Here is a 55577-nt window from a genome sequence, read left to right as displayed (position 1 = left end):
CTACTGGCCAGTATGGGTCGCGAGCATGTCAACCACTGAGCCGGTAGACCCCTCGGGAGCCCCCCATGCCCTCCTCCGCCACCAAGGCCAAGGCCGCCGCCGCCCTCGGCCTGACCGCCGTCCTGCTCGTCGGCCCGGCGCCCGCCGCCTCCGCCGCCGACCCGGACACCCACCACACGTCGAGCGCCGCGATCCAGGGCGTCGACTACACGACCTGGCGCCATGACGTGGCCGCGGTCGTCGACCAGGCACGCCCGTACATCGAGGAGCGCGCCGAGGACGCCGGCCGCCAGAAGCAGGCCATCGTCCTCGACATCGACAACTCCTCCCTGGAGACGGACTTCCACCCGTTCTGGGAGCTGCCGACCCCGGCCATCCCCGAGGTCCGCGCGCTCGTGCGGGACGCGCACGACCGTGGCGTGGCCGTCTTCTTCGTCACCGCCAGGCCCGGCATCATCTACTCCCTGACGGACTGGAACCTGAAGCAGGCCGGCTACCCGGTGGACGGTCTGTACGTGCGCTCGCTGCCCGACCTGTTCGCCGAGGTCAGCACGTACAAGACGGCCAAGCGCGCGGAGATCGAGGCCAGGGGCTACACGATCGTCGCGAACATCGGCAACAACACCACCGACCTGGTCGGCGGCCACGCCGAGCGGACGTTCAAGCTGCCGGACTACGGCGGCAAGCTGTCCTAGGACCTCTCACCTGGTGATGTGGAAGTCCATCCGGTCGAAGTCCCCGTCCGGGGTCGACCGGATGTAGCCGTGTGCGTTCTTGAAATCGCCGGTGCCGCCGGTGACCGCGATGTCGAAGGCGGCGCCCGTCTCGTTCGACGTGTCGAAGTGGGTCAGGGCCTGGGCGGTGATCTGTCCGCCCGGCCCGCCGTTCAGGACGATGGTGCCGACGCAGTTGACGTCGGCGGAGTCCCCGGAGACGCGTACGACCCCGCAGGTCACGCCGTCCCGGCCGACCGTGTCGGTGCTGCTCTTGCTCGTGTAGTAGTCGTCGGCGAAGGTCAGGACCTGGCCGACCTTGGGCGGCGGACCGCTCGAGTTGGAGCCTGGGCCGGGGACTTCCTTGGCGTAGAGGGTGAAATCGAGGTTGCCGCCGTCGTCGTGGGCATATGCCGGGACGGCGGCGGCCCCGGCGAAGGCGACGGCCGCGACCGCGCAGGCGCCGAGCGCGCCCGTCCTCCTGAAGCGTCGGAACATGTCCTGCCTCCTGTGGTGGCGGATCTCCCCGAGCACCGCTTCCGATTGTCCGACGCCCCGCAGGCGCGCGCACCCGCTCGGGGGATGATGGGCGCATGCCAGGAAGAGCACCCCTCCGTACGACGGTCCCGACCGCCCTCGCCCTGCTCGCGGCGGGGCTGCTGACCGCGTGCGGTACGCAGCAGGAACCGGACGCGCCCGCCGCCGGCCCGGCGAAGCCCTCGGCCGCCGCGCCGAAGGCCACCGCCGCCCCGGCCGCCGTCCCCGCCGGCTCGCTCGGCGGCCCCGGGACGGCCTGTGCGCTGCCCGTGTCCTTCACCCTCGCCCGGGGCTGGGCGCCGCAGGCGGTCAAGGACCCGGAGAACCCGGAGTTCGCGGCGCTCACCCGGCAGGGCCCGGCCGTCGCGCGCTGCGAGGTGGACGCCAAGCCGGCCGGGAACATCGGCTATCTGCGGGTGTGGACCGCCCCGAAGAGCGCGGCGAAGGACCCGGCCCGCACGGTGCTCGAAGCCTTCGTGAAGGCGGAGGCGGGTGCGAAGGGCGCCGCGTACGAGGACGTCCGGGCCGGTTCGCTGGCCGCCGTCGAGGTCACGTACACGGTGCACAGCGAGGCCCTCGGCGAGACCAAGCCGGAGCGGGCGTTCGCGGTCGAGACGCCGAAGGGTACGGTCGTCGTCCACCTCGGCGGGCTCGACGCCGAGGAGCACACGGCGATGCTCCCGGCCTACGAACTGGCCAGGAGCACCGTCAGGCCGCTGTGAGGAGGCTCCGTTACGCCACGAACCGCTGGTTCGCCGAGCCGTTGCAGCTCTGCAGCCGGACCGGTTCCCTGGCCGCGCCCTGGGCCAGGCAGAGGCCGGTCGCGGAGGCCGGGCGGACGGTGTCGCCGTCGCGGACGAACTTCTGGTTCGCGCCGCCGTGGCAGTTCCAGATGATGAGCGCCGCGCCGGCCGTGTAGGTGGCGCCGGGCACGTCCAGGCAGCGGTCCTGGGTGAGCTGGGTGTGCATGCTGCGGCGGGCGGGGTCGTACCACCAGTTCTGGTTGCGGCCGCCGTGGCAGTCCCAGCCGAGGACGGCGGTGTTGTTGGCCGACTCCGACCCGCTGACGTCGAGACAGTTGCCGGTGGCGGCGTTCTTCAGCGGCTTGTAGACGTCGTCCCAGGCGAGCGGGAAGAGCGTCGGCGTGCCGGAGGAGTCGACGTCGGCGCAGCCCGCCTCGCGCACGTTCGCGTTGTAGATCTGGGTGAGGCAGGACGCGAAGGCGCCGTGGCCGCGGTAGTTGGGGTGGAAGGACTGGCGGACCGAGTTCTCGTCCGGGGTGCCGGGCTTGGACAGGTCGATGTAGAGGCCGCGGGCCCAGGTGTCCTCCATGCAGACCTCGTGGCCGTGGAAGAGCCGTGAGTTGTCGAGGAACACGGCCCCGGTGTCGGCCGCCGCCTGCCGCATGCCGCGCTCGAAGGCGGGCACGGCGGTGTTGCGGCCCCACTTGGTGTCGGAGTCGTAGCCCTCGCCGCCGCAGGCCAGCTTGCCGGGGAAGTCCGGGTTGTCGTAGAAGTCCGGGCCGATGGGGCTCGGGTAGCCCATGACGACGAGTTTGTAGTCGCCGTCGGCGTAGCCGGCACCCTGCATCACGGTCCGCAGGTCGCGCACGGTCTGCTCGACCTTGGGCACGAGCGCGTCGACGCGGGACTGCCAGCCGGGTGCGTACTTGGGCTCGCAGGGGCCCTGGGAGAGCAGGTAGCGCTCGACGCAGTCGGTCATCACGGGGCCGAACTGGAGGTCGTCGTTGGCGCCGGCGACGAGCAGCACCATCTTGATGCGGGTGTTGCGCGCCTTGATGGCCAGGTTGTCGCTCTGGACGAGCTCGTCGGCGTACTGCTTCGTGCCGCCGATCCGGATGTTGCCGGTGTACGCGCCGGAGCAGGCCACGTTGAACGTGAGGTCCGCGGGGATCCCGGTGCGGTGGATGGCGGAGTCGGGCGAGCGGTGGCACCAGTTGTCGGGGCCGTTGGTGGGCGACTCGTAGTTCCCGACGCCCTCGCCGGAGATCTCGCTGTCGCCCAGCGAGATGAGCCCGGTCCTGCGCTGGGCGAACGGGCGTTCCTCGGGGCTTCCGTAGATCTTGGTGGCCTCCGCGGCGCGGATCGCCTCCAGCTCGGGAGGGAGCGGTACGGAGGTGATTCCGGCCGCGCCGCTCGTGTCGGCCGCGCCCGCGGGGGCCGCGGCCGTCATGCTGCCGAGGGCCGCCGCGGCTGCGGCGAGAGCGGCGATCGGCCAGCGGAGTCTGTACCTGGTGCGCCTCATTGCGCCTCCTGGAAGTGGGGTTACCCACGGTTTTTACTGGCCGGTAAGCGCCTTGGGAATACGTCGAACAAGACAAGTGCTCAACTTTTGTAGGAGGTTGACGAACCATGAGCAACGAAGACGGCTACCGCATCGAGCACGACTCCATGGGTGAGGTCCGCGTCCCCGCCCACGCCAAGTGGCGCGCCCAGACCCAGCGCGCGGTGGAGAACTTCCCGGTCAGCGGGCAGCGCCTGGAGCGCGCCCACATCGAGGCCCTGGCCCGCATCAAGGCCGCCGCCGCCAAGGTCAACGCCGAGCTCGGCGTGCTCGACCCGGACGTCGCGCGGGCCGTCCAGGAGGCGGCGGCGGAGGTCGCGGAGGGGCGCTGGGACGAGCACTTCCCGGTGGACGTCTTCCAGACCGGCTCCGGCACCTCCTCCAACATGAACACCAACGAGGTGCTCGCCACCCTCGCCACCGAGCGGCTCGGCCGGGACGTCCACCCCAACGACCACGTGAACGCCTCCCAGTCGTCCAACGACGTCTTCCCGTCCTCCATCCACATCGCCGCGACCGCCGCCGTCACCCACGACCTGATCCCGGCGCTCGACCGGCTGACCGTCTCCCTGGAGCGGAAATCAGCCGAATTCGCGAGCGTCGTGAAGTCGGGCCGTACGCATCTGATGGACGCCACACCGGTCACCCTCGGGCAGGAGTTCGGCGGTTACGCGGCCCAGGTCAGGTACGGGATCGAACGGCTGCGCGCCTCGCTGCCCCGGCTCGCCGAACTGCCGCTGGGCGGCACCGCCGTCGGCACCGGCATCAACACCCCGCCCGGCTTCTCCGCCGCCGTCATCGCCGAGGTCGCCCGCGCCACCGGCCTGCCGCTCACCGAGGCCCGCGACCACTTCGAGGCGCAGGGCGCCCGCGACGGGCTGGTCGAGACGTCCGGGCAGCTCAGGACCATCGCCGTGTCGCTGACGAAGATCGCCAACGATCTGCGCTGGATGTCCAGCGGCCCGCGCACCGGCCTCGCCGAGATCAACCTGCCCGACCTCCAGCCGGGCTCGTCGATCATGCCGGGCAAGGTGAACCCGGTGATCCCCGAGGCGGTCCTGATGGTCGCCGCCCAGGTGACCGGAAACGACACCACGGTGGCCGTGGCCGGCGCGGCCGGGAACTTCGAGCTCAACGTGATGCTGCCGGTCATGGCCAAGAACCTGCTGGAATCCGTGCGGCTTCTCGCCAACGCGGCCCGCCTGCTCGCCGACCGCACGGTCGACGGCATCACCGCCAACGCCGAGCGGGCCCGCGAGTACGCCGAGTCCTCGCCGTCCGTCGTGACCCCGCTGAACAAGTACATCGGCTACGAGGAGGCCGCCAAGGTCGCCAAGAGGTCGCTGGCCGAGCGCAGGACGATCCGGGAGGTCGTCCTGGACTCCGGGTACGTCGAGCGGGGCGACCTGACCCTCGAACAGCTCGACGAAGCGCTCGACGTCCTGCGCATGACCCGCCCCTGACCGATCCTTGCCGTGCCCCTGACCGATCCGTGACCTTCGCCGCAGCGCCGCCGGGGACCCGCCCCTAAGATCTGCGCATGACAGGATCCGGCCGCTCCCCGCACTGGGCGCCGGGGGATCACATCCTCTGGCGCTACCGCGACAACGGCACCGGCGACGTGCACATCTGCCGCCCGGTGACCGTCGTCCAGGACACCCCGGAGCTCCTCGCGGTCTGGATGGCCCCAGGCACCGAGCTGGTCAAACCGGTCCTGGCCGACGGCACCCCCGTGCACGAGGAGCCGCTGGCCACCCGCTACACCGCGCCCCGCACCACCACGCGCTCGCACTGGCACGGCACCGGCGTCCTCAAGCTGGCCGCGCCGGGCGACCCGTGGTCGGTGTGGCTGTTCTGGGAGCGGGGCTGGCGGTTCCGCAGCTGGTACGTGAACCTGGAGGAGCCCCGCGCCCGCTGGGACGGCGGCGTCGACTCCGAGGACCACTTCCTCGACCTCTCCGTCTACCCGGACCACACCTGGAAGTGGCGGGACGAGGACGAGTTCGCCCAGGCGCAGCGGGCCGGCCTGATGGACGCCCGGCAGGCCGCCCGGGTCTCGGCGGCGGGGCAGGCGGCCCTGGAGCTGGTCCGGGCCTGGGGGGCGCCGTTCTCGGCCGGCTGGGAGGACTGGCGGCCCGACCCGGCCTGGCCCGTACCCGAACTGCCGGCCGACTGGGATCGCACCCCGGCGCACACCAGGTCATGAGACCCTTGCTGGGCCCCCGGGGTGCAACCGTAGGATCGTCCTCCGCAAGCACCTGGACCAGCACCGGGACCAGCGCCCGACGGATCGGACAGCACGTCAGAGACCAAGCCCGCGACCGGGCCTGACCATCAGTCACCCAGGAGCGTCTCATGAGGGGGAGAGCAGTGTCGGAGCCGTGCGCGGGTGCCTTCCCCCCCTCCCCCGCATCGACCTCGCCCCGGGGGTTTAGCCCTGCCGAAGGCGCGGCATCGGCGATGAGAGCGCGTGCAACGCACCACCGGCCCGGACGGACGGAATCCCAGGCGTGACGGAGCATCCCACCTCCCACGAAGGCCGCAAGGCGATGGCCGCGCGACCGCAGGAACGCACTCGCCCCCGCCAGGAGCCGGCGGCCGCGGCGGCCGTCGCGGTGCCCGCGCCGGCGCCCGGCGGGCACGGCGACAAGCCCGGCGCCGCCGGCAGCGCCGACGCCGCGGCGGCGCGGCGCGAGGGCGAGCGGCTGCGGTTCGTGGGCGCCGCGACCCGGCGCATCGCACGCGGCCTCGACCTCGACGAGATCGTCCTCGGCCTGTGCCGGGCGACCGTGCCGACGTTCTCCGACGCCATCCTGGTCTATCTGCGCGACCCGCTGCCGGTCGGCGACGAGCGCCCGGCCGAGCCCTTCGTGCTGCGGCTGCGCCGCACCGACCGGCTGCGGTTAACGGACCTGGAGGGCGAGGAGCTCGTCCTCGTACCCGATCCGGATCCGACGCCCGCGGCCGAGCTGTGCGAGGTCCGTTCGGGCGGCGCGCTCGCCGAGGTGCTGCGCGGGGTGCGGCCGGTGCCCGGCGACTCCGCCGCCGCCCGCGCCGCGCTGCCGGAGCTGCTGGGCCCGGACCATCCGCTGCCCGCCGGGCACCGGGCCATACTCGCGCCGCTGCGGGGGCGGCGGCGGGTGATCGGCGCGGCCGTGTTCCTGCGCCGCCCGGAACGGGCCGCGTTCGAGCCGAACGACCTGCTCGTCGCGGCCCAGTTGGCGACCCACACCGCCCTCGGCATCGACAAGGCGGTGCTCTACGGCCGCGAGGCCTACATCGCGGACGAGTTGCAGCGCACCATGCTGCCCGACTCGCTGCCGCAGCCGACCGGCGTCCGGCTGGCCTCCCGCTACCTGCCGGCGGCGGAGACGGCCCGGGTCGGCGGCGACTGGTACGACGCCATCCCGCTGCCCGGCAGCCGGGTCGCGCTCGTCGTCGGCGACGTCATGGGCCACTCCATGACCTCGGCGGCGATCATGGGCCAGCTGCGCACCACCGCGCAGACCCTGGCCGGGCTCGACCTGCCGCCGCAGGAGGTCCTGCACCACCTGGACGAGCAGGCCCAGCGGCTCGGCGAGAACCGCATGGCGACCTGCATGTACGCGGTGTACGACCCGGTGTCGCACCGGATCACCATCGCCAACGCGGGCCATCCGCCGCCGATACTGCTGCACCTGGGCGGCCGGGCCGAGGTGCTCCGGGTCCCGCCGGGCGCGCCGATCGGCGTCGGCGGGGTGGACTTCGAGGCGGTGGAGCTGGACGCGCCGGCCGGGGCCACGCTGCTGCTCTACACGGACGGTCTCGTGGAGTCCCGGCTGCGGGACGTGTGGACCGGGATAGAGCAGCTGCGCGAGCGGCTCGCGGCGACGGCCCAGCTCACCGGTCCCGACCACGCGCCGCCGCTGGAGGCGCTGTGCGACGACGTGCTCGACATGCTCGGCCCGGGCGACCGGGACGACGACATCGCGCTGCTCGCGGCCCGCTTCGACGGGATCGCGCCGAGCGACGTGGCGTACTGGTTCCTGGAGCCGGAGGACGCGGCCCCGGGCCGGGCCCGCCGGCTGGCCCGACGGGCGCTCGCCCGCTGGGATCTGGAGGAGCTCACGGACTCGGTGGAGCTGCTCGTCAGCGAGGTCGTGACGAACGCCGTGCGGTACGCGGAGCGGCCGGTGACGCTGCGGTTGCTGCGCACGGACGTGCTGCGCTGCGAGGTCGGCGACGACTCGCCGCAGCTGCCCCGGCAGCGGCGGGCGCGGGACACCGACGAGGGCGGCCGCGGTCTGTTCCTGGTGAACCGGCTGGCCCGGCGGTGGGGCGCGACGCGGCTCTCGGGCGGCAAGGTGGTGTGGTTCGAGCTGGCGACGCGCTGAGCCCGTACCCGTAGGGCCGTCTGCCGGTGCGTACGAAGAAGGGCCGGACCCCCGGGTGGGGGTCCGGCCCTTTCGTCACCGGTCTGATCGGCCTGTCACCGGCCTGTCACTGGCCCGTCGGCTTTCCGTCGACGGTGCCCGAGCTGCCGTCCGGGAGCGGCGGCAGCGTCGGGTCGGTCGTCTTCGTCCGGGTCGGCGTCGGCTCCGGCGGGGTCGTCGCGGTCGCAGTGGGCGGCTGCGGCGGGGTGGTGCCGGTCGGCGTCGGCGGCTGCGTCGGCGCGGAGCTCGCGTCGGAGGGCGTGCCGGTCGGGGTCGGCGAGCCGGTGGTCGCGGTCGGCGTCGGGGCGGTGTCGCCGCCGGAGGTGCCGTCCGTCTCCAGGTCGAAGGCGGTGTCCGAGCCGCCGCCGAGGGCCTTGGTGGTGTAGGCGCCCCAGATCTCGGCCGGGGTCTTGCCGCCGTTGGCGCGGCCCGGGTTGATCTTGTTGGTCAGGGTGACCTGGTTGCCCACGGAGTCCTCGCCGAACAGGCCGACGGCGGTGACCAGCTCGGGCGTGTAGCCGACGAACCAGGCCGAGCGGTTGTTCTCGGAGGTGCCGGTCTTGCCGGCGGCCTGGTACGGGCCGGCGGCGCGGAAGCCGGAGCCGGCCTGGACCACGCCCTCCATGGCCTTGGTGGTGGTGTCGGCGGCCTCGCGGCTGATGACCCGCTCGCCGATCGACTTCACCGGCTCGACCGTGCGGTCCTTGTGCTCGGCGGACTTCACGACCGTCGGGGTGACCTTGACGCCGTGGTTGTCGAGGGTGGCGTAGGCGCCGGCCATGTCCATGGTGGAGGCGCCCATGACGCCGAGCGACATGGCGGGGGTCGCGCCGAAGTCCTTGCCGTCCTTGAGGCCGAGCGCGATGCCGGTCTGCTTGGCCTTGGTGGGGCCGACGTCGACGATCATCTGGGCGTAGACCGAGTTGATCGAGCTGTTGGTGGCCTTCTGGACGGTGACCGGCCCGTAGTTCTGGCCGTCCTCGTTCTCCGGCGCGAAGGAGATGGCGCTGCCGACGACCGGTCGCCCGCTGGTGCCGTCGTAGATCGTGCCGAGGCCGATCTTGCGGCCGTCCTGGGTCTCGGCGTGGTTGTCGAGCGCGGAGGCGAGGACGATCGGCTTGTACGTGGAGGCCGGCTGGTAGTCGCGCCGGGTGGCGTTGTTCGTCCAGTGCTCGGTCGCGCCGACGCCGCCGTACATGGCGACGACCGCGCCGGTCTTCGGGTCGACGGAGGTGGCGCCGGCCTGGACGGAGGCGTTCTTCTTGCTGTTCTCGCGGTCGAGCTTGGCCTCCAGCTCCTCGTCGACCGCCTTGACCAGGGCCTTCTGCTTCTTCTCGTCGATGTTGAGGGTGATCGTCCAGCCGCCGGCCTTCAGGTCCTCCTCGCTGACGCCCTGGCGCATCAGCTCCTGGTTGGCCGCCTCGACGATGTAGCCGGACTGGCCGCTCATGCCCTTGGGGGCCTTGGGCTTCTGCGGGGCGGGGAACTTCAGCCCGGCGCGCTTGCCGGCGTCCAGCCAGCCCTGCTCGACCATGTTGTCGAGGACGTAGTTCCAGCGCGCCTCGACGAGCTTGCGGCCCTCGGGGCCGGCGAAGGTCCAGTCGTACTGGCTGGGGGCCTGGAGCACGGAGGCGAGGTAGGCGCCCTGGGCGACGGTCAGCCTGGTGGTGTCCACGCCGTAGTACGCCTGCGCCGCGGCCTGGATGCCGTAGGCGTTCCGGCCGTAGTAGCTGGTGTTCATGTAGCCGGCGAGGATCTCGCTCTTCTTCATGCGCTGGTCGACCTTGAGCGCGATGACCATTTCCTTGAGCTTGCGGGTCGCCGTCTGGTCCTGGCTCAGGTAGTAGTTCTTGACGTACTGCTGGGTGATCGTCGAACCGCCCTGCTTGCCCTTGCCGGTGAGGGTGTTCCAGGCGGCGCGGGCGGTGCCGAGGATGTCGACGCCGTTGTCCTTGTAGAACGTCTTGTTCTCGGCGGCGACGAAGCTGCGCTGGACGTCCAGCGGGACCTTCTCCAGGCCCACGATCTCCCGGTTGATCTTGCCCGTGCGGGCCATGACCTTGCCGTTGGAGTACTTGTAGACGTTGCTCTGGAGGGTCGCGTCCGCGTTGGCCGTCGGCACCGGGACCATCAGGTAGAGCGCGTAGAACGCGCCCATGGCGAGCAGAGCGCCCACGAGGAACGTGCCCAGGAGTCTCTTCCAGGTGAAGAGGCGGCGTATGCGCCCCTTGCCCGCCTGGCTCTTGCCCGTACGGCCCATGTCCTCGTTCGCTCCGCTCGTCTTCGAAATCAGCTCAGCAAGCTAACACCGCCGATCGCGACAAAGAGCGATCCATCCGGCTTTTCCGGGCGTGAGAATGAGCACCCACGCCCAAGGGAACCGACGCTTCACGGGCTGGGATGGTTGTGTGCCGCCGGTCACAGAACTGGCGTCCGGTACCGCGAGGGGCCGCTATACATCGTGCGTATACACCCCATGTACAGTGACGGGCATGTCCATCGGTCACACCCTTCTCGGGCTCCTGGAGTCCGGCCCGCGCCACGGCTACGACCTCAAGCGCGCCTTCGACGAGCGCTTCGGCCACGACCGGCCCCTGCACTACGGGCAGGTCTACTCGACCATGTCCCGGCTCCTGAAGAACGGCCTCGTCGAGGTCGACGGCATCGAGGCCGGCGGCGGCCCCGAGCGCAAGCGGTACGCCATCACCGAGGCCGGCGTCACCGATGTCGCGCACTGGCTGTCGACCCCCGAGAAGCCGGAGCCGTACCTCCAGTCCACGCTCTACACCAAGGTCGTCCTCGCCCTCCTCACCGGCCGCGGCGCCGCCGAGATCCTGGACGTGCAGCGCGCCGAGCACCTGCGCCTGATGCGCGAGCTCACCCGGCGCAAGAAGGACGGCGACCTCGCCGACCAGCTGATCTGCGACCACGCGCTCTTCCACCTGGAAGCCGACCTGCGCTGGCTGGAACTGACCGCCGCCCGGCTCGACCGGCTCGCCGAGGAGCTCCACCGATGAGCCCCCTGCTCGAAGCGGCCGGCCTCACCAAGGCGTACGGGCCGACCCCCGCCCTCACCGGCGCCGACTTCTCCCTGCGGGCCGGCGAGGTCGTCGCCGTGATGGGCCCCTCCGGCTCGGGCAAGTCCACGCTGCTGCACTGCCTCGCCGGCATCGTCCGCCCCGACACCGGCACCATCCACTACGACGGCCGCGAACTCACCGCGATGAGCGACTCCGCGCGCAGCGCGCTGCGCCGCTGCGACTTCGGCTTCGTCTTCCAGTTCGGCCAGCTGGTGCCCGAGCTGACCTGCGCCGAGAACGTCGCCCTGCCACTCCGGCTGAACGGCGAACGACGCAAGGACGCCGAGCGCCGCGCCGGCGAGTGGCTGGCCCGCCTGGAGGTCGAGGACGTGGCCGGAAAGCGCCCCGGCGAGATCTCCGGCGGCCAGGGCCAGCGGGTCGCCGTCGCCCGCGCGCTCGTCACCGCACCGCGGGTGATCTTCGCCGACGAGCCGACCGGCGCCCTCGACTCGCTCAACGGCGAGCGCGTGATGCGGCTGCTGACCGACGCCTCCCGGGACACCGGCGCCGCCGTCGTCCTGGTCACCCACGAGGCCCGCGTCGCCGCCTACTCCGACCGCGAGATCGTGGTCCGCGACGGCGCCGTGCGGGACACGGAGTGGGCGGCATGAAACTGCGTTCCTCCGTACGGCGCTGGGCCGGGGACCTCGGGCTCGGCGCCCGCTTCGCCGTCACCGGCGGCCGCGGCGGCTGGCTCCGTACGGCCCTGACCGCCATCGGCATCGGCATCGGCGTGGCGCTGCTGCTCGTCGCCGCGTCCCTGCCGAACATGACCTTCCAGCGAGAGGTACGGGACTCCGCCCGCGCCGTCGACGCGAGCCGGGAGGTCACCCGGCCCGGACCGGACACCTTTCTCTACGCCGAGCAGGAGACCCTCTTCCGCGCCGACACGGTCACCGGACTCCTGCTGCGCCCCGAGGGCCCGCACCCCGCTGTTCCCCCGGGAGCGCCGGAGGTGCCCGCGGCCGGCGAGATGCTGGTCTCCCCGGCCCTCCGCGACCTGCTCGCCTCCCCCGAGGGCGCGCTCCTGCGCGCCCGCCTCCCGTACGAGATCACCGGCACCCTCGGCCAGGCGGGACTGATCGGCCCGGCCGAACTCCGTTACGTGGCGGGCGACGCGACCCTCACGCCCGGCGCCGACGTCAACCGGGGCGAGCGCTACGGCTGGTCCGTGCCGCAGGAGCCCGCCAACGCCTTCCTGCTGCTCCTCGTCGTCATCGCCTGCGTCGTCCTGCTTCTTCCCGTCCTCGTCTTCATCGCGGCCGCCGTCCGCTTCGGCGGCGAGCAGCGCGACCGGCGGCTCGCCGCGCTCCGGCTCGTCGGCGCCGACAACGCCATGACCCGGCGGATCGCGGCCGGCGAGTCCCTCGCGGGCGCGCTGCTGGGGCTCGCGGCCGGCGCCGGGTTCTTCGCCGTGGCCCGGCAGCTCGCCGGCACCTTCCAGATCTGGGACGTCAACGCCTTCCCGTCCGACGTGACCCCGGTGCCCTGGCTCGCCGCCCTGACCGTGGCCTCCGTGCCCGTCGCCGCCGTCCTCGTCAGCCTCGTGGCCCTGCGCGGGGTCGCCATCGAACCGCTCGGCATCGTCCGGTCCACCGCCCCGAAGCCGCGCCGGCTCGTCTGGCGCCTGCTCGTGCTCCTCGCGGGCGTCGGGCTGCTCGTGCCGACCGTCGGCCGCGTCGAGGCCACCGGCACCTCCATCGACACCGTCGGCATCACCGCCGGCGCCACACTGACCCTCATCGGCCTCACCACCCTGCTGCCCTGGCTGGTGGAGGCCCTGGTCAGGCGGCTGAGCGGCGGGCCCGTCGCCTGGCAGCTCGCCACCCGCCGGCTCCAGCTCAGCAGCGGCACCGCCGCCCGTACGGTCAGCGGCATCGTCGTCGCGGCGGCCGGCGCGATCGCCCTGCAGATGCTGTTCCAGGCCATGCAGAGCGACTTCATGCACGTCACGAACATGGACACCGCCCGCGCCCAGCTGGAGACCAGGGTCGGCGCCCACGGCGGCGACGACGCCCGGCGCGCCATCGACGCGCTCGGACGGACCGAGGGTGTCACCGGCGTCATCGGCACCATCGAGTCGAACGTCTACTGGCCCGGGCAGCTGAAGAAGAGCGACGAGGTCGGGCCGATCACCTCGATCGCCGTCGGCGACTGCGCCTCCCTGAAGGAGCTGGCCCACCTGCCGTCCTGCGCCGACGGCGACGTCTTCGTCGCCCTCGCGCACGGCAAGGAGGGGCCGGAGGACGCCTGGGTCAAGCGGACCGCCCGGCCCGGAGCCCTCGTCGCGCTGCGCGAACCGCACCCCGGGCCCGGTGCACTGCCGACCTGGCGCATTCCGGCCACCGCCCGCTACGTCGACGCGCGCCACGACCCCATGGGCCGGATCCAGTTCGGCGTGCTCGCCACCCCGAAGGCCATCGACGCCACCCGGCTCGAACACCCCGAGGCCGGCGCCATGATCCGCCTCGACCCGGCGGTGCCCGACGCCGCCGAACACGTACGGAACACGGCCGCCGCCCTCGACCCGCTCACCCGCGTCATCACCCTGCAGAACTTCGAACGCGACGGGCGCTTCAGCAGCGTCCGCACCGGCATCCTGGCCGGGGCCACGCTCACCATGCTGCTCGTCGCCGCCTCCCTCCTGGTCACCACCCTGGAACAACTGCGCGAACGCAAGCGGCTGCTCTCCTCGCTCGTCGCCTTCGGCACCCGGCGCAGCACCCTCGGCTGGTCGGTGCTCTGGCAGACGGCCGTGCCGATCGCGCTCGGCATGACGCTGTCCCTGGCCGGCGGACTCGGGCTCGGCGTGCTGCTCCTGCGGATGATCGGCAAGCAGGTCGCGGACTGGTGGGTGTTCCTGCCGGTGACGGGGGTCGGCGCCGCGCTGATCCTGCTCGTCACGGTGCTGAGCCTGCCGCTGCTGTGGCGGATGATGCGCGCCGACGGCCTGCGGACGGAATGAGCGGATCACCCGGGCCGGCCACCACCGCCTAGCCCGCCGGAACGATCCGCACCGGAAGGCCCTCCATCGCCTCCCGCAGCGAGCCCGCCAGCTCCTCGAACTCGGACTGGCGGGCCGCCCCCGCCCGCATCGCAAGCGCGATCCGCCGCGACGGCGCCGGCTCCGCGAAGTCCCCGGTGAGCAGCGCGCCGTTGCGGGCCGTCTCCACCTTCACCGCGGTCCGCGGCAACAGGGTCACCCCGAGCCCGCCCGCCACCAGCTGCACCAGCGTCGACAGCCCCGCCGCCGTCGTCGTCACCGCCGCCCCCTCCGTACGCCCCGCCTCCCGGCAGACGTCGAGCGCCTGGTCCCGCAGACAGTGCCCCTCGTCGAGCAGCAGCAGCTTCAGCTCCCGCAGCGCCTCCCGCGGAATGTCCCCGCGCCCCGCCAGCGGATGCCCCTGCGAGGTCACGAGCACGAAGTCCTCGTCGAACAACGGCAGCTCCGTCACCCCCGGCACCCCCAACGGCACCGCGAGCAGCAACAGATCGAGCCGTCCCGCCGCGAGCCCCTCAAGGAGCGACGACGTCTGCTCCTCGTGCACCTGCAGATCCAGCTCCGGATACCGCTCGTGCACCAGCCTGAGCACCGTCGGCAGCAGATACGGCGCCACCGTCGGAATCACCCCGAGCCGCAGCACCCCCGTGAACGGCGCCTGCGCCGCCTCCGCCTCCTCCATCAGCTCCCCCACCGCGTCGAGCACCGCATGCGCCCGCACGGCAAGCCGCTCCCCCGCCGGCGAGAGCAGCACCTTCCGCGTCGTACGCTCGAGGAGCTGGACGCCAAGTGCCTCTTCGAGGGCCGAGACCGCACCCGACAGCGCCGGCTGACTCATCCCGATGGCCGCCGCCGCGTCCCGGAAGTGCAGATGCTCCGCGACCGCCGCGAACGCTCTGAGCTGGGACAGACTGGGCTGCTTCACACGCCGCACCGGAATCACTGATAACCACCTTCGATCAACGCGACCGAGTCTAGCTATTTCACTGATCAATGGGCTCCATGTCAGGATGTGAGACGTCCAACCCCTCACGGAAGCCCCCAAAAGGGACCCTTCCGACCTTGCAAGGAGAGCGCGTGCTCACTGTCGGTGACAAGTTCCCCACCTACGACCTGACCGCCTGCGTGTCGCTGGAGAGCGGCAAGGAGTTCGCTCAGATCGACCACAAGACCTACGAGGGCAAGTGGCGCGTGGTGTTCTTCTGGCCGAAGGACTTCACCTTCGTCTGCCCGACCGAGATCGCCGCGTTCGGCAAGCTGAACGACGAGTTCGCCGACCGTGACGCGCAGATCCTGGGTGTCTCCGGTGACTCGGAGTTCGTGCACCACGCCTGGCGCAAGGACCACGCCGACCTGCGTGACCTGCCCTTCCCGATGCTGGCCGACTCGAAGCACGAGCTGATGCGCGACTGTGGTGTCGAGGGCGCCGACGGTTTCGCGCAGCGTGCCGTGTTCGTGATCGACCCGAACAACGAGATCCAGTTCGTCATGGTGACCGCCGGCTCCGTCGGCCGTAACCCGAAGGAGGTCCTGCGGGTGCTCGACGCGCTGCAGACCGACGAGCTGTGCCCGTGCAACTGGAACAAGGGCGAGGACACCCTCGACGCGGCCGCGCTGCTGGCCGGTGAGTGAGCATGGCGCTCGATGAGCTGAAGGCCGCCGTACCGGACTTCGCCAAGGACCTGAAGCTGAACCTCGGTTCGGTGATCGGCAACAGCGAGCTGCCGCAGCAGCAGCTGTGGGGCACGGTGCTCGCCTGCGCGATCGCCTCCCGTTCGCCGAAGGTGCTGAAGGAGCTGGAGCCGGAGGCCCAGGCCAACCTGAAGCCCGAGGCGTACCAGGCCGCGAAGTCGGCCGCCGCGATCATGGCGATGAACAACGTCTTCTACCGGACCCGGCACCTGCTGTCGGACCCGGAGTACGGGACGATGCGCGCCGGTCTGCGGATGAACGTCATCGGCAACCCGGGCGTCGAGAAGGTCGACTTCGAGCTGTGGTCGCTGGCCGTCTCCGCGATCAACGGCTGTGGCCAGTGCCTGGACTCGCACGAGCAGGTCCTGCGCAAGGCCGGTGTCGACCGCGAGACGATCCAGGAGGCCGTGAAGATCGCCGCGGTCATCCAGGCGGTCGGCGTGACGCTGGACGCCGAGGCGGTCCTGGCCGAGTAGGGCCCGCCGCAGAGCACGCAGAGCACGACGAAGGCCCCGGGGTTCGGAGAACCCCGGGGCCTTCGTCGTGTCCGTACCGGCGCCTACTTCTTCAGCGCGGCCATCAGCTGCCTCATGTCCTCGACGAGATACGTCCGCATGGCGGCCGGGTCGAGCTTCGGTACGTTGTCGCGGGGGATGCCGTGCTCGTCGAGCTCCTCCGCCCGGACGTTGAAGCTGAGCTCGGCCTGTCCATCGAGGACTTCGAGCGAGGTGTCACCCAGCGGTCCGCCGGCGTAGGCCATGTCCCCGAGGCCGGCGATCCAGTCGCCACCGCCGAGGCCCCCCGGGTCCGCCCGCAGGGCCTCGAACTCCGGTCGGGGGTCGGTGACCCGGTGCAGCCGGTAGTCGATGCTCACCTCGTACGGGATGTTGCCGGACTTGAGGTACACGGAGCAGCTCCAGGAGAAGTAGGCGGGCTGCTCCACCTTGTAGGGCTCCTGGTGCACGGCCCTGTCGCCGGTGTCCCTCGGGCCGATCGCCGAGGTCAGGCCCTCCAGCTTCGCCGCCTTGCAGGGGTCGCGGTCCGTGCGGTAGCCGCCGAGGTCGGGGCCGGCGTCGCGGGCGTGCCCGTACGCGTAGAGCCCGCCGGCCCAGACGGCGGAGGCGACGACCGCGCCGCCGAGCGCCCACAGCCAGGGGCGGCGGGCCCGGGGGGTCCGGGGCCGCCCGGGCTCCTGGGCGAAGTACGGCGGAGGGCCGGCGTCGGGGAAGGCGGGGCCGCCGACGAGTTCGGGTTCGGAGATCACGCGTCGACTCCCGGGAGACGGTCGGTCGAGCCGGGCGCCGGGGTGGGCGCGACCTCGAAGGCGGTGGCGCCGCGCGGTTCGGGCGTGGCGCGCAGAGCCTGTTCGGTGCTGTACGCGCGGAGGTAGCCGACCACGGTGTTGAGGACGGCGACCAGCGGGACGGCGACGACGGCGCCGCCGATGCCGGCGGTGAGCCCGCCGGCGGCGACGGCGAGGACGACGGCGAGCGGGTGGACGCGGACGGCCCGGCCGAGGATGAACGGCTGGAGGACGTGGCCTTCGATCTGCTGCACGGCGAGGACGACGACGAGCACCATGAGCGCGGTGAACACGCCGTTGGTGACGAGGGCGACGACGCAAGCGAGGGCGCCGGAGACGACGGCGCCGACGAGCGGGACGAAGGCGAAGAGGAAGATGAAGACGGCGAGCGGCACGGCCATCGGCACGTCGAGGAACCACAGGCCGATGCCGATGAAGACGGCGTCGATGAGGGCGACGAGGACGGTGCCGCGGACGTAGGCGGTGAGGGTGCGCCAGGCGCGCGGGCCCGCGCCGGCGACGCCGGGCCTGGCCTGGGCGGGCACCAGCTTGAGCGTCCACTCCCAGACCTTCTTCCCGTCGTAGAGCAGGAAGAGGGTGCAGAACATGGCCAGCAGGATGCCGGTCATGCCCTCCACGATGACGGTGACGCCCTGGAGTCCGGCGGAGGTGATCTGTTCGGCGTTGGCGCCGATGGCCTCGCTGAGGTTCTTGGCGATGTCGTTGATCTGCTGCTCGGTGACGTGGAACGGGCTGTCGAGCGCCCAGTGCTTGAGCTCCTCGATGCCGTCCTTGACCCGGTCGGACAGGTTGTCGACGTTGTCCATGACCTGCCAGACCACGAACCAGCCGACCAGGCCCATGATCACGAAGCCGGAGACGGCGGTGATGGCGGTGGCGAGGCCGCGCGGCAGGCCCTTGCGGCGCAGCAGGGCGACGGTGGGCTGGAGCAGCGCGGTGATGAGGAGGGCGGCGACGAAGGCGAGGACGACCAGCTGGACGGAGCTGATGACCTTCATCAGGACCCAGACGGTGCCGGCGAGGACGAGCAGGCGCCAGCCGGCCTCGGCGGCGACGCGCATGCCCCAGGGGATGGCGGCGACGGGGTCGGGGCGGGCGGCGACGGCGGGTGCGTACGCGGGGGGCGCGGGTACGGAGGCGGAGGCGGAGGCGGGCTTGTCCGCGCCCTCCGTCGCCGTGGGGGTCGGCGCGGCGGTCGGCGCGGCGGTCGGTTCCGGCGCGGGGGCGAGGCCCAGGTCGCGGTCCCGGTCGAGGTCGTGTCCGGCGGCCAGGCGGGCCGGGTCCACCGCGGTGTACGGCTCCGGGGCGGCGTACGGCTCCGGCGTCGCGTACGGCGGTCCCGCGGGGTCCTCGCGTCCGGCCTCCGCGCGGCGTTCCTCAAGGCGTTCGCCCATCCGGCTCAGGCTCCTGCCCAGCCGGTTCAGCCATCCTGGCAGTCTCGACATGCTCTTCCCTCTCCCCCCTCGGGTCCTCGAAACTACACCTACCTACAGGCGAAGCCCCTCACCGGAAGACGGTGAGGGGCTTCGAAGGGTTGAGCGGAGGCCGCTGCCGGTCCTAGTACCAGCGGTTGGCCTGCCAGAACGACCAGGCGCCGCAGGGGCTGCCGTAGCGGCCGTTCATGTAGCTGAGGCCCCACTTGATCTGGGTGGCCGGGTTGGTCTGCCAGTCGGCGCCGGCGGAGGCCATCTTGGAGCCCGGGAGGGCCTGGACGAGGCCGTAGGCGCCGGAAGAGGCGTTGGTGGCGCGGTAGTTCCAGCCCGACTCGTGGCTCACGATGTTGCTGAAGCAGGTGAACTGGTCGCCGGCCATCATCTGACGGGCCATGGCCTTGACGTCGGAGATGGAGTACGACCCCTGGGCGGCGAAGCTCGTGGCGTCGCGGAGGGCGGACCGGCTGGCGCGCTCGGCCTCGGCGTCCTTGCGCTCCTTCTCGGCCTTGTCGGCGGCCGTCTTCTTGGCCTCGGCGTCCTTGGCGGCCTGGATGCGGGCGGCTTCCTCGGCGGACTTGCGCGCGAGGGAGTCGGCGGCGGCGGCCTGGACGTCGGCCTGCTCCGAGAGCGAGGAGACCTGTACCTGGGCCTGCTCGCCCGCGGGGATGTCCGCGAGCAGCGTCGCGTCGGCCGCGGTGGCCTCGAAGTTGTCGTTCGAGGGCTGCGCGGCGTTGCCCGAGGCGACACCGGCGATGGCGCCGACAGTGGTGACCGCAGTGGCCGAAGCCACCGCGAATCCCCGGACCGAGATCCGGCTCACACGGTTTCCTTCCACAATCACCCGCACGCGTGACCACGCGGGCGAAATCGTGCCCCTGGCGCTGGTCTCCGTTACTAGATGACTAGTGGGTCACAGAAGACACGGGCCCGTGGTGCTGTGGGCGGCATACGGCGAACGGCTGTTGAGTTGTGTGGTGCTGCACCCCTGAGGGTGCACGTGTGCCGTATGCGGGGCCTGACGGAAGCAAGACTCTGCCGGACGGCGACGCCGCAAGGCAATTCCACGTTGCGTGTGAAAGCTCACACCTGGGTGGGCGCACGGGATTTGGCCGATACGGGCGACAGCGCGGCGCCGCCCGGCTAAGCTCTCGCGCTTTGCCGGGCGGCGCCAACTGGCGTCCCATACGGGTCAGATCTGGACGTCCTCCAGCATTTCGGTCACGAGCGCGGCGATCTGCGAGCGCTCGGAGCGGGTGAGCGTGACGTGCGCGAAGAGCGGATGGCCCTTCAGCTTCTCGACGACGGCGACGACTCCGTCGTAGCGGCCCACCCGCAGGTTGTCGCGCTGGGCGACGTCATGGGTGAGCACCACACGGGAATTCGCCCCGATCCGGGACAGAACGGTCAACAGCACGTTCCGCTCCAAGGACTGGGCCTCGTCCACGATGACGAACGCGTCGTGCAGCGAGCGGCCCCGGATGTGGGTGAGCGGCAGCACCTCCAGCATGCCGCGCTGCAGGACCTCCTCGATCACCTCGCGGCCCGCCACGGCCGACAGGGTGTCGAAGACGGCCTGCGCCCACGGGCTCATCTTCTCGGCCTCGGTGCCCGGCAGATAGCCGAGCTCCTGCCCGCCGACCGCGTACAGCGGACGGAACACCATCACCTTCTGGTGCTGACGGCGCTCCAGGACCGCCTCCAGGCCGGCGCAGAGCGCGAGCGCCGACTTGCCGGTGCCGGCCCGGCCGCCCATGGAGACGATGCCGACGTCCGGGTCGAGCAGCAGGTCGAGCGCGATCCGCTGTTCGGCGCTGCGGCCGCGGATGCCGAAGGCCTCCCGGTCGCCGCGCACCAGCCGGACGTTGCCCTCGGAGGTGACGCGGCCGAGCGCCTTGCCGCGCTCGGACTGCAGCACGAGACCGGTGTGCACCGGCAGTTCGGCCGCCTCCGGCACGTACAGCGTCTCCTGGTCGTAGAGGATGTCGATCTGGTCGGCGGACAGCCCGATCTCGGTCATCCCGGTCCAGCCGGAGGAGTCCGTGATGGCGAGCTCGGCGCGGTACTCCTCGGCGAGCAGGCCCACCGAGGACGCCTTGATCCGCAGCGGCAGGTCCTTGGAGACGACCGTGACGTCGTATCCCTCGGCCTGGAGGTTGCGGGCGACGGCGAGGATCCGGGAGTCGTTGTCGCCGAGCCGGTAGCCGGCCGGAAGGACGCTGGGGTCCGAGTGGTTGAGTTCGACACGCAGGGTGCCGCCCAGCTCCCCGATGGGGAGCGGTGCGTCGAGGCGCCCGTACCGGACCCGGAAGTCGTCGAGCAGGCGCAGCGCCTGCCGGGCGAAGTAACCGAGTTCGGGGTGGTGCCTCTTGGCCTCCAGCTCGGTCACCACGACGATCGGCAGCACGACTTCGTGCTCCTCGAAGCGGGACATCGCGCTGGGGTCGGCCAGCAGGACGCTGGTGTCGAGAACATAGGTGCGCCTGTCGGACAAGCGGCGCTTAGTGCTGGTCACCACGGAAGGACAGACCCCCTTTGTCGACCCCTGAGAGGTCGGGGTGCGACGGCTCCGCGGGCCGCGGAGCCGGTGTCGCGGCGGAATGGGACCGGGCTCAGGCCACGATGCGCGGGCCGAGCGCCGGCCCTCCGCTTCTCCCGTGCGTGTCCCGCACGGTCGTCCTGGTGCAAAGGGCCTCCCGGGTGGCGGTCTCCGTGCCGCTCACTTCACATGGGATATGCCCTCGAACACACGCCGTCATGCCATGGCATATGACGGCGCGTTCATGAACGGAGGGTGACGGGTGGGGCGGGGCGGGCCCCGGGGGGCCTCAGTTGCCGAAGCGGCGGTGCCGGGCCGCGTAGTCGCGCAGCGCCCGCAGGAAGTCGACCTTGCGGAAGGCCGGCCAGTGCACCTCACAGAAGTAGTACTCGGAATGCGCGCTCTGCCACAGCATGAAACCGGACAGGCGCTGCTCGCCGCTGGTGCGGATCACCAGGTCCGGGTCGGGCTGGCCGCGGGTGTAGAGGTGCTCGGAGATCAGGTCGATGTCGACGACCTCGGCCAGCTCCTCGAAGCTGGTGCCGCGCTCCGCGTGGTCGAGGAGCAGGGAGCGGACCGCGTCCGCGATCTCCTGCCGGCCGCCGTAGCCCACGGCGACGTTCACGAGTATGCCCTTGTTGTCCAGGGTGGCCTGCTCGGCCTCCTTGAGCACGGACTGGGTGTGCGCCGGCAGCAGGTCGAGGGTGCCCACGTGGTGCACCCGCCAGCGCCCGTCGGCGGCGAGGGCCCGCACCGCGTCCTCGATGATGCCGAGCAGCGGGAGGAGCTGTTCCTCGGGGCGGTTCAGGTTGTCGGTGGAGAGCATCCAGAGCGTGACGACCTCGACGTCGGTCTCGGCACACCAGCCGAGCAGCTCCTGGATCTTGTCCGCGCCGGCCTTGTGACCCTGCTCCGGGGTGCCGCCGCTGGCCTTGGCCCACCGGCGGTTGCCGTCGAGGATGACACCGATGTGCTTGGGCACCTGGGCGTGATCGAGGCGGCCTTCCACCCGGCGTGCGTAGAGCCCGTACACCAGGTCGCGCAGGTTCACTGTTCTTTACCCCTCCATGCAGTGTCGGCCCCCCGAAGCCGCCACATTACTGCGGACGGGTAACGAGCTCCCAGCCCGGGACTGTCACAAGTCCGTGATAAGCAGAGATACGTGACTGATTCCCCCCTCTACCGCGCCGCCGCGGACCGCTACGACGCCATGGAGTACCGGCGCACGGGCCGCAGCGGGCTCAAGCTCCCCGCGATCTCGCTCGGCCTCTGGCACAACTTCGGCGACGACCGCTCGCTCGACTCGCAGCGGGCGATCCTGCGCCGCGCCTTCGACCTGGGCGTGACCCACTTCGACCTGGCCAACAACTACGGCCCGCCGCCCGGCTCCGCCGAGCTGAACTTCGGCAAGATCTTCGCGCAGGACTTCGCGCCGTACCGGGACGAGCTGATCGTCTCCACGAAGGCCGGCTATCTGATGCACCCCGGGCCGTACGGCGAGTGGGGCTCCCGCAAGTACCTGATGTCGTCGCTCGACGCCTCCCTGAAGCGGATGGGCCTCGACTACGTCGACATCTTCTACTCGCACCGCTTCGACCCTCACACGCCCCTGGAGGAGACGATGGGGGCGCTGGCCTCCGCCGTGCAGCAGGGCAAGGCGCTGTACGTGGGCGTCTCCTCGTACACCAGCGAGCAGACCGCCGAGGCCGCGCGGATCCTCAAGGACATGGGCGTCCCGGCCCTGATCCACCAGCCCTCGTACTCGATGATCAACCGGTGGACGGAGGAGGACGCCCTCCTCGACACCCTGGAGGCGGCCGGCATGGGCTGCATCTCCTTCGTGCCGCTGGCGCAGGGCCTGCTCACCAACAAGTACCTCAAGGGCGTCCCGGAGGGCTCGCGCGCGACCCAGGGCAAGTCCCTCGACCCGAACCTGCTCTCCGACGAGGTGCTGCGCCGGCTGCGCGGCCTCGCCGACATCGCGGAGCGGCGCGGCCAGTCGCTGGCCCAGCTGGCGCTGAAGTGGGTGCTGCGGGACGAGCGGATGACGTCGGCGCTGATCGGCGCGTCGAGCGTGGCGCAGCTGGAGGAGAACGTGGCGGCGCTGCACGGGGCTCCGCTGACGGAGGAGGAACTGAAGGAGATCGACGCGTTCGCCGTCGACACCGAGGGCACCAACATCTGGGCCGGTCGGGGCTGAGCCGGTCCCGTGGCGCGGGCGGGAAAAGAAAACGGGCCGGTCCGTGGGGGGGATACGGACCGGCCCGAGGGGGGGTTTCCACCATAACCCTTCATTAACCGTGTTGTGCGCCACGCGCGCCGACCGGTCACCGCCGATTCGCCCGGAGGCCAAGCGGCACAAGGGCTGTAGCGGCCCGTGGCGGGTTTGCGCCCGGGCGTGGCGGCGGAATCCGTACCTCCCACGGGGGACCCCGGTCACGGGTCGCCCGGTTGACGCGGCGAGGGGGCCGGGCCGCAGGTCAGGAGGTGCCTCGGCGGCGGAGCAGCGTGATGCCGTCACGGCGGGCGACGAGCTCATAGCCGTACGTGCGCTGCGCGGCGGCCAGCTCCGCCTGCTGCTGCTCCAGGGGGTAGGGCCAGTGGCCGCGCCGGTACGGCCAGGCCTCGGGGGCCTCGGGATCGTGGATGATCCATTCGGCCGTGGGCGGCGGCAGGTCCTTGCGCCGGTACTCGTAGAGCCGCCCGCCGACCGGGAAGGTCGGGAAGAGGACGACCGTGCAGCGGGAGGTGAGCTGCGGGGCGAGCCGGTTGGAGGCGGCGACGGTCGCGCCGTCGGGGATCCGCGCGAGGAGCGCCCGGGCCGCCTCCAGGTGCGGGGTGGTGTGCCAGGTGGCCCGCTGTGCGAGCTGCGCCAGCGGGAAGGACGGGACGAGCACGGCGGTCACGGCGAGGACGGTGGCGAGCGCGGCCCGGACCTGGCGCCGGTCGCCTTCGCGGCCTTCGTGGCCTTCCCGGCCGAGGACGTCGAGGAGCCCGGCGAAGACCACGGGCATGAGGATCGCGCTGTAGTGGAAGGCCGTGCCCCAGTGGAAGACGTTCTCCGAGGCCATCCGCCAGCCGAGCGTGGGCAGCGCGATCAGCGCGAGCGGTGAGCGCAGCGCGAGCAGCGCGGACGGGGCGAAGACCAGGATCAGGGTGGTGGCCTTGAGGTCGGGCCGCAGCAGGTCGAGCGGGGCGTGCGCGAGCGCGGAGAGCAGCGAGCCGTGCGCGGCGGCGAGCTGGCCGCCGTGGGCGTAGCCGCCGGTGGGGGCGAGGGCGGGGAGGATGACCTTGATCTCCAGGGCCGAGCCGAGCAGTCCGGCGGCGACGGTGGCGAGGCCGAGCCGGCGGGCACCTCTGTCCGTACGGCCCGTGAGGGCGATGTACGCGCCGACGGCGGCGAGCGTGAACCCCAGGTCCTCCTTGACGAGCAGCAGCGGCGCGGCCCAGGCGACGGCGGCCCGCCACCTCCGCCGCCCGAGCGCTTCGAGGGACCAGGCGAGCAGCGGTACGGCGAGGGCCACCTCGTGGAAGTCGAAGGCGGCGGCCGACGCGATGCCCCAGCTCAGCCCGTATCCGGCGGCGACGGCATGGGCGGCGCGCGGGCCGACGGCGCGGACGGCCCAGCGGGTCAGGGGTACGGCGCCGAGCGCGAGGAGCGCGGACTGGGCGACGAGGAGGGTGAGCGGCGAGGGGAAGAGGCGGTAGAGCGGGGCGAGGACGGCGAGGAGGGGGTGGAAGTGGTCGCCGAGGAGGTCGAATCCCTCGCCGCGCAGCGGCACGACGGGGGCGCGGAGCTCGGCGTAGGCGCGGACGGCCTGTTCGAAGATGCCGAGGTCGTAGCCGGTGGTGCGCATGAGCTGGTGGCGGCGCACGGCGACGGTGGCGTAGAGGAGGCAGAGGGCGGCGGCCCAGACCCACGGGAGGAGGGCGGCCCGCTGTCGTTCCCTTGCCGCAGACGGTGTCGGCACATATGGGGTCAATTCCGTATCGATTGTCCGCATATGGGCTGATGTTAGGGCGGCTCGTTCAGGGCAGGGCGGTGAACGCGCCGAGCAGCAGCCCCAGGAGCGCGCCCACGATCATGAACGGCCCGAACGGGATCGCCGAGCCGCGCCCGGCCCGGCGCGCGAGGACGAGCCCGAGCCCGTACACCGCCCCGAGCAGGAACCCGGCGAACGCCCCCGCGAACAGCACCCCCCAGCCGTACCAGCCGAGGGCGGCGCCCAGCGGGACGGCCAGCTTCACGTCGCCGAGGCCCATGCCGTCCGGATGGAGGAGGAACAGGCCCAGGTAGCCGCCGCCGAGCGCGAGGGCGCCGAGGAGGGAGTGCGTCCAGGACCCGGCCGCGTACGGCAGGAGCGCGGCGAGCGCGAGGAGCAGCGGCAGCGCGGCGGCGAGCGGCAGCGTCAACGGGTCCGGCAGCCGGTGGACGCGCGCGTCGACGACGGCGAGGAGGGTGCCGAAGGGGGTGACGAGCAGCCAGACGAGCAGCTCGGGCCGCGGGCCGCCGGTGGCAGCGGCGAGCGCGGCGCAGGCGAGCGCGGTGAGCAGCGGCGCGACGAGGGGGGCCCGCGTGGTCGCGCAGCCCGCCCGCCCGGGGCCGCCGAGCCAGCCCCGCGCCGGCCCCGCGAAGGGATGGCCCGCCGGACAGGCGGGCCGCCAGGGCTCGTCGGGCGCGACGGCGAGCCGGTAGGCGGCCCGCGGGACGAACAGCCCGGCCGCCGCGCCCCACAGGGCGGCGGCGGTGACGAGGGCGATCGACAAGGCGTCCACGGGCCGACCCTAGGGCTACTGTCGTACGCATGGGGAGGACTTGGCGGGATGGGCTCGGGTGGCTGGACACACCGGACGGCGGGCCGGTCCCTCTGGAGATCGCCGCCGGCTACAAGGCGCGGCGGCGGGGGCTGCTCGGCCGCGACGGCATCGACGGCGCGCTGCTCATCACCCCGACGAACAGCATCCACACCTTCGGCATGCGCTTCGCCCTCGACGTCGCCTATCTCGACCGCTCGTTCACCGTCCTCGACGTGGTCACCATGCGGCCGGGCCGGCTCGGCATGGTCCGGTGGCGCGGCCGGCACGTCCTGGAGGCGGAGGCCGGCCTGATGGCGGGCTGGGGGCTGCGGCGCGGAGTGACCGTCAGGGTGGACCGGCGCCGAGGAGCGTGAAGGCGCCGTAGGCGGCGGAGGCCAGCGCGAGGGCGGCGAGGGCGGGCACGGCCGTACGGGTCCGGAGCCGCGCCAGGGCCGCGGCCGGCGGCAGCAGCAGGCCGAAGGCGGGCATCATCAGGCGGGGCCGGGAGCCGAAGTAGGCGGCGCCGACGAGCGAGACGACGACGACGGCGACCGTGTAGACGAGCAGCGGCAACGGCTGCCGCTGCCGCACGCACAGCACGATCAGCCAGCCGAGCAGCCCGAGCACGAGGCAGAGGCCGAGCGCCGCCGGCCACGGCAGCCCGGCGATGAAGCGGGCGAGGGCGACACCGCCGTCGATGGAGTTGCCCCAGGCCGCCTGCACGTCGAAGTAGGCCGTCGCGCTGCCCTGGCGGACGCCGACGTACACGACGTACGCGAGCCAGCCGAGCGGCGCGAGCAGCACGCCCACGACGAGGCGGGCCCGCAGGCGCCGTTCGCGTACGGCCGTCACCACGGCCGTGATCCCGATCGCGGCGATCAGCGCGGCCGCCGTCGGCCGGGTGAGTCCCGCGAGCACGGACAGCGCCCCGGCGAGGATCCAGCGGTCCCGCAGGACGGCGAGGACGGACCAGGCGGCGAGTGCGGTGAACAGTGTCTCCGTGTACGCCATCGACTGCACGAACGCCGTCGGGTACACCCCCCACAGCACCGCCAGTACGACGCCGGTGCGCCGCCCCGCGACGTGCGCGCCGACCGCGTAGATGCCCCAGGCGGCGGCGAGCGAGGCGGCCCAGGCGACGAGGAGCCCGGCGGTGGCGGCGTCGACGGGGAGGACGGTGGCGACCGCCCGCTCCAGGGCGGGGAAGAGCGGGAAGAACGCGAGGTCGGCGTGGACGCTGCCGTTGGGGAGCGTGACCTGGTGGCCGTATCCCTGCTCGGCGATCCGCGTGTACCAGACGGCGTCCCAGCGCCCCTTCAGCCGGTGCAGCCCGTCCTCGCCGGCGACCGCGGCCGCGACGGCGAGGACGGCGAGCCCGAGGAGGCGGGTGGCGGCGTAGCCGCCGAGGGCGAGGGACAGGGGGTGACGCGGGGCGGAGCGGGACATGCGCTCGATTATCAGCCGCCTGGACGAAGACGCCGGAATCGCGCGGCCATGACGGGCCCGAGCCGCGTCACGATCGCGTGGCCGGGCTCGTGGGGGTGGGGCAGGTCACCGAGGAAGGACGTGACGATGACCTCGTCGACGCCGACGACTCCGCGGCGGCTCTGCTCCTCCAGGAAGTCGAGGGTGCGCCGCCAGTCGACGGCGCCGGCGTCCCCTTGGAGGAAGGAGCGGACGGTGTCCTGGACGACGTCCCAGAAGAAGACGTGTGGCTGGACGCAGCCCTGGCTGAAGACGTGCGCGTCGTAGGCGTCGCGGAAACCCGGGACGCGGGCGACGAGGTCGCTGACGAGCTGGACGCCGGGGGTGGTGGGGGTGGTGGAGGTGGCAGGAGTGAGGGGGGTGGCGGGAGTAAGGGGGGTGGCAGGAGTGAGGGGGGTGGCAGGAGTGAGGGGGGTTGGGGTGGTCATCGGCTGCCCGTTTCGGATGCGCTGGGGAGCTCGCTCGTGCGAGCTCGTGAGGGCCGGCTCCTTGATCAGAATGCCCGCTCCGAAGTGCCCGATGTCATCGATTAACGGTGCTTTTGCGCTTTCCTGACGATGCCTTTCGCGGAGTTTTCCACAGGGGATGCGAAGTGTCGCTCTTCCGTGGATCGTTGCTCGTATGTACGAGTTGGGGAGGCTCGCCAGGGGCGGGGTGCTGCTGACCGTTCGCGCGTACGAGGCGGGTTGGACGCGCGGGCGGCTGCGGGGGCGGCTGAGGCACGAGGGATGGCAACCGATCTGCCGGGGGGCATGGGCCGCCCCGGGGAAGGAGGTGGACTGGAAGGGCCGGGCTCGGATCGTGCAGTCGCTCCGTCCCGACCTGGTGTGCAGCCACGCGACGGCGGCGGCACTGCACCGCATCGAGCACCTGGGCGCATCCGGCGGGCTCGGGGCGTCGGGCGGGCCGGACGGAGCTGTCGAGTCCGCCGAGTCCGGTGGGTCGGAGCTGCTGGAGTTCACCACCCGCCGGAAGGGTGCGGGCGGGATCACCGGCAGAGCCGGCTTCCGGGGCGGCGTCCGCGTCCGCGTTCACTCGACCCCGTTCCTCACGGAGGCGGACAGCTCCGTACGGGCCGGGCTGCGCGTGACCACGCCGGCCCGGACGGTCGGCGACCTGATGCGCCGTGGCACCCGCGAAGAGGCCGTGGTCACGGCGGACTCCGCGCTCGCCCGGCGCACGGTCCAGGGCATCCGCCGCGCGCCGCTCGTCCGCCGGGAGCAACTCGATGCCGAACTGGCCCCACGCCGGCCGGGCGCGGCCCGCGCCCGCGCGTGGCTCTCCCTGACCGACCCCGCCTCCGGCTCCCCCGCCGAGACGATCGCCCGCCTCCGCATACACGACGCGGGCCTCCACCCGGAGAGCCAGCCCCTCCTGCACACCCGCTCCGGCCGCACCCTGCGCCCCGACTTCCTCTTCCGCGCGGCGGGCCTGGCCGTGGAGATCGAGGGCTACGCCTTCCACGGCAGCCGCCAGGCCCACGAGCGTGACGTCGACCGCTTCAACGCCCTGACGGACTGCCGCGAGGTCCGCCGGGTCCTCCGCTTCACGGCGAGGGAGGTGTTCCGGCACCCGGACCGGATGATCGCGACGATCAGGGGTGCGCTGGAGCGGGACTGAGGCGGGTGACGGTCATCCCCTCCGAGCGCTCTCGATCTCCGCCGCCCCGCGAGCGTGGCGCCCCTGTGTGCGACGGCGGGTCCGCTGGGCCAGCGGCCAGGCGCCGAGCCCGGCGACGAGGACGGTGCCGGTGGTGACGCCCGCGATGCCGATGGCGCGCAGGGTGGGATCCGGGGCGCGTACAGGAGCGGAGGAAGCAGGGTCCGCACCCGTGGGGGGCGGGCTGAGGGCGACGTCGAGGGAGACCGGGACGGGGGTGGGAGCGGCGCGGTCGAGGGTGAGCTGGACGTAGTACGCGCCGGCGAAGCGCATGGCGCCGACGGCGTTCGTGGTGCCCGTGGAGCGGTTGGCGTAGGCGGCCGGGGCGGTGCCCAGGGAGAGGGTGGCGGGTTCGCCGGTGTAGAGGCCCTTGGCCTCGTCGACGGCGCCGCGCGCCGGGTTGTACAGCGCGAGCCGCAGCCCGTCCGGCAGCGCGGAACGCCCGGGCGGCGCGGTCGCCTTGCCGAACCGTGCCCGTACGAAGAGCTGCTGCCCCCAGTCGACCGGCACCCGGTAGAAGCGGCTCTCCCCCGGCCGCAGCTCGTCCCGCCAGGTGCCGCCGTCGCCGGAAAGGGCAGCGGCGTCGTTGAAGCCGGTGCCGCCGTGGGCCGTGCGGGCCTGCCCCGCGCCCAACCCGGCCGGCGGCTCGGTGCTCCACGCGGTCGGCGCGGGCGGCGCCGGTTCGTCGGGCGCGGGCTCGACGACGTACCCGAGTTCGACGGTCCGCCGCGCCGCCGAGCCCTCCGCCCGCCCGACGCCCTCGACGACGAACACGTACTCCCCCGGCTCCTGGCAGTCCCGCCCCGGTTCGACGCGACGGCTGACGTAGTCGGCGATGGGCCGGGCGGTGCGACCGTAGAAACGGACGTCGGTGTGCATGCCGCACGGCATGCCGCCGGGGGTGCGGAGGGAGAGTGAGAGGCCGTCGACGACGTCGACGGGCTGGCCGGGGGCGGGGGCGAGGACGGCGGAGAGGTAGACGTTCGAGGTGCCGTCGAGGCGCACCCGGTAGGTGCGGGTCTCGCCCTTCGCGATGCTGTCGGTGTACGTGCCCGGCCCCGGCAGCACCGCACCGGTGCCGACGGGCCGGGCGTCGGGCGCGGTGCGGTACGGGGGCGGGCCGCTGCTCCCCGCGTGGCCGCCGAGCGCCCCGACGACGACGAGCGCGGCTGCTATGACCGTGCGCATCGCCCCGCTACCCGCCGGAGGTGCGGGGGAAGGACACCTCGACGCGGCGGTTCTTCTTGCGGCCCTCCTCGGTGGCGTTGTCCGCGATCGGGTAGTCCTCGCTGTACCCGCGGATGTCGTACGTCATCCCCGCGTCCAGACTCTTGGCGAGCTCCTGCTGGACGGCGTCGGCGCGTTCCTTGGACAGCTTCAGCCCGTGCTCGTACGTCCCCAGGTCGTCGGTGAACCCGAACACGCGCACCCGGCCCGACCCCTGCTTCCTGATCTCCGCGGCGATGGCCGCGATCCGGGCGGCGGCGGACGGGCTGAGCCTGGCGCTGTCCTTGCCGAACAGCACCTCGGCCTGCAGCGCGAACGTCACGTCCACGTTCGTGTCCTCGCGCCGCTGCTCGCCGCCCTCCTCCTCGACGATCTGCTTGATGTCGAGGACCTTCGGCGGCGCGAGCGTGGCGCCGTCGGGCAGCATCAGCGCGGGCGAGTTGGTGTCGATGGCGGGCAGGGGCGCGCCGGTGGAGGTGGAACCGGGTGGATCGTCGGCGCGCGCCGTCCCGGCGGAGGCCGAGAGCAGGACGAGACCGGCGGCGAGGGCGGCGAGGCGGCGGCGTGTGGAGGTCATGGCGGCGCTCTCAGGAGAGCTTGATGGTGGCGGGGGTGAAGGTGGGGAGTTGGAGGGAGACTTCGGTGGTGGTGGGGGGTGGGGCGGGGAACTGCATGAAGACGGGCGTTTCGGTGCCGGGGGCGAAGCTGGTCAGATCGGTCGTGGTCAGCGGCCGTCCATCCGTGTCCCGGAGGATGTAGTAGCGCTTCTTGCCGACGGAGTCGACAAGGGTGGCGCCGCCCAGCGAGTTGCCGTGCTTGACGACCTCGGTTTCGTCACCGGCGAGTTGGGCGGGGAACGCCAGAGGCGAATCCGACGCGTTGGACAGCTTCCCCTTCACCGTGATGAAGCCACCGAGATCGCGCTCAACGGAGGTGACCGCCAACTCCAGGCCCTTCTGGCCTTGGAGGACGGCCAGCGGTGTGGTCGGCTCCTCGGACTGCGGCTTGGTGTTCCCTCCCCCGCTCTTGGGGGAGGTGGTGGTTGCGGCCGGCTTGTCCTGTGGTGCTTTCTCCTCGCCGCCGCAGCCCGAGAGGCCGAGGGCCAGGGCGGCCGCCAGGGCCGCCGCGACCGTCGTTCTACCAGGCTTCATCGCGTGCCGCACACTCATGGGAAACAGGATCCTTCGCTCGTCAGTCGACCAGTCGGACGGTGAAAAGGTCGGCCGCATCAGGCAGCCTCGGATCGTCCGGGTCGATCGTCCACTCGACGCCGTCGCAGACGAGGCCGGTGATCGGTTCGGGTTCGGGGCTGGGCGTCGGGGTCGGCTCCGGTGTGGCCGAGTTCGTGGGCGTGGGGGCCGTGGCCGGTGGTGTCGGCTCCGGTGCGTCGAAAGAGCAGCGGGGTTCAAGGACTGCTGTAGCGGATGCAACGGCGTGCTTGTCCGTACCGGGGACCAGTGATCCACCCACCTCCCGGAGCGTGCGGACCTCGACTCGAAAGCCGGAGTGCAGCGGTACGCACCCCTCGTCCCAGAGTCGCGCGTCGTTCTTCTCCGCGTACAACGCCGCACGCTGACACGCCCGATCCGGGGAGTACTCCTCGCCCTTCAGGTATCGGTCCCAGTCAGCAGGCTCCAGGATGACGTCGAGCCAGCCGTCGCGCAGCTGCTCTCGGGCATCCTGTGCCGCGGCGAGCGCGGCGGCGTCAGCGGCAGTCTGTCCCCCGCTGCGGGTGACCGCCGCCTGCGCCACGACGAAGTAGGCGAACGCCAGGAACAGCAGGCCTGCGATCACCGCGATGTAGACAGGGAATGCTTGACCGGCGTCGTCGCACCGTTTGCTTACTTGCCGCCGGTCAGGTCGGCGATCTTCTGGCCGATCGCAGTCCGAATCTCCTGGCCGATGCTCGTGCCAGTGATCGCGACCACGATCGCCACCACCACCACGATGATCCCCAGGTACTCCACCGCCGTCTGCCCGCGGTCCCCCTCGCGCCTCGCGGCGTCCCAACTTCCCGCCCTCACCTTGGCCTTGGTCAGGACCTTCAGCAGCGCCTCGTTCATCGTGTTCCCCTCCGAGTCCGGCGACTCGGGCAGGGTACGCCGGGTGGGGCCGGTGTTCACAGGGTCCGTAGACCCAATCACGCTCGGTAGTCACCTCGGGCGGCGTCACGACGCCGTCCTCGTGCCGAGCCAGGAGGCGATGGCTTCGCCGCGGGTGGTGCTGTGGAGTTTGGCGAAGATGCGGTTGATGTGGTTCTTGACGGTCTTCTCGCTGATGGAGCAGGCGGTGGCGATCTGCTGGTTGGTCAGACCGGACGCGATCAGGTCCATGACCTCCACCTCCCTCGCACTCAGACCGAATCGCTCAATTCGTTGCACTCGCGAAGCTGGATTTCTGAAGCGCAGTATATTCGCGAGAGTTGGTCTCGCGCCAGCATGTGCAGTCGCACGCACCACGCGGAAGAGTTCCGCCACGTCGAACCGGCCGTGGACCAGCTGAGCCGCCGCCCCTGCGCCCGCGTCCCCGTCCGCCCCCACCCCCGCGCGCGCCGCCTCGTGCGTCAGCAACAGCACCGGGGCGTGCGCCGAGAGCTCCGCGACCGCCTCCCGGTCCTCGTCGACGACGATCACGTCCGAGGCGGTCGGTTCGGCGACCAGCTCGATGTCCGGGCAGGCGCCGAGCAGGACGGTCAGGCCCGCTCGTACCACCGGGTTGGCACCCACCACCAGGACCTTCAGCATCCGCGTCCGCATCTCATTCGCCCGTGATCGAGCCGAAGTCGGTGCCGGTGCCGAGGAAGAGCCCCGCGCCCAGCAGGATCATCGTCGCCGGAACCATCAGCGTCGTGATCACCATCGTGGCCTTGGGCACCGCCTTCGCGGCCTTGCGCCTCGCGTTCTGGGCGTCCGTGCGGCGCATGTCGTTGGCGATCTGGATGAGGGTGTCGACGATCGGGGCGCCCAGCTCCTCGCCCTGCTGCAGCGCGGTGACGAACTGGGCGACCTGTTCGGAGTCGTTGCGGCGGCGCAGCTCGTCGAAGGCCTCGCGGCGGCTGACGCCCATGTCCATCTGGCGCAGGGTGATGCGGAGTTCGTCGGCCCAGGGGCCCTCGTACTTGTCGGCGACGCGCTCCAGTGCCTGGCGGAAGCCGAGGCCGGCGGAGACGACGACGGCCAGGACGTCGAGGAAGTCGGGAAGCGTGCGTTCGATCTGGTCCTTGCGGATGCGGACCGCCGACCAGATGCCGACCTCCGTCCAGAAGGCGCCGAACGCGAAGAGCAGCACCGCCACCAGGTACGACCCGCGGCCGAGCATGAGGAGGCCGCCCAGGCCGCCCAGGAAGCCGTAGACGGCGCGCCTGGCCCCGTACCGGTCGATCGTCAGGCCGCCGGGGTTGCCGGCGAGGTCGATGCGGCGGCGGACCGAGTTGACCCGCTTCGGGCCCATCCACCGCAGCACGGCCGGCGACCAGCGCATGCCGAGGCGGTCGACGGCGGAGTAGACGGCGCCGGTGCGGGTGGCGCCGACCTCCAGGGCGAGCTGGAGGTCGGAGGGGAGTTTGGCGTCGGCTCGGTAGAGGCGGATGCCGTAGCAGATGCCCGCCACGGACACGCCCGCCAGCAGGGCCCACAGGAATTCCACGGTCGTCGTCACAGCACAGTCACGCCCCTCACACGTCGATCTTCGCGAGGCGGCGGATGATCACGAAGCCCACCGCGTAGAGCCCGAAGGCCAGCACCACCGCGAGCTGGCCGAGTCCCGACCCGGTCATCCGGTCGAGCGCGCCGGGCTGCATGTTGTCGATGAGCAGCAGCGAGCCGACGCCGATGACCGGGACCGCGTACGCCGTCAGGCTCACCTGCGACAGCTGCGTACGGACCTCGCGCCGGGTCTCCTTCCGCTCCTCCAGCGTCTCGGTGAGGTTGCGCAGGGAGGAGACCACGGTGCCGCCGGCCCGGTTGGCGAGGACCAGGGTGGTGACGAGGACGACGAGCTCGCGGGACGGGAGGCGCTCGGCCAGCTCGCCGAGGGCGTCGTCGATCGACGTGCCGACGGCCAGCTGCTGGGACACCTTGGCCAGTTCGTCACCGGCCGGGGACTCCATCTCGTCGGCGGCGAGCGAGAGCGCCATGCGCAGGGCGAGGCCGGCCTGGGTGGCGTTGGCGAGGATGCGGGAGAGCTCGGGGAGCTGGTTGATGAACTTCTCGATCCGCTTCTGCCGCTGCCAGTTGAGGAAGCCCCAGGCGCTCCAGACGCCGAGGAAACCGCAGATCGGGCCGAAGAACGGGGACAGCAGCGCCTGCCCGGTGATCCACAGGACGGCGACGGTGACCGCCATGTAGACCACGAACTCGCCCGGCGTGATCTCCAGTCCGGTGGCGGAGATGCGGAGTTCCAGCCTGCGTCCGAGGGTGGTGCGCCGCACCCGTCGGTCGACGCCGCGGAACGGGCGCCTGCGCCGGCCGCCCGCCCCCGTACCGCCGTCGCCCTCGCCGGCGGTCCGGCTGAGCCGGGCGATCAGCGCCGAGCGCTGGGCGGCCCCGCTCGCGTACAGCTGGATGCCGACCACGGCGAGGACGCAGCAGACCAGCGCCACTCCGGCGGTCAGCCACGTCGGGTTCAGGTGCACGACAGGTCTCCCCCTACTTCGCTTCCCGCGTGGCGAGCTGTTCGTCGGTCGCCGCCACGCCGAACGCCTGCGGAATGGGCTGGCCCGCCATGTACAGCCGCTCGGCGACCCGGCGCGGCAGCGGATGGTGGGAGAACTCCCCGTACACCCGCCCGTCGGCGGCGAGCGGCCGGGCGTCGAAGCGGCAGACGGTGGCGAGGAGATAGCGCTCGCGGCCGCTGGAGGCGAGGATCGCGATCTCGGTGACCCGGCGCGTGCCGTCGGGGTGGCGGGTGAGCTGTACGAGGACGTCGACGGCGCTGTTGATCTGGTCGCGCAGCGCCTCGAACGGCACCTTGACCTCGGACATGGAGGCGAGGGTCTGGAGCCGCATCAGGGCGTCCTCGGCGGAGTTGGCGTGGACGGTGGCGAGCGAGCCGTCGTGGCCGGTGGACATCGCCTGGAGCATGTCGAGCGTCTCGCCGCCGCGCACCTCGCCGACGACGATGCGGTCGGGGCGCATGCGCAGCGAGTTGCGCACGAGGTCGCGGATGGAGACCTGGCCGCGGCCCTCGATGTTGGGCGGCCTGGCCTCCAGGCGGATGACGTGGGACTGCTGGAGCTGGAGTTCGGCGGAGTCCTCGATGGTGATGATCCGCTCGCCGTCCGGGATGAGCCCGGACAGGGCGTTGAGGAGCGTCGTCTTCCCGGTGCCGGTGGCGCCGGAGACGATGATGTTGAACTTCGCCTGCACGAGCCCGGACAGCAGGAACAGCATCTGCTCGTCCATCGACCCGAGCCCGATCATCTCGTGCAGGGTGTACGAGCGCGGGAAGCGGCGGATGGTGAGCGTGGCGCCGGTGAGCGAGAGCGGCGGGATGATGACGTTGACGCGCTCGCCGGAGGGCAGCCGGGCGTCGACCATCGGATTCGACTCGTCGACGCGGCGGTTGACGGTCGACACGATCCGCTCGATCGTCTGCATCAGCTGCTCGTGCGACGCGAACCGCAGCGGCAGCAGCTCCACCCGGCCCGCCCGCTCGACGTAGATCTGGTCGGGGCCGTTCACCATGATCTCGGTGATCGACGCGTCTTCGAGGAGCGGTTCGAGCACACCGAGGCCGAGCGCCTCGTCCACCACCCGGCGGATCAGCTGGGCCCGCTCGGCCGTGGAGAGCACCGGGCCCTCGCGGCTGATGATGTGGCCGAGGACGCGCTCCAGGCGGGCCCGGCGCTCGGCGGCGGCGAGCGCGGACATCTCGGTGAGGTCGATCTCCTCCAGGAGCTTGGCGCGGAACGACGCGACGAGGTGACCGTCCTCGCGTCCGGCGCCGCCCGCCCGGTTCTCCTCGGGGGTGTGGATACGGGCCCGCAGGCTCATGGGCGGTCCTCCTCGGGGACGGGCATGGTGGCGGTCTTGGTCACGTCGCCGATGGTCAGGAAGGGGATGAGGGACGGGATGCTCCGTACGGTGACGGTCGCGACCCCGCCGTCCACGTGGACGTCGCTGTGGCCCGCCACCCACCCGCTCATCGCCGCCCGCCCCGCCGCCTCCGGATCCGGTACGGACTCCGGGTCGTCCACGCTCGCCGCCCGCGCCGCCGCCCGCGCTCCCGTGCCCGCCTGCTGGGCCGCGTAGGCGACGATGCCGAGCTGGACGCCGGCGAGGCCGATCAGCAGCAGGATGGGCAGGAAGCCCAGGTACTCGACGGCGACCTGGCCCCGGTCGCCCCGGTCACGACGCTTCATCGGCCCTCCGCCTCCTCGCGTACGGCGCCGGCCTCTCCGCGTACGTCGAAGGGGAAGCTCACCGCCCCCGGGAACAGCACCGGCACCCGCAGCGTGACCGTGACGTGCACCATGCCGCCCGACCCGCCGCAGTCCACTCCCGCTCCCGCCCGCCACGCCCCGTCCAAGTGCCGTGTCGCCGCCGCCTCGCAGTCGTCGCCGACCGCCTCGGCCCGCGCCGCCTCGTCCGCCGCGTTCCCCGCCAGCGTGTACGTGTAGCCGATCAGGACGCACTGCCACAGCAGTACGAGCGTGAGCAGGATCAGCGGCAGCATGCCGACGAACTCGACCGCCACCTGTCCCCTGTCGTCCCGTCCGATCGGCCCCATGGTCAGCGCCCGGCCCCGCGCCGTCGCAGCCCCAGCGCGCCGCGCTCCGGAGCCCGTACCAGCTCCCTGCTCTGCGGCTCCCCCGCCTTGACCAGTCCCAGCTCGCCCGCCAGCGCCCACAGCGCCTGCTTGATCGTCGAGCGGGCGTCGAGGTCGTGCAGCCGGCCCGCGTCCACGACCGCCGCCAGTTCCTTGAACTGGGCCGGGACGGCGACGCCCGCGATGCGGGTGCCCGTGATCTTCTGGATGAGGGCGGGCTGGATCTCGGTGCCGCGGGTGTGGCGGTTGACGAGGACCGTGGTCTCCTCGGGCTTGCGGACCTGGAGCCGGTCCCACATCCGTACGGCCCGTTTGGCGGCCCGTACCGCGACGACGTCCGGCGTGGTGACCAGGAGCGCCGCGTCCGCCATCTCGACGGCCGCCGCGCCGGCCGCGTCCAGGTGCGTGCCGCAGTCGACGACGACGACCTCGTAGCGGCTGCGCAGGGCGCTGACGATCTGGCGGGCGGAGCGGTCGGTGACCTCTTCGCCGCGTTCGCCCTCGCCCGGGGCGAGGAGCAGCGAGAGGCCGGTCTCGTGGACGTAGACGGCGTCCTGCAGCACCCGTGGCGAGATGTCGTTGATCGCCGCGAGGTCGGCGAGCGAGCGGCGGAACTGGACGTCGAGGTACGAGGCGATGTCGCCGCCCTGGAGGTCCATGTCGACGAGGGCGACGGCGCGGCCGGAGGCGCGGGCGGCGAGGGCGAGGTGGACGGCGGTGACGGTGGTGCCGACGCCGCCCTTGGCGCCGCTGACGGTGACGACGGTGCCGCCGGGGCCGGTGGGGGTGTCGGCGGCGGCGCCGAGGTGGCGGCGGACGCCGGCGGACCACTGGGCGGCGGCCTGGACGCGGCTGGCGAGTTCCTCGTATCCGAGCGGGAGGGTGACGAGGCCGCGGGCGCCGGAGTCCATGGCGGCGGAGAAGAGGACGGGGCTGGCGTCGGCGGTGATGAGGACGACGCCGACGGCGGGGAAGCGGAGGGCGACCTCGCGGATGAGTTCGAGCGCGGGGACGGGCCCGATGCGCTCGTGGACGAGGACGACCTCCGGGAGGTCGTCGACCGACCCGGCGGCGAGCCGGGCGAGGGTGTCGACGAGCTGGGTGGAGTCGGTGACGGGGCCGGCGGGTTCGGCGTCGGGGAGCTGGCCGATGAGGGTGGTGACGGCGCGGGCCGCGTCCGGGTCGCCGACGGCCGGCAGGATCCTCGTGCTCATGCGGGCCTCACTTGTCCTTGTCGAGCGTGTACGTGCGGTCGCGCGGGTCCGGCGGGGTGCCGCCGGCGGGGCCGGGGGCGACGAGGGCGAGGCGGACGTGCTCGGCGAAGGACTCGGCGTAGGCGACGCGCTGGGTGTCGGCGGTGGAGAGCGCGAAGGTGATCGGGACGGCCTCGGTGGCGCGCCCGCCGTGGTCGTCCTGGTTCTCGATCGGGGTCAGCTTGCCGATGGCGAGGACGTGGGCGCCGGCGACGATCAGCTTGGACTGGGCGGGGCGGCCGCCGCGTTCGCCGGCGAAGGTGGCGTAGATGTTGACGCTCGCCCCGGGGGTGATCTTGCCGGCGACGCCCGTGGCCGCGTCGATCATGATGGCGATCTCCTGCTGGCCGGGTTCGAGCGCGGGCCGCTTGACGATCATGTCGGTCTGGAGGAGGGAGCCGGCCTTCAGGGTGGTGACCGCGATCATGCCCTCGGTCTCGCGGAGGTCGGTGACGGCGGTGGCCGGAAGCCAGCGCTTCGGCATGGAGATCCGCTCGAAGCTCCCGGGGCCGAGCGGGGTGTACGGCGCGATGTCGTCCTTGACGCGGTACGCGGCCACCTCGGGCCCGACCTTGGAGTTGACGTCGCTGATCACCGAGAGCACGCCGGCGAAGGCGCCGAGGGCGCACAGGACGGAGAGCAGCAGCAGGATGACGCCACGGCGCTGGCGCGAGTTCATTGCCGTAGTACCTCGATCGTGGACAGGTGACGCGACGGACGACGGACGGACTGACGCGGCGGGCGCGACGGACGGGGCGGACGGGGCGGACGGGGCGGACGGGGCGGACGGGGGCTAGCGGGTGGCGTTGGCCTCGGCGGTGGTGGGCAGGGGTGCGGCGCAGAAGCCGCAGCGGTCGCCGATGAGCTCCATCCGGCACCAGTGGCAGGTCTCGCGCCGCACGGAGGAGACGAGTTGGTGCAGGACGGGCAGGTCCGGCAGGTACGCGGTGAACTCGACGAGCCGTCCCGTGCCCCACCAGCGGGGCGAGGTCTCGGGCAGCGCGGCCTCCTGGACGGCGCGGACCTGCCAGCCGGGGGCGAGGGCGGCGGTGGGCCAGTCGGTCTGGAGCTGGCCGCGGGCGAGGACGAGGTCGGTGGCGAAGTCGGGCCCGGCGAGCCCGTCGGCTCCCCCGCGCCCGTCGGTGCCTCCGCGCCCGTCGGGTCCCCCGCGCCCGTTGCGGCCTCCGCGTCCGTCGGGTCCGGCCGTCGCGGCCCCGGCGCCGATGCGTACGAGCTGGGGCGTGGGCCCCGCGAGGACGGCGAAGTGGGCGCCGGGCAGCCAGCCCTTGAGGTGGGAGCCGAGTCCGACGGGCATGTGGTCGAGCTTGGCGACCGAGCCGAGGACGGCGCCCGCGTACACGTAGTGGGTGAGCAGCCGGGCGGCGGAGGCGAGGACTCCGGGGCTGAAGTCGCAGGCGGAGAGCTGGCGGAGCTGGCGGACGAGGACGGCGGCGCCGAGCGGGGGCAGGTCGGTGCGCACGATCGCGATCCGGTCGGATTCGAGCAGCGACCGTACGGCGTGCAGGCGTCCGGCGGTCGCGGGCGGCGCGGTGGTGGGGCAGACGACGATCAGATGGCCGTGGACGTCGAGCAGTTGGCGTACGTCGGCGAGGGCGGCGTCGAGCGGCCGGGTGTCGGGACCGGGCAGGACGGCGGCGGGGGGTGTCTGCGGATCGGTCGGCGGCAGCACCAGGTCGGCGCTGGTGACCGCAATCGCTGTCGGCACGTCGGGCTCCCCCGATCCCTCAATGATCACTAGCTGCGCTCGCAGCGTTACCGCCTCTGCACTTTATCCAGGCCACTGGAGTGGTGAACACACAATCCTTCAAGCTCCGTCACTTTCTCGATCGAAGCGGGCGGCGTTGAACTGCCCTTCTCGCCAGAGGTCTTGACAACCCCATTGGTCTGGACCAACTTGTTTCCGCACCTCCCCTCATCCCCCTCCTCCCCCCACTCCCCCCCTCGGAGGCATGCGTGGACCGCACCACCAGAGCCGCAACCACCCGAGCCGCCCTGACGCTCGCCGTCAGCGCCGGGCTCGTCCTCGCCGGCGGCGCCGGCACCGCCCAGGCCGCGGACGTCAACGTCGCCAGGAACGCGGGCTTCGAGAACGGCCTCGCCAACTGGTCCTGTTCGGCCGGCAGCGGCACCGTCGTCTCCTCACCCGTGCACAGCGGCACCGGCGCCCTGCGGGCCACCCCGGCCGGCATGGACAACGCCCGGTGCACCCAGACCGTCGCCGTGAAGCCGGGCTCCACGTACACGCTGAGCGCCTGGGTGCAGGGCGGTTACGCGTACCTCGGCGCGAGCGGCACCGGCACCACCGACGTCTCCACCTGGACGCCGGACAGCGCGGGCTGGAAGCAACTGACGACCACCTTCACGACCGGCGCGAGCACCACGTCCGTGCAGATCTACACGCACGGCTGGTACGGCACGGCCGCCTACTCCGTCGACGACGTGAGCGTCTTCGGCCCCGACGGAGGCGGCGGCACCGACCCGGCGCCCACGGTCCCCGCCGCCCCGGCGGGCCTCGCCGCCGGCTCCGTGACGTCCTCCTCCGTCTCCCTCGGCTGGGGCGCGGTCGCGAACGCCACCGGCTACAAGGTCTACAAGGACGGCGCCCTCGCGGCGACGGTGAGCGGCACCTCGGCCACCGTCACGGGGCTCGCCGCGAGCACCTCGTACCAGTTCCAGGTCTCGGCGACCAACGCCGCCGGCGAGTCCGCCAAGTCGGCGGCGGTGACGGCGAGGACGTCCGACGTGACCAACCCGGGCCCCGGCCCGGCCGTGCCCAAGCACGCGCTGACCGGCTACTGGCAGAACTTCGACAACGGCGCCACCGTGCAGAAGCTGCGCGACGTGCAGTCGCAGTACGACATCATCGCCGTCTCCTTCGCGGACGCCACCAGCACGCCCGGCCAGCTCGCCTTCACCCTCGACCCGGCCGTCGGCTACGCCTCCACCGCCGACTTCAAGGCCGACATCGCGGCCAAGAAGGCGGCCGGCAAGTCGGTGATCCTCTCGGTCGGCGGCGAGAAGGGCAACGTCGCCGTCAACAGCGACGCCTCCGCGACCGCCTTCGCCGACAGCGCGTACGCGCTGATGCAGGAGTACGGCTTCAACGGCGTCGACATCGACCTGGAGAACGGCGTCAACTCCACGTACCTGACGAAGGCGCTGCGGCAGCTGTCCGCCAAGGCCGGCCCGTCGCTGGTGCTGACGATGGCGCCGCAGACCATCGACATGCAGTCCACCGGGACCGAGTACTTCAAGACGGCGCTCGCCGTGAAGGACATCCTCACGGTGGTCAACATGCAGTACTACAACAGCGGTTCGATGCTCGGCTGCGACGGCAGGGTCTACAGCCAGGGCTCGGTGGACTTCCTCACCGCACTCGCCTGCATCCAGCTCCAGGGCGGCCTCGACGCCTCCCAGGTCGGCCTCGGCGTGCCCGCCTCGACGCGCGGCGCGGGCAGCGGCTACGTCGACCCGCAGGTCGTGAAGAACGCCCTCGACTGCCTGGCGAAGGGCACGGGCTGCGGCACGTTCAAGCCGTCGCAGACCTATCCGAACATCCGGGGTGCGATGACCTGGTCGACCAACTGGGACGCGGCGGCTGGAAACGCCTGGTCGAACGCGGTGGGCCCGGCCGTGCACGGCCTGCCGTAGCCGCTCCGCCCTTCGGGGGATCACGTACGCAGCGTCGCCGCTCCCCCGGCGGCGCTGCGCCGTTTCCGGGCCCGGGGACGCGACAATGTGGCCGAACTCCCTGTCTTGACCGGTCCATGCCATGCCTCGACCATGTCAGCACCGCACGACCCGTCACGCAGGTCCGTCTGCTCGTCGCACTCCCCCACACTCCCCACCCAGGAGACAGCATGCGACTTCGTACCCGCGGAAAGCCGGCCGTCCTCGCGGCCCTCATGGCACTCGCGCTCGCGGTGCCCGTCACGACCGCCGCCACCAGCCACGCCCGCACCGCCGTCAGCGCCACCGGCGGCGAGGAGGTGATCCGGCAGTACGAGATCGCCGGACCCGCCACCGTCGCCGAGCGTTCCGATCTGACCGCCACCGGCGTCTCCATCGACCAGGTCGACGCCCGCTCCGTCGTCGTCAGCGCCAACACCCAGCAGGTCGCCCACCTCAAGAGCCTCGGCTACAAGCCGACCGCCCTGCCCGCGCCGCCCGACCGCGGCGAGAGCGTCAAGTCGGCGCTCGGCCCGCTCGACTTCCCCTCCGCGGACGCGAAGTACCACAACTACGCGGAGATGAACGCCGAGATCGACCAGCGGCTCGCCGCGTACCCGTCCATCATGAACAAGCGGGTCATCGGCAAGTCGTACCAGGGCCGCGACATCATCGCCATCAAGATCAGCGACAACGTCGGCACCGACGAGAACGAGCCCGAGGTCCTCTTCACCCACCACCAGCACGCCCGCGAGCACCTCACCGTCGAGATGGCGCTCTACCTGCTGCGCGAACTCGGCGCCGGCTACGGCACCGACCCGCGCATCACCAGCCTCGTCAACAACCGCGAGATCTGGATCGTGCCGGACCTCAACCCGGACGGCGGCGAGTACGACATCGCCTCCGGCTCCTACCGCAGCTGGCGCAAGAACCGGCAGCCCAACTCCGGTTCCTCCTACGTCGGCACGGACCTCAACCGCAACTGGGACTTCAAGTGGGGCTGCTGCGGCGGCTCCTCCGGCTCCAAGAGCTCCGAGACCTACCGCGGCTCCGCGCCCGAGTCCGCCCCCGAGGTGAAGGTCGTCGCCGACTTCGTCCGCTCCCGGGTCGTCGGCGGCAAGCAGCAGATCACGGCCGCCATCGACTTCCACACCTACAGCGAACTCGTCCTCTGGCCCTTCGGCTGGACCACCGCCGACACCACGACCGGCATGACCCAGGACGACCGCGACGCCTTCGCCGCGATCGGCAACAAGATGGCCGCCAGCAACGGCTACACGCCCGAGCAGTCCAGCGACCTCTACATCACCGACGGCTCGATCGACGACTACCTCTGGGGCACCCAGAAGATCTTCGCCTACACCTTCGAGATGTACCCGACCTCGTCCTGGGACGGCGGCTTCTACCCGCCCGACGAGGTGATCGAGCGGGAGACGAGCCGCAACAAGGACGCGGTCCTGCAACTCCTCGAGAACGCGGACTGCATGTACCGGTCCATCGGCAAGGCCGCGCAGTACTGCTAGACGCGCTCGGCGCTCTCGGCGCTCTCGGTGCTCTCGGCGTTCTCGTCGAAGTACGCGTCCAGGACCGCGTCGAGGAGTGACTCCCACTCCTTGACGCGGTCCTTGGACGTCGCGTCGACGTCGGCCGTGTACCAGCGCCGGTTGGGCGTGTGCACGACCACCGTGAACCGCTTGCCGAAGCGGCCGGTCGCCGTCTCGACCGCACCGATCTCGTCCCAGCGGAACTCGCAGCTCTCCTCGTCGAGGCTGAGCCGCACGCCGGTCGCGTCGGCGACGATCCGGGCACGCCGGTCGGCGGCCTCGAAGACGGGCCCATCGGAATCGGGCCCGTCGGAATCGGGCCCGTCGGAATCGGTCTCGACGGACTCGGGCTCGACGGCCTCGGGCCCGTCGGAATCGGTCTCGACCGCCTCGGCCTCGACGGCCTCGGGCTCGATCAGACCGGGCACGCGGTCCTCGACGACCGCGTCCTGGGGCTCGGCCGCCGCCGCGGGCTGGTCGCCCGTGCCGCCCGTGATGCCCGGGATGAACGCCGGGTCCGTCGCGGCGCCGTGCACCGCCTGCATGCTGGGTCCGTTGCGCTGCTCCACGGCGAAAGTATGACCGACGTTCCTGTGAGGGTGTCAGCCGAGTACGGCCATCGCGTCGATCTCGATGAGCAGCCCCTCCGGCAGGCCGACGTACACCGTCGTGCGCGCCGCGGCGGGGGCCTTCAGGCCCTGCTCCTCGAAGTACTGGTTGTAGATCTCGTTCATCTCGGCGAAGTGGTCCACGTCGGTGAGGTAGACGCGCATCATCATCACGTCGTCCCAGCTCGCGCCGCCCTCCTCCAGGATCGCCTTGATGTTGGCGAAGGTCTGGAGCGTCTGCTCGCGCAGCGTCGGGCCGGCCGGGGTCGGGGCCCGGCCCTCCACCGCCGGGAGGAAGCCGACCTGGCCGGCGACCTGGAGGATGTTGCCCTTCCGCACGCCGTGGGAGAACCTCGCGGGCGGGGTGGTGTGGGTGGCGGGCGTGAGGGCGATCTTGTCGGTCATGCGCTGTCCTTGCGGTGAGGGGTACCGGTACCGGAGTAGTCGTCGCTGATGTCGTCGGCCGTGCGCCGCACCAGCGGCAGCAGGGCGAGGAGTTCCTCGGCCGTGACGACCACGTTGGGCGCCGACACCGACAGCGCGGCGACGACCCGGCCGTCGGCTCCGCGGACCGGCGCGGCGACGCAGTTGATCGACTCCTCGTGACCGCCGAGGTCGGCGGCCCAGCCCTGGGCGCGTACGGTCGCCAGCTCCTTCAGGAAGGCGGCAGCGTTCGGGGTCGAACGGGCCGTGTACATCGGGTAGTCGAGCCCGGCGGCGAACGCGCGGCGCTCGGCCTCGGGCAGGTCGGCGAGGAGCAGCTTGGCGACGGCGGCGACGGTGATCGCGACGGGCCTGCCGATCCGGGAGTACATGCGCACCGGGTAGCGGCTCTCGACCTTGTCGATGTAGAGCACCTCGCCCTCCTCCAGGACGGCGAGGTGGACGGTGTGACCGGTCCGCTCGTTGAGCGCGGCGAGGTGGGGATGGGCGATCTCGCGGACGTCGAGGTTCTCGACGGCCTCCTGCGCGAGCGCGAAGAGGCGGGCGCCGAGGCGGTAGCGCTGGTCCTGCTGGCGGTGGACCAGGCCGTGTTCGTGGAGGGTACGGAGCAGCCGCAGCGCGGTCGACTTGTGCACGCCGAGCCGCTCGGCGACCTGCCCGAGGTCGGCGGGCCCCTGCGCGAGCAGCGGCAGGATGCTGAGCGCGCGGTCGACGGTCTGGCTCATCGCGTACGTACCTCCAGGTCCTCCCCGGTCCAGCCGGGGCCGAGGTGCAGTCTCCCCCAGGCCGCGTCGTCGAGCGCGGCGAGCCGGTCGGCGTGGGCGCGGCGGGGCGGTACGACGACGTCGCCCGGAACGGCGAGGGCGGCGGCGGCCGTGCAATGCCCGTGCCGCAACCGCGCCTTCACGTCGAGCCCGCGCAGGGTCGCGGACAGGAACCCGGCGGCGAAGGCGTCGCCGGCGCCGGTGGGCGCGACGACGTCGACGCGGGGCGCGGGGACGTGGGTGGCGGTGCCGTCCGCGTCCGCGATGTCCGCGCGGGCTTCGGGGCTGCGGTCGAACGCGATGGCCCCGCCCCTGCCGAGCTTGACCACGAGGAGTTCCGGGCCGGGGACGGCGTCGGCGATGGCCCTGGTGCTCTTCAGGCCCCACACCACCCGCGCCTCGTCCGCCCCCACGAACACGATGTCCGCGCTCCGCGCCAGCTCGAGCAGCACCCGATCGGCGTCCTCCCGTCCCGCCCACAGCCCCGCCCGGAAGTTCACGTCGAACGAGACGAGCGGCCGGCCGGGCCGGGGAGCGGTCAGTTCGCGCATCAGGGCGAGGCACGAGTCCGACAGCGCGGCGGTGATGCCGGACAGGTGCAGCACGCGACCCGCCGCGACCGACTCGTACGGCACGTTCTCGGGCGACATCGCCGACGCGGCCGACCCCGCCCGGTAGTAGGCGACCTCATGACCCGCCTCGGCCCGGTCGGTCGCGGTGCGGAAGTAGACGCCGGTCGGGCGGTCCGGGTCGCGGACGACGGCGGAGACGTCGACGCCGTACGAACGGATCGCCTCGACCAGGTGGTCGCCGAAGCCGTCCCGACCGACCCGTCCCACCCACCGCACCCGGTGCCCTGCGGCGGCGAGCGCGCAGGCGACGTTGGACTCGGCGCCGCCGACGGCGCGGTCGAAGGCGGGTACGTCGGCGAGGCGGCCGGGCCGGTTGGGCAGGAAGGCGACCATGGACTCGCCGAGGCAGACGACGTCGGGCGCATCGCCGTGCGACGGGGTTCCGGTCACTGGAGAACTCCTTGTCGTTGACCCGGCCTCGGCCCGGATGCTAGACAGCCACAAGCGACATACGCAACGGGTGTTGCGCATGATGCAACGCCCGGCGGGAAGAGGAGACCCCCATGCCCGACCTGGCGAACGAGGTCGTCGACCACCGTTTCAAGGCCCTGCCGCCCGACGCCGAGGGCCTGACCGTCGGTGAGCTGGCCGCCCAGCGCCGCAACCTCTTCACCGGTGGCTTCACCACCCCGGTCCTCGCCCTCTCCGCCGAGTCCGTCGAGCACAACCTCCGCCTCCTGGAGACGTACGCCGAGCGCCACGGCCTGGCCTTCGCGCCGCACGGCAAGACCTCCATGGCCCCGCAGCTCTTCGACCGTCAGATCGAGCACGGCGCCTGGGGCATCACCGCCGCCGTCCCCCACCAGGTCCGCGTCTACCGCGCGCACGGCGTGGCCCGGATCTTCCTCGCGAACGAGGTCGTCGACCCGGTCGCGCTGCGCTGGCTCGCCGCCGAACTCGACGCCGACCCCGGCTTCCACCTCGTCTGTTACGTCGACTCCGTCCGCGGCGTCGAGCTGATGGACGAGGCCCTGCGCGCGGCCGGCGCGCGGCGCGCCGTGGACGTCGTGGTCGAGCTGGGCGCCGCCGAGGCCGGGCGCACGGGCGTGCGGACCGAGGCCGAGTGCGAGGCCGTCGCCGACGCCGTGGCGGCGACGGACCGGCTCCGCCTGGGGGGCGTGGCGGGGTACGAGGCGACGATGCCGAAGGCCGACGCCGCGCTCGTACGGGAGTGGCTGGACCGGCTGGTCGGGCTCGCGGTCGCGTTCGACAAGGCGGGCCGGTTCGCGCCCGACCTGCCGGAGATCGTGGTGAGCGCGGGCGGCAGCGAGTGGTTCGACACGGTGGCCGACGTCTTCGCCGGGATCCCGGAGCTCTCCCGGCCGGTCCTGAAGCTGCTGCGCTCGGGCGCGTACGTCTCCCACGACGACGGCCAGTACCGGGAGCGGACGCCGTTCAACCGGGTGCCCGAGGAGGGCGCGCTCCAGCCGGCGTTCCGGCTCTGGTCGCAGGTCCTGTCCCGGCCCAACGCCGAGCAGGCGTTCACCAACGCGGGCAAGCGCGACGCCGCCCACGACCTGCACCTGCCCGAGGCGCAGGTGGTGCGTGACGGGCGCACCGGCGAGATCCGGCCGGCCGAGGGCGTCACGGTCACCGCGCTCTCCGACCAGCACGCGTGGCTGCACACGGAGCCGGGCGCGGACGTGGAGGTCGGCGACTGGGTGGGGATGGGCCTGTCCCACCCGTGCACGTCCTTCGACAAGTGGCAGCTGATCCCACTGGTGGAGGCGGACGGCACGGTCGTCGACTACATCCGTACGTTCTTCTAGGCCCGGGAGCCCCCGGTGGATCTCGTCTTCCAGGACGCCGAGGTCGTCGACGGCAGCGGCGCGGACTCCTACCGCGCCGACGTCGCGATCGCCGGCGGGCGGATCGCCGCGATCGTCAAGGAGGGCGCGGCGGCCGGCTGCCAGCGCCCCTCCGCCCGGCGCGTCATCGACGCCGAGGGGCTCGCCCTGTCCCCCGGCTTCGTCGACATGCACGCCCACAGCGACCTCGCGCTGCTCCGCGACCCGGACCACAGCGCGAAGGCCGCGCAGGGCGTGACGCTGGAGGTCCTCGGCCAGGACGGCCTGTCGTACGCGCCGGTGGACGACCGCACGCTCGACGAGGTCCGCCGGACGATCGCCGGCTGGAACGGCGGCGGTCCGGGCGACGCGGGCGTCGACTTCGACTGGCGGACGGTCGGCGAGTACCTGGACCGTCTCGACCGGGCGCACGGAGGCCGGGGCATCGCGGTGAACGCCGCGTACCTCGTCCCGCAGGGCACCGTACGGATGTACGCGGTGGGCTGGGAGGACCGGCCCGCGACCGACGCCGAGCTGGACCGCATGCGGCGGCTGGTCGCCGAGGGCCTGGAGCAGGGCGCGGTCGGCATGTCCTCCGGCCTCACCTACACCCCCGGCATGTACGCGCCCGACGCCGAGCTCACCGAGCTGTGCCGGGTCGTGGCGCGGTACGGCGGCTACTACTGCCCGCACCACCGCTCCTACGGGGCGGGCGCGCTGAAGGCGTACGAGGAGATGGTGCGGCTCGCGGCGGACGCGGGCTGCGCCCTGCACCTGGCCCACGCCACGATGAACTTCGCCGTGAACGAGGGGCGGGCACCGGAGCTGCTCGCCCTGCTCGACGCGGCGCTCGCGGGCGGCGCGGACCTCAGCCTCGACTCCTACCCGTACACCCCCGGCTGTACGACGCTGGCGGCCGTGCTGCCGAGCTGGGCCCACGAGGGCGGGCCGGAGGCGCTGCTCGCGCGGCTGCGGGACGAGGCGACGGCGGAGCGGATCCGGCACGATCTGGAGGTGGCCGGGTCGGACGGCTGCCACGGCGTGCCGGTGGAGTGGGGCACGATCGAGGTCTCGGGCGTGTCCGACCCCGCGCTGTCGCACTTCGTCGGCCTGCGCCTGCCCGACTGGGCGACGGCCCGCCGGCTGCTGCTCGCCGACCGCCTCGGCACGGCGATCCTGCAGCACGTCGGCCACGAGACGAACGTCCGCGCGATCATGCGCCACCGCGTCCACACGGCCGGCTCCGACGGCATCCTCCACGGCGCCAAGCCGCACCCCCGCGCGTACGGCACCTTCCCCGAGTACCTCGGCCGCTACGTCCGCGAGGAGGGCGTCCTCACTCTGGAGGAGTGCGTCGCGCACCTCACCTCGCGCCCGGCCGCCCGTCTCCGTCTCCCGGACCGCGGCCTGGTGAAGGAGGGATACGTCGCCGACCTCGTCCTCTTCGACCCGGCGACGGTCGCGTCGGGAGCGACGTACGAGAACCCGAGGGGACGGCCGGTCGGAATCCCGCACGTCCTGGTCGACGGCCGCTTCGTGATCGAGGACGGACGGAGGACGGACGAACTGGCGGGCCGGGCGATCAGGCGGGCGCCGACCACCCGTCGCGGGCGATCGACCCGCTGAGGCCGGGGGTCCCTCGGGTGAGCGCGAGTCCCACCGCGAGCGCCACTCCCGTCAGCACGAACCCGTACCCCGGCGTATGCCCCGACGGCGCCGTCTCGTACGTCAGCGCCCCGCACAGCACCGCCAGGAACCGGCCGAGCCTCGCGTCCCACGCCACCGCCGCCACCGCGCACGTCCCCCACAGCGCGTACCACGGCTGGACCATCGGCGAGAGCGCGACCAGGACGAGCAGCGAGACGCCCAGTCCGAGGACCACGTCGAGCCGGCCCTTCCAGGCCCGCCGGGCCAGCACGCCGATGATCGCGACGGCCACGAGCAGGCCGAGCTTCTGCACCGCGCCCTTCACCGGCTCCGGGTCGTCGCCGACGAGCAGCCCGAGCCCCAACCCGACGTCGCTGGTGACGGAGAGCGCCGTGTGGATGGTGGCGGCGACGCTCTGGGTGCGCAGCCACCCGAAGCCGGTGCCGGCCAGCACCGTCGCGCCGGCGGCGACCGCGCCGGCCACCGCCCCGGGCAGCACGAGCCCCGCCAGGACGCCCCGGCGGCGCGCGACGAGCACGCCCACGAACAGCAGCGCGACCGCCGCCGGAGACTTGACCATCATCGCGAGGCCGAGGACCGCGCTGCCGCTCACCCATCGCCCGCGCACGGCGAGCAGCACCCCGCACAGCACGAGGGCGATCATCAGGCCGTCGTTGTGCACTCCGCCCACGACGTGGATGAGGAGAAGGGGGTTCAGCGCGGCGAGCCACAGCGCGCCGGGGCCGCCGCCAAGCCCCCGTACCGCCCACACGATCAGGGCGAGGGCGGCGAGGGCGAGGAGCCGGAAGCCCAGGACCGCGGGCAGGATGTGGCCGCCGGTGAGCCTGACGACGGCCTGGGCGAGGACGAGGAAGACCGGGCCGTAGGGCGCGGGGGTGTCGGTCCAGTGGCCGCCGACGCTCGCGGCGGCGTCGTGGCCGAGCTCGCCGGGGGCGAGGACGGAGGGCCCGGAGCCGTAGACGTCGTGGCCTTCGAGGACCATCCCGCCCTGGGCGATGTAGCTGTAGACGTCGGCGCTGTAGAGCGGCGGGGCGAGCACCAGCGGCCCGGCCCACCAGCCGAGGGTGAGCAGCGGGCGGCCGTCGGCTCCGGTGAGGAGCTGCCGCCCGTACTGCCACCACGCGAGGAGCAGCAGCGTCAGCCCGAGGTACGCGAGCACCGCACCGGCCGTCTCGACGCCCGAGGCGCGCGGCTGCCACAGGCCCCACCCGCCGCGGACCGGCAGCGCCCCGGCGGCCCAGCCGCCGACGGTGACGGCGAGCGAACCGGCCGCGCCGAGCCACCGGCAGCCGGCGGTGCTGAAAACCCACATGGGGCGCAAACCTACCTGCCCGGGACAGGCGCCGGGCACCTACCCGACCGCCGTCGCCCGGTCCAGCGTCTCCGTGGCCGTGCCCGTGCGCTGCATGCGGTGCCAGCGGAGCCGGCTGCCGAGCAGGGCCGTCACCACGGACTGGACGACGACCAGGTACATCAGCTGGCGGTAGACGAAGATCTGCAGCGGCAGCGTCCAGATCGGCTCGAACCGCTCCCGGTCCAGGCGCAGGGCGTAGACGGCGGTGCCGACCTGTACGGCGGTGAAGGCGAGCCAGACGCCGACCGCCTGCCCGGCGTCCTGGAAGAGCAGACCGTAGACGGCGAAGACGTCGACGAGCGGTGCGAGCAGCGGCAGCACGGTCTGGAAGAGCAGGAGGTAGAGCAGTCCGCGGCGGCCCAGCTTGCCGGACTGGCCCCGCTCCACCACGGCCCGGCGGTGCTTCCACATGGCCTGGAGGGTGCCGTAGCACCAGCGGTAGCGCTGCTTCCACAGCTGCTTGACCGTGGACGGCGCCTCGGTCCAGGCGATGGCGGACTCCTCGTACACCACCCGCCAGCCGTCCCGGCACAGGGCCATCGTGAGGTCGGTGTCCTCGGCGAGGGTGTCCTCGCTGACCCCGCCGACCCCGGCCAGGGCGTCCCTGCGGAAGGCGCCGATGGCGCCGGGCACGGTGGGCATGCACTCCAGGACGTCGTACATGCGCCGGTCGAGGTTGAAGCCGATGACGTACTCGAGGTGCTGCCAGCGGCCGAGGACGCCCTGCCGGTTGCCGACCTTGGTGTTGCCGCTGACCGCGCCGACGCGCGGGTCGGCGAGCGGCTGGATCAGCCGGCGCACGGCGTCCGGTTCGAAGACGGTGTCGCCGTCGATCATCACGATGATGTCGAAGTGCGCCCAGGCGAGCCCGGTGTTCAGGGCGGCGGCCTTGCCCGCGTTGGGCTGGCGCACCACCATGACGCGCGGGTCGTCGATGGACTCGGCGATCTCGAAGGTGCGGTCGGTGGAGCCGTCGTCGACGACCACGACCTGGACGTACTCGTGGGTGGAGGCGAGCAGGGACCGGATCGTCGCCTCGATCCCGGCCTCCTCGTTGTACGCGGGCACGATCACCGACACCGGCTCGGTGACCGGCGGCATGCGCGGGGCGCCCCGGCGGCGCTTGGTGCGGGTGCGGCGCACGTGGATCCGGGCCACGCCGAGGAGGAGGGCGAGCCGTAGGGCGGTGATGAGGCCGGCCGCTCCGAGCAGCCAGGTCATCGCGTCGGAGAACCAGCGCGAGACGCCCTGGGCGGCGACGAAGCCGGCGCCCTTCCACTCGGCGAAGGTGGAGACGGGGTAGGTCGTGGCGCCGAGGCCGAGCCCCGCGCCCACGGTCGTGTAGGTGGTCGAACCGCTGCCGTGGCGGCCGACGGGGCCGAGCAGCTTCTCGGTCTCCGTGACGGCCTGCGGCGAACCCGTGTACTGCCGGACCGAGGCGCCGTCGGCGGCCACCAGGACGTAGCCGTCGGCCGCGGCCCGCCGGCCGGCCTCCCACTGGTCGTCGCAGAGCGTGTCGAGGCTGCCGGTGTGGGGCAGGCGCAGCAGCCGGGTGCCGAGGCCGGCGGCTCCGGCGAGCGCGTTCTGGGTGAAGGAGAGCTCCAGGTCGGCCCGGGCCGCCGAGACCTGGCCGAGCTCCGCGTCCGTGTAGGTGTGCGAGCCGACCTCGTGCCCCTCGGCGACGATCCGCCGCACCAGCTCCGGGTGCGCGGCGGCCTCGGAGCCGGTGAGGAAGAAGGTGGCCTTGGCGTGGTGGGCGGCCAGCACGTCGAGGAGGCGCGGGGTCCAGTCGGGGCTCGGGCCGCCGTCGTAGGTGAGCGCGACCGTGCCGTCGGGGGGCGCGGCGCTGCGCACGACGCCGTCGCCGTCGACCCGCAGGACCGGCTCACCGGTGCGGACGTCGGTGGGCGCGGGCACGCAGTCGGCCGTGGGGGCGCCGCCGGTGGCGGCGATCTCGTGGCGGCCGTATCCGGCGAAGACGAGCGCGGTCGCGGCGACGACGAGGGTGAGGCAGAGCACCAGCCAGTGGGACCGCGGGTCGCGGCGGCGCGCATGGCTGCCCGCGCGCGCCACCGGCGGCTGCGGGCGGCGCCGGCCGGCGGCCTGGTCGTCGGGGGCCGGGCGCGGGGCGGGGCGCGGGGCGGGGTCCTCGTACGGGCCGGGGGCGGCGGGCTGTCCGGCACTCGGGTACGACGGGGACTGCGGGTACTGCTCGTACGGCTGGTGGGCCAGCTGCGGCTCGTGCGGCTGGTGCGCCGGCTGCTCGTACGGCTGATGCGCCGACTGCGGCTCGTACGGCTGATGCGCCGGCGGCTCGTACGGCTGATGCGCCGGCTGCGGCTCGTACGGCTGGTACGGGGGCTGCTGCTGGGACGGCCCGTACGGCCCGCTCCCCTCGTACGACGGGTGCGGGAGGCCCTGGGAGCCCGGGTCCGTGCCCGGGTACGGGTTCCGGTACGGGTCCGGGGCCGCCGGGTACGGATCCGGGTCGGGGTACGGGTTCGGGTCCCCGTACGGCGCGCCCGTCACTTCGGTCGCTTCGTCGCGCCGGGAGCGCTGCCCGCCTTGCCCGGACCGTTGGACGTGGCGGTCGGGGCGGGCGGGGGCGCCGTGGTGGTGCGTGCCGCGGTCGGCGCGGGAGCGGCGGTCTTCGCCGGGGCGGAGGTCTGCGTGGCGCTCGGCGTGGCGGTGGCGCTCGGCGACCCGGAGGGCGCGCCCTTCGCCGAACCGTCCGCCCCGGAGTCACCGGAGCCGCCGGAGTCGCCGCCGCCCGGTTGCGACTCGATCAGTTTCGGAAGTGCGGGCCGGTCGTCGTCCTGCCAGTGCAGCGGTCCACCGGTCGGCCCAGCGCCGAAGACGCCGGCGACGACGACGCCGAGGAAGCCCAGGCAGCCGGCTCCGACGACCGCCACCGCCCAGCGCACGGCACGCCGCCGTCGGCCCGAGGTGTCGAGGAAGACGCTGTTGTCCTGGTGGCTCATGGGCAGGGATTGTAGGGAGCACGACATCGGTGTGCGAGCCGCGTCGCATTAAGGACAAACGAACGCCCCGCTCCCGGGTCGGCTCGATGTCCGACGTGTCCCAAAACACGGAGCGCCCCGCCGCGCCCCGCCGTAAGCTCTCGTCATGCAGGTGATCCAGTCCACGAAGCTCGCCAACGTCTGTTACGAAATCCGGGGCCCGGTGCTCGAAGAGGCGATGCGGCTTGAGGCCGCGGGTCATCGCATCCTCAAGCTCAACACCGGAAACCCGGCCGCCTTCGGCTTCGAGTGTCCGCCGGCCATCCTCGAGGACATGCTCCGCAACCTCGCCGAGGCGCACGGATACGGGGACGCGAAGGGCCTGCTGTCCGCGCGGCGCGCGATCATGAGCCACTACGAGACCAAGGGCATCCCGCTCTCGGTCGAGGACATCTACCTCGGCAACGGCGTCTCCGAGCTGATCCAGATGTCGATGCAGGCGCTGCTCGACGACGGCGACGAGGTGCTCGTCCCGGCCCCGGACTATCCGCTCTGGACGGCGTCGGTGTCGCTCGCGGGCGGGACGGCCGTGCACTACCGCTGCGACGAGCAGGCGGACTGGATGCCGGACCTGGCCGACATCGAGCGCAAGATCACCGACCGCACCAAGGCGATCGTGATCATCAACCCGAACAACCCGACCGGCGCCGTCTACGACGACGAGATGCTGCGGAGCCTGACCGAGATCGCCCGCCGGCACAATCTGGTGGTCTGCTCGGACGAGATCTACGACAAGATCCTCTACGACGGCGCCACCCACACGCCGACCGCCGCCATCGCCCCGGACCTCCTCGTCCTCACGTTCAACGGGATGAGCAAGAACTACCGGGTGGCCGGCTTCCGCTCCGGCTGGCTCGCGGTCTGCGGCCCGAAGGCGCACGCCTCCTCGTACATCGAGGGTCTGACGATCCTGGCCAACATGCGCCTGTGCGCCAACATGCCGGCCCAGCACGCGGTGGCCGCGGCCCTCCAGGGGCGCCAGTCGATCGAGGACCTGGTGCTGCCGGGCGGGCGGCTCCTGGAGCAGCGGGACGTGGCGTACGAGCTGCTCACGCAGATCCCGGGCGTGACGTGCGTGAAGCCGAAGGGCGCGCTGTACCTGTTCCCGCGGCTCGACCCGGCCGTCTACAAGATCAAGGACGACCGGCAGATGGTCCTGGACCTGCTGCGGGCCGAGAAGATCATGGTGGTGCACGGGACGGGCTTCAACTGGCACGAGCCGGACCACTTCCGGATCGTCACCCTGCCGAACGCCACGGACCTGGCGGAGGCCGTGACGCGGATCGGCCGCTTCCTGGACGGCTACAGCCAGCACTGACGCGCCCGCTCGGCGGTTCCCGGCCCCGTTTCTTGACCCGCCCTTTCCGGACTCGGCTCAACTTTAGATTGAATCCAAGCTAGGATGCCTCCAGAGCTACTGCAGGAGGCCATCCCATGTACGAACCGATCCGCACCAAGTCGGTCCACCGGATGGCCGACGACGACCAGAACCGCAGCACCTACCCGCACCGCTCGCGCGGGGAGGAGCTCGACATCCAGCTCGCCGGCCACCTCGCCGCCCTGCTCGCCGTCACCGACGAGCTCGGCGACACGGAGGCCGGCGAACTCATCGCCCGGCAGGTCGCCAGGCTGCGCGGCGCGCCCCCGGCGCGGCACGCGGGGCTGACCGGCGCGCCCGCCGAGGCACTGCACCGCAAGGCGCACGCGCTGGCGGGCCGGGCGCTGGTCGTCGCCGCCTCCCGGGCGGACACGGCCGCCGCGATCCTGGCCGCCGAGCGCATGGACGCGCACACGGCGGCGCTGTCCTCGCGCTGGATCCAGGACCAGCCCTCGCCCATTTTGTTC

Annotated in this window: 53 protein-coding genes; 19 read left to right on the top strand and 34 right to left on the bottom strand. The window is 72.4% G+C overall.

Annotated features, from left to right (window positions below; all coding sequences use genetic code 11):
* The first annotated feature begins 65 nt into the window (after nucleotides 1-65).
* Complete coding sequence (locus ACWEJX_RS14150) at nucleotides 66-695, top strand: HAD family acid phosphatase (RefSeq protein WP_451607725.1); 630 nt, start codon at nucleotides 66-68, stop codon at nucleotides 693-695.
* A gap of 6 nt (nucleotides 696-701) precedes the next feature.
* Here ACWEJX_RS14150 and ACWEJX_RS14145 read toward each other — a convergent pair whose 3' ends face one another.
* Nucleotides 702-1211: an allene oxide cyclase barrel-like domain-containing protein gene (locus tag ACWEJX_RS14145; RefSeq protein ID WP_451607724.1), complete on the bottom strand. Its 510-nt coding sequence runs from the start codon at nucleotides 1209-1211 to the stop codon at nucleotides 702-704.
* Nucleotides 1212-1306: 95 nt separating this feature from the next.
* Between ACWEJX_RS14145 and ACWEJX_RS14140 the strand changes: the two genes are divergently transcribed.
* On the top strand, nucleotides 1307-1972 hold the full coding sequence (locus ACWEJX_RS14140; RefSeq protein WP_451607723.1) for a lipoprotein: 666 nt from the start codon (nucleotides 1307-1309) through the stop codon (nucleotides 1970-1972).
* 10 nt (nucleotides 1973-1982) lie between these two features.
* Here the strand turns inward: ACWEJX_RS14140 and ACWEJX_RS14135 are convergent, their stop codons facing one another.
* The gene (locus ACWEJX_RS14135; protein WP_451607722.1) at nucleotides 1983-3515 is read right to left on the bottom strand and encodes a ricin-type beta-trefoil lectin domain protein; all 1533 of its coding nucleotides are present in this window, start codon (nucleotides 3513-3515) and stop codon (nucleotides 1983-1985) included.
* A gap of 107 nt (nucleotides 3516-3622) precedes the next feature.
* On the opposite strand from ACWEJX_RS14135, the gene ACWEJX_RS14130 reads away from it, so the two are divergent.
* The 3 genes from ACWEJX_RS14130 (at nucleotide 3623) to ACWEJX_RS14120 (ending at nucleotide 7927) form a co-directional block, all read left to right on the top strand.
* Nucleotides 3623-5017 carry a class II fumarate hydratase gene (locus ACWEJX_RS14130; RefSeq protein WP_451607721.1) on the top strand — a complete coding sequence of 465 codons (1395 nt, stop codon included), beginning with the start codon at nucleotides 3623-3625 and terminating at the stop codon, nucleotides 5015-5017.
* 77 nt (nucleotides 5018-5094) lie between these two features.
* A complete protein-coding gene (gene fomD, locus ACWEJX_RS14125; protein WP_451607720.1) occupies nucleotides 5095-5760 on the top strand; it encodes a cytidylyl-2-hydroxypropylphosphonate hydrolase in 666 nt (221 codons plus the stop codon).
* Nucleotides 5761-6064: 304 nt separating this feature from the next.
* Entirely contained in the window at nucleotides 6065-7927 is a 1863-nt protein-coding gene (locus ACWEJX_RS14120; RefSeq protein WP_451607719.1) for a SpoIIE family protein phosphatase, read from the top strand.
* 106 nt (nucleotides 7928-8033) lie between these two features.
* Here the strand turns inward: ACWEJX_RS14120 and ACWEJX_RS14115 are convergent, their stop codons facing one another.
* Nucleotides 8034-10226, bottom strand: coding sequence for a transglycosylase domain-containing protein (locus ACWEJX_RS14115; RefSeq protein WP_451607718.1), 2193 nt, complete (start codon nucleotides 10224-10226; stop codon nucleotides 8034-8036).
* A 232-nt stretch (nucleotides 10227-10458) separates the two neighbouring features.
* Between ACWEJX_RS14115 and ACWEJX_RS14110 the strand changes: the two genes are divergently transcribed.
* Genes ACWEJX_RS14110 through ACWEJX_RS14100 form a run of 3 tightly spaced genes read left to right on the top strand, consistent with a single transcriptional unit; the run spans nucleotide 10459 to nucleotide 14011 of the window.
* Nucleotides 10459-10983, top strand: a complete 525-nt coding sequence (locus tag ACWEJX_RS14110; RefSeq protein WP_451607717.1) for a PadR family transcriptional regulator — start codon at nucleotides 10459-10461, stop codon at nucleotides 10981-10983.
* Nucleotides 10980-11657: an ABC transporter ATP-binding protein gene (locus tag ACWEJX_RS14105; protein WP_451607716.1), complete on the top strand. Its 678-nt coding sequence runs from the start codon at nucleotides 10980-10982 to the stop codon at nucleotides 11655-11657. The genes ACWEJX_RS14110 and ACWEJX_RS14105 overlap by 4 nt, the downstream gene beginning before the upstream one ends.
* Nucleotides 11654-14011 carry an FtsX-like permease family protein gene (locus ACWEJX_RS14100; protein ID WP_451607715.1) on the top strand — a complete coding sequence of 786 codons (2358 nt, stop codon included), beginning with the start codon at nucleotides 11654-11656 and terminating at the stop codon, nucleotides 14009-14011. Before ACWEJX_RS14105 ends, ACWEJX_RS14100 begins: the two co-directional genes overlap by 4 nt.
* Nucleotides 14012-14039: 28 nt before the next feature.
* Here ACWEJX_RS14100 and ACWEJX_RS14095 read toward each other — a convergent pair whose 3' ends face one another.
* Nucleotides 14040-14990: a hydrogen peroxide-inducible genes activator gene (locus tag ACWEJX_RS14095; RefSeq protein WP_451607714.1), complete on the bottom strand. Its 951-nt coding sequence runs from the start codon at nucleotides 14988-14990 to the stop codon at nucleotides 14040-14042.
* 134 nt (nucleotides 14991-15124) lie between these two features.
* Between ACWEJX_RS14095 and ACWEJX_RS14090 the strand changes: the two genes are divergently transcribed.
* Nucleotides 15125-15679 carry a peroxiredoxin gene (locus ACWEJX_RS14090; RefSeq protein ID WP_451607713.1) on the top strand — a complete coding sequence of 185 codons (555 nt, stop codon included), beginning with the start codon at nucleotides 15125-15127 and terminating at the stop codon, nucleotides 15677-15679.
* 2 nt (nucleotides 15680-15681) lie between these two features.
* Nucleotides 15682-16215, top strand: coding sequence for an alkyl hydroperoxide reductase (locus ACWEJX_RS14085; RefSeq protein ID WP_386865860.1), 534 nt, complete (start codon nucleotides 15682-15684; stop codon nucleotides 16213-16215).
* An 83-nt stretch (nucleotides 16216-16298) separates the two neighbouring features.
* Here the strand turns inward: ACWEJX_RS14085 and ACWEJX_RS14080 are convergent, their stop codons facing one another.
* From ACWEJX_RS14080 to ACWEJX_RS14060, 5 genes are all read right to left on the bottom strand, one after another.
* The gene (locus ACWEJX_RS14080) at nucleotides 16299-17003 is read right to left on the bottom strand and encodes a hypothetical protein (RefSeq protein ID WP_451607712.1); all 705 of its coding nucleotides are present in this window, start codon (nucleotides 17001-17003) and stop codon (nucleotides 16299-16301) included.
* Nucleotides 17000-18508, bottom strand: a complete 1509-nt coding sequence (locus ACWEJX_RS14075; RefSeq protein WP_451607711.1) for an AI-2E family transporter — start codon at nucleotides 18506-18508, stop codon at nucleotides 17000-17002. Before ACWEJX_RS14075 ends, ACWEJX_RS14080 begins: the two co-directional genes overlap by 4 nt.
* A gap of 112 nt (nucleotides 18509-18620) precedes the next feature.
* Complete coding sequence (locus tag ACWEJX_RS14070) at nucleotides 18621-19316, bottom strand: aggregation-promoting factor C-terminal-like domain-containing protein (RefSeq protein ID WP_451607710.1); 696 nt, start codon at nucleotides 19314-19316, stop codon at nucleotides 18621-18623.
* 369 nt (nucleotides 19317-19685) lie between these two features.
* Nucleotides 19686-21011 carry a PhoH family protein gene (locus ACWEJX_RS14065; RefSeq protein WP_451607709.1) on the bottom strand — a complete coding sequence of 442 codons (1326 nt, stop codon included), beginning with the start codon at nucleotides 21009-21011 and terminating at the stop codon, nucleotides 19686-19688.
* A 310-nt stretch (nucleotides 21012-21321) separates the two neighbouring features.
* Nucleotides 21322-22083, bottom strand: coding sequence for an isoprenyl transferase (locus ACWEJX_RS14060; protein ID WP_451607708.1), 762 nt, complete (start codon nucleotides 22081-22083; stop codon nucleotides 21322-21324).
* A 111-nt stretch (nucleotides 22084-22194) separates the two neighbouring features.
* On the opposite strand from ACWEJX_RS14060, the gene mgrA reads away from it, so the two are divergent.
* A complete protein-coding gene (mgrA, locus tag ACWEJX_RS14055; protein ID WP_451607707.1) occupies nucleotides 22195-23232 on the top strand; it encodes an L-glyceraldehyde 3-phosphate reductase in 1038 nt (345 codons plus the stop codon).
* A 280-nt stretch (nucleotides 23233-23512) separates the two neighbouring features.
* Here mgrA and ACWEJX_RS14050 read toward each other — a convergent pair whose 3' ends face one another.
* Both ACWEJX_RS14050 and ACWEJX_RS14045 read right to left on the bottom strand, forming a co-directional pair.
* Nucleotides 23513-24889 carry a DUF2079 domain-containing protein gene (locus tag ACWEJX_RS14050; RefSeq protein ID WP_451607751.1) on the bottom strand — a complete coding sequence of 459 codons (1377 nt, stop codon included), beginning with the start codon at nucleotides 24887-24889 and terminating at the stop codon, nucleotides 23513-23515.
* Nucleotides 24890-25061: 172 nt separating this feature from the next.
* Nucleotides 25062-25799: a prepilin peptidase gene (locus tag ACWEJX_RS14045; protein ID WP_451607750.1), complete on the bottom strand. Its 738-nt coding sequence runs from the start codon at nucleotides 25797-25799 to the stop codon at nucleotides 25062-25064.
* Between the two features lie 38 nt (nucleotides 25800-25837).
* Between ACWEJX_RS14045 and ACWEJX_RS14040 the strand changes: the two genes are divergently transcribed.
* On the top strand, nucleotides 25838-26203 hold the full coding sequence (locus ACWEJX_RS14040; RefSeq protein ID WP_451607706.1) for a DUF192 domain-containing protein: 366 nt from the start codon (nucleotides 25838-25840) through the stop codon (nucleotides 26201-26203).
* Here the strand turns inward: ACWEJX_RS14040 and ACWEJX_RS14035 are convergent.
* Together ACWEJX_RS14035 and ACWEJX_RS14030 are read right to left on the bottom strand one after the other, a co-directional pair.
* Entirely contained in the window at nucleotides 26175-27275 is a 1101-nt protein-coding gene (locus ACWEJX_RS14035) for a hypothetical protein (protein ID WP_451607705.1), read from the bottom strand. The two genes, ACWEJX_RS14040 and ACWEJX_RS14035, sit on opposite strands and share 29 nt — an antisense overlap.
* Before the next feature lie 11 nt (nucleotides 27276-27286).
* Nucleotides 27287-27742, bottom strand: a complete 456-nt coding sequence (locus ACWEJX_RS14030) for a hypothetical protein (protein ID WP_451607704.1) — start codon at nucleotides 27740-27742, stop codon at nucleotides 27287-27289.
* 346 nt (nucleotides 27743-28088) lie between these two features.
* On the opposite strand from ACWEJX_RS14030, the gene ACWEJX_RS14025 reads away from it, so the two are divergent.
* Entirely contained in the window at nucleotides 28089-28934 is an 846-nt protein-coding gene (locus tag ACWEJX_RS14025; protein WP_451607703.1) for an endonuclease domain-containing protein, read from the top strand.
* A 12-nt stretch (nucleotides 28935-28946) separates the two neighbouring features.
* On the opposite strand, the gene ACWEJX_RS14020 is transcribed toward ACWEJX_RS14025, so the two are convergent.
* The 14 genes from ACWEJX_RS14020 to ACWEJX_RS13955 all read right to left on the bottom strand — a co-directional run bounded on the left by ACWEJX_RS14020 (nucleotide 28947) and on the right by ACWEJX_RS13955 (nucleotide 39947).
* Nucleotides 28947-30161 carry a hypothetical protein gene (locus ACWEJX_RS14020; protein ID WP_451607702.1) on the bottom strand — a complete coding sequence of 405 codons (1215 nt, stop codon included), beginning with the start codon at nucleotides 30159-30161 and terminating at the stop codon, nucleotides 28947-28949.
* A 7-nt stretch (nucleotides 30162-30168) separates the two neighbouring features.
* Nucleotides 30169-30777, bottom strand: coding sequence for an OmpA family protein (locus ACWEJX_RS14015; RefSeq protein WP_451607701.1), 609 nt, complete (start codon nucleotides 30775-30777; stop codon nucleotides 30169-30171).
* 10 nt (nucleotides 30778-30787) lie between these two features.
* Entirely contained in the window at nucleotides 30788-31369 is a 582-nt protein-coding gene (locus ACWEJX_RS14010; RefSeq protein WP_451607700.1) for a hypothetical protein, read from the bottom strand.
* Between the two features lie 22 nt (nucleotides 31370-31391).
* Nucleotides 31392-31994 carry a pilus assembly protein TadG-related protein gene (locus ACWEJX_RS14005; RefSeq protein WP_451607699.1) on the bottom strand — a complete coding sequence of 201 codons (603 nt, stop codon included), beginning with the start codon at nucleotides 31992-31994 and terminating at the stop codon, nucleotides 31392-31394.
* Between the two features lie 47 nt (nucleotides 31995-32041).
* Nucleotides 32042-32263 carry a Flp family type IVb pilin gene (locus ACWEJX_RS14000; RefSeq protein ID WP_451607698.1) on the bottom strand — a complete coding sequence of 74 codons (222 nt, stop codon included), beginning with the start codon at nucleotides 32261-32263 and terminating at the stop codon, nucleotides 32042-32044.
* Between the two features lie 105 nt (nucleotides 32264-32368).
* Nucleotides 32369-32944, bottom strand: coding sequence for a response regulator transcription factor (locus ACWEJX_RS13995; protein WP_451607697.1), 576 nt, complete (start codon nucleotides 32942-32944; stop codon nucleotides 32369-32371).
* A 13-nt stretch (nucleotides 32945-32957) separates the two neighbouring features.
* Nucleotides 32958-33845, bottom strand: coding sequence for a DUF5936 domain-containing protein (locus ACWEJX_RS13990; RefSeq protein ID WP_451607749.1), 888 nt, complete (start codon nucleotides 33843-33845; stop codon nucleotides 32958-32960).
* A gap of 28 nt (nucleotides 33846-33873) precedes the next feature.
* Entirely contained in the window at nucleotides 33874-34833 is a 960-nt protein-coding gene (locus ACWEJX_RS13985) for a type II secretion system F family protein (protein WP_451607696.1), read from the bottom strand.
* Between the two features lie 13 nt (nucleotides 34834-34846).
* Nucleotides 34847-36193 (bottom strand): CpaF family protein, encoded by a 1347-nt coding sequence (locus ACWEJX_RS13980; protein WP_451607695.1) that lies wholly within the window; start codon nucleotides 36191-36193, stop codon nucleotides 34847-34849.
* Entirely contained in the window at nucleotides 36190-36561 is a 372-nt protein-coding gene (locus ACWEJX_RS13975) for a TadE family protein (RefSeq protein WP_451607694.1), read from the bottom strand. The genes ACWEJX_RS13980 and ACWEJX_RS13975 overlap by 4 nt, the downstream gene beginning before the upstream one ends.
* Nucleotides 36558-36929, bottom strand: coding sequence for a TadE/TadG family type IV pilus assembly protein (locus ACWEJX_RS13970; protein WP_451607693.1), 372 nt, complete (start codon nucleotides 36927-36929; stop codon nucleotides 36558-36560). The genes ACWEJX_RS13975 and ACWEJX_RS13970 overlap by 4 nt, the downstream gene beginning before the upstream one ends.
* A gap of 2 nt (nucleotides 36930-36931) precedes the next feature.
* Nucleotides 36932-38182, bottom strand: a complete 1251-nt coding sequence (locus tag ACWEJX_RS13965) for an AAA family ATPase (RefSeq protein ID WP_451607692.1) — start codon at nucleotides 38180-38182, stop codon at nucleotides 36932-36934.
* 7 nt (nucleotides 38183-38189) lie between these two features.
* Nucleotides 38190-38900 carry a Flp pilus assembly protein CpaB gene (gene cpaB, locus ACWEJX_RS13960; RefSeq protein ID WP_451607691.1) on the bottom strand — a complete coding sequence of 237 codons (711 nt, stop codon included), beginning with the start codon at nucleotides 38898-38900 and terminating at the stop codon, nucleotides 38190-38192.
* Nucleotides 38901-39014: 114 nt separating this feature from the next.
* Complete coding sequence (locus ACWEJX_RS13955) at nucleotides 39015-39947, bottom strand: hypothetical protein (RefSeq protein WP_451607690.1); 933 nt, start codon at nucleotides 39945-39947, stop codon at nucleotides 39015-39017.
* A gap of 248 nt (nucleotides 39948-40195) precedes the next feature.
* Here ACWEJX_RS13955 and ACWEJX_RS13950 point away from each other — a divergent pair, with 248 nt between their 5' ends.
* Together ACWEJX_RS13950 and ACWEJX_RS13945 are read left to right on the top strand one after the other, a co-directional pair.
* Nucleotides 40196-41893, top strand: a complete 1698-nt coding sequence (locus tag ACWEJX_RS13950) for a chitinase (RefSeq protein WP_451607689.1) — start codon at nucleotides 40196-40198, stop codon at nucleotides 41891-41893.
* A gap of 209 nt (nucleotides 41894-42102) precedes the next feature.
* The gene (locus tag ACWEJX_RS13945) at nucleotides 42103-43434 is read left to right on the top strand and encodes a M14 family metallopeptidase (protein ID WP_451607688.1); all 1332 of its coding nucleotides are present in this window, start codon (nucleotides 42103-42105) and stop codon (nucleotides 43432-43434) included.
* Here the strand turns inward: ACWEJX_RS13945 and ACWEJX_RS13940 are convergent.
* Genes ACWEJX_RS13940 through ACWEJX_RS13925 form a run of 4 tightly spaced genes read right to left on the bottom strand, consistent with a single transcriptional unit; the run spans nucleotide 43431 to nucleotide 46374 of the window.
* Complete coding sequence (locus tag ACWEJX_RS13940) at nucleotides 43431-44024, bottom strand: hypothetical protein (protein ID WP_451607687.1); 594 nt, start codon at nucleotides 44022-44024, stop codon at nucleotides 43431-43433. The genes ACWEJX_RS13945 and ACWEJX_RS13940 overlap by 4 nt on opposite strands.
* 33 nt (nucleotides 44025-44057) lie before the next feature.
* Nucleotides 44058-44468 (bottom strand): RidA family protein, encoded by a 411-nt coding sequence (locus tag ACWEJX_RS13935; RefSeq protein ID WP_451607686.1) that lies wholly within the window; start codon nucleotides 44466-44468, stop codon nucleotides 44058-44060.
* Entirely contained in the window at nucleotides 44465-45232 is a 768-nt protein-coding gene (locus ACWEJX_RS13930) for an IclR family transcriptional regulator (protein ID WP_451607685.1), read from the bottom strand. Before ACWEJX_RS13930 ends, ACWEJX_RS13935 begins: the two co-directional genes overlap by 4 nt.
* A complete protein-coding gene (locus ACWEJX_RS13925; protein WP_451607684.1) occupies nucleotides 45229-46374 on the bottom strand; it encodes a sugar kinase in 1146 nt (381 codons plus the stop codon). Before ACWEJX_RS13925 ends, ACWEJX_RS13930 begins: the two co-directional genes overlap by 4 nt.
* A gap of 32 nt (nucleotides 46375-46406) precedes the next feature.
* Here ACWEJX_RS13925 and ACWEJX_RS13920 point away from each other — a divergent pair, with 32 nt between their 5' ends.
* Both ACWEJX_RS13920 and ACWEJX_RS13915 read left to right on the top strand, forming a co-directional pair.
* Entirely contained in the window at nucleotides 46407-47672 is a 1266-nt protein-coding gene (locus ACWEJX_RS13920) for an alanine racemase (protein WP_451607683.1), read from the top strand.
* Nucleotides 47673-47687: 15 nt separating this feature from the next.
* Nucleotides 47688-49316 carry an N-acyl-D-amino-acid deacylase family protein gene (locus ACWEJX_RS13915; RefSeq protein ID WP_451607682.1) on the top strand — a complete coding sequence of 543 codons (1629 nt, stop codon included), beginning with the start codon at nucleotides 47688-47690 and terminating at the stop codon, nucleotides 49314-49316.
* On the opposite strand, the gene mptB is transcribed toward ACWEJX_RS13915, so the two are convergent.
* Genes mptB through ACWEJX_RS13900 form a run of 3 tightly spaced genes read right to left on the bottom strand, consistent with a single transcriptional unit; the run spans nucleotide 49273 to nucleotide 53693 of the window.
* Entirely contained in the window at nucleotides 49273-50670 is a 1398-nt protein-coding gene (mptB, locus tag ACWEJX_RS13910) for a polyprenol phosphomannose-dependent alpha 1,6 mannosyltransferase MptB (RefSeq protein WP_451607681.1), read from the bottom strand. The two genes, ACWEJX_RS13915 and mptB, sit on opposite strands and share 44 nt — an antisense overlap.
* Before the next feature lie 39 nt (nucleotides 50671-50709).
* Entirely contained in the window at nucleotides 50710-53241 is a 2532-nt protein-coding gene (locus tag ACWEJX_RS13905) for a glycosyltransferase (protein WP_451607680.1), read from the bottom strand.
* Nucleotides 53238-53693, bottom strand: a complete 456-nt coding sequence (locus tag ACWEJX_RS13900; protein ID WP_451607679.1) for a hypothetical protein — start codon at nucleotides 53691-53693, stop codon at nucleotides 53238-53240. Before ACWEJX_RS13900 ends, ACWEJX_RS13905 begins: the two co-directional genes overlap by 4 nt.
* Before the next feature lie 145 nt (nucleotides 53694-53838).
* Between ACWEJX_RS13900 and ACWEJX_RS13895 the strand changes: the two genes are divergently transcribed.
* Both ACWEJX_RS13895 and ACWEJX_RS13890 read left to right on the top strand, forming a co-directional pair.
* Nucleotides 53839-55050, top strand: coding sequence for a pyridoxal phosphate-dependent aminotransferase (locus ACWEJX_RS13895; protein WP_451607678.1), 1212 nt, complete (start codon nucleotides 53839-53841; stop codon nucleotides 55048-55050).
* A 116-nt stretch (nucleotides 55051-55166) separates the two neighbouring features.
* Nucleotides 55167-55577 (top strand): SCO4983 family protein (locus ACWEJX_RS13890; RefSeq protein WP_451607677.1); only part of this gene is annotated, 411 nt, incomplete at its 3' end.

The organism is Streptomyces sp. NPDC004788, assembly GCF_053601115.1.
The sequence above is the reverse complement of the archived record's forward strand: the minus strand, read 5'-3'. Positions and strand labels throughout refer to the sequence as shown.

What these genes read in the sequence shown, in the direction of transcription:
- ACWEJX_RS14150 (WP_451607725.1), top strand. Translation starts at nt 66, where the DNA reads ATGCCCTCCTCCGCCACCAAGGCCAAGGCCGCCGCCGCCCTCGGCCTG.
- ACWEJX_RS14145 (WP_451607724.1), bottom strand. Translation starts at nt 1,211, where the DNA reads ATGTTCCGACGCTTCAGGAGGACGGGCGCGCTCGGCGCCTGCGCGGTC.
- ACWEJX_RS14140 (WP_451607723.1), top strand. Translation starts at nt 1,307, where the DNA reads ATGCCAGGAAGAGCACCCCTCCGTACGACGGTCCCGACCGCCCTCGCC.
- ACWEJX_RS14135 (WP_451607722.1), bottom strand. Translation starts at nt 3,515, where the DNA reads ATGAGGCGCACCAGGTACAGACTCCGCTGGCCGATCGCCGCTCTCGCC.
- ACWEJX_RS14130 (WP_451607721.1), top strand. Translation starts at nt 3,623, where the DNA reads ATGAGCAACGAAGACGGCTACCGCATCGAGCACGACTCCATGGGTGAG.
- fomD (WP_451607720.1), top strand. Translation starts at nt 5,095, where the DNA reads ATGACAGGATCCGGCCGCTCCCCGCACTGGGCGCCGGGGGATCACATC.
- ACWEJX_RS14115 (WP_451607718.1), bottom strand. Translation starts at nt 10,226, where the DNA reads ATGGGCCGTACGGGCAAGAGCCAGGCGGGCAAGGGGCGCATACGCCGC.
- ACWEJX_RS14110 (WP_451607717.1), top strand. Translation starts at nt 10,459, where the DNA reads ATGTCCATCGGTCACACCCTTCTCGGGCTCCTGGAGTCCGGCCCGCGC.
- ACWEJX_RS14105 (WP_451607716.1), top strand. Translation starts at nt 10,980, where the DNA reads ATGAGCCCCCTGCTCGAAGCGGCCGGCCTCACCAAGGCGTACGGGCCG.
- ACWEJX_RS14100 (WP_451607715.1), top strand. Translation starts at nt 11,654, where the DNA reads ATGAAACTGCGTTCCTCCGTACGGCGCTGGGCCGGGGACCTCGGGCTC.
- ACWEJX_RS14085 (WP_386865860.1), top strand. Translation starts at nt 15,682, where the DNA reads ATGGCGCTCGATGAGCTGAAGGCCGCCGTACCGGACTTCGCCAAGGAC.
- ACWEJX_RS14075 (WP_451607711.1), bottom strand. Translation starts at nt 18,508, where the DNA reads ATGTCGAGACTGCCAGGATGGCTGAACCGGCTGGGCAGGAGCCTGAGC.
- ACWEJX_RS14050 (WP_451607751.1), bottom strand. Translation starts at nt 24,889, where the DNA reads ATGCGCACCACCGGCTACGACCTCGGCATCTTCGAACAGGCCGTCCGC.
- ACWEJX_RS14040 (WP_451607706.1), top strand. Translation starts at nt 25,838, where the DNA reads ATGGGGAGGACTTGGCGGGATGGGCTCGGGTGGCTGGACACACCGGAC.
- ACWEJX_RS14035 (WP_451607705.1), bottom strand. Translation starts at nt 27,275, where the DNA reads ATGTCCCGCTCCGCCCCGCGTCACCCCCTGTCCCTCGCCCTCGGCGGC.
- ACWEJX_RS14030 (WP_451607704.1), bottom strand. Translation starts at nt 27,742, where the DNA reads ATGACCACCCCAACCCCCCTCACTCCTGCCACCCCCCTCACTCCTGCC.
- ACWEJX_RS14020 (WP_451607702.1), bottom strand. Translation starts at nt 30,161, where the DNA reads ATGCGCACGGTCATAGCAGCCGCGCTCGTCGTCGTCGGGGCGCTCGGC.
- ACWEJX_RS14015 (WP_451607701.1), bottom strand. Translation starts at nt 30,777, where the DNA reads ATGACCTCCACACGCCGCCGCCTCGCCGCCCTCGCCGCCGGTCTCGTC.
- ACWEJX_RS14010 (WP_451607700.1), bottom strand. Translation starts at nt 31,369, where the DNA reads ATGAGTGTGCGGCACGCGATGAAGCCTGGTAGAACGACGGTCGCGGCG.
- ACWEJX_RS14000 (WP_451607698.1), bottom strand. Translation starts at nt 32,263, where the DNA reads ATGAACGAGGCGCTGCTGAAGGTCCTGACCAAGGCCAAGGTGAGGGCG.
- ACWEJX_RS13995 (WP_451607697.1), bottom strand. Translation starts at nt 32,944, where the DNA reads ATGCTGAAGGTCCTGGTGGTGGGTGCCAACCCGGTGGTACGAGCGGGC.
- ACWEJX_RS13980 (WP_451607695.1), bottom strand. Translation starts at nt 36,193, where the DNA reads ATGAGCCTGCGGGCCCGTATCCACACCCCCGAGGAGAACCGGGCGGGC.
- ACWEJX_RS13975 (WP_451607694.1), bottom strand. Translation starts at nt 36,561, where the DNA reads ATGAAGCGTCGTGACCGGGGCGACCGGGGCCAGGTCGCCGTCGAGTAC.
- ACWEJX_RS13970 (WP_451607693.1), bottom strand. Translation starts at nt 36,929, where the DNA reads ATGGGGCCGATCGGACGGGACGACAGGGGACAGGTGGCGGTCGAGTTC.
- ACWEJX_RS13965 (WP_451607692.1), bottom strand. Translation starts at nt 38,182, where the DNA reads ATGAGCACGAGGATCCTGCCGGCCGTCGGCGACCCGGACGCGGCCCGC.
- cpaB (WP_451607691.1), bottom strand. Translation starts at nt 38,900, where the DNA reads ATGAACTCGCGCCAGCGCCGTGGCGTCATCCTGCTGCTGCTCTCCGTC.
- ACWEJX_RS13945 (WP_451607688.1), top strand. Translation starts at nt 42,103, where the DNA reads ATGCGACTTCGTACCCGCGGAAAGCCGGCCGTCCTCGCGGCCCTCATG.
- ACWEJX_RS13935 (WP_451607686.1), bottom strand. Translation starts at nt 44,468, where the DNA reads ATGACCGACAAGATCGCCCTCACGCCCGCCACCCACACCACCCCGCCC.
- ACWEJX_RS13930 (WP_451607685.1), bottom strand. Translation starts at nt 45,232, where the DNA reads ATGAGCCAGACCGTCGACCGCGCGCTCAGCATCCTGCCGCTGCTCGCG.
- ACWEJX_RS13925 (WP_451607684.1), bottom strand. Translation starts at nt 46,374, where the DNA reads ATGCGCAACACCCGTTGCGTATGTCGCTTGTGGCTGTCTAGCATCCGG.
- ACWEJX_RS13920 (WP_451607683.1), top strand. Translation starts at nt 46,407, where the DNA reads ATGCCCGACCTGGCGAACGAGGTCGTCGACCACCGTTTCAAGGCCCTG.
- mptB (WP_451607681.1), bottom strand. Translation starts at nt 50,670, where the DNA reads ATGTGGGTTTTCAGCACCGCCGGCTGCCGGTGGCTCGGCGCGGCCGGT.
- ACWEJX_RS13900 (WP_451607679.1), bottom strand. Translation starts at nt 53,693, where the DNA reads ATGAGCCACCAGGACAACAGCGTCTTCCTCGACACCTCGGGCCGACGG.
- ACWEJX_RS13895 (WP_451607678.1), top strand. Translation starts at nt 53,839, where the DNA reads ATGCAGGTGATCCAGTCCACGAAGCTCGCCAACGTCTGTTACGAAATC.